This window comes from Tardiphaga sp. OK246, assembly GCF_900188215.1.
GTDB lineage: Bacteria > Pseudomonadota > Alphaproteobacteria > Rhizobiales > Xanthobacteraceae > Tardiphaga > Tardiphaga robiniae.
The window spans coordinates 1,017,039-1,073,683 of the sequence record NZ_FZOX01000002.1; the positions used below are offsets into that span (position 1 = coordinate 1,017,039).

56 protein-coding genes (2 of these 56 cut by a window edge) are annotated in these 56,645 nt (G+C 62.3%); 21 read left to right on the forward strand and 35 right to left on the reverse strand.

Annotated features, from left to right (window positions below):
• Nucleotides 1-135, reverse strand: the start of a protein-coding gene (locus CHC01_RS12200; protein ID WP_244558314.1) for a hypothetical protein. 1,146 nt of this gene lie to the left of the window's left edge; only the first 135 of its 1,281 coding nucleotides appear in the window; its start codon is at nt 133-135; the stop codon falls past the left edge of the window.
• A 215-nt stretch (nt 136-350) separates the two neighbouring features.
• Here CHC01_RS12200 and CHC01_RS12205 point away from each other — a divergent pair, with 215 nt between their 5' ends.
• Nucleotides 351-1,031 carry a hypothetical protein gene (locus tag CHC01_RS12205; RefSeq protein ID WP_089264505.1) on the forward strand — a complete coding sequence of 227 codons (681 nt, stop codon included), beginning with the start codon at nt 351-353 and terminating at the stop codon, nt 1,029-1,031.
• 76 nt (nt 1,032-1,107) lie between these two features.
• On the opposite strand, the gene CHC01_RS12210 is transcribed toward CHC01_RS12205, so the two are convergent.
• Together CHC01_RS12210 and eno are read right to left on the reverse strand one after the other, a co-directional pair.
• A complete protein-coding gene (locus CHC01_RS12210) occupies nt 1,108-3,129 on the reverse strand; it encodes a glycoside hydrolase family 113 (RefSeq protein WP_089264506.1) in 2,022 nt (673 codons plus the stop codon).
• A gap of 210 nt (nt 3,130-3,339) precedes the next feature.
• The gene (gene eno / locus CHC01_RS12215; protein WP_089264507.1) at nt 3,340-4,623 is read right to left on the reverse strand and encodes a phosphopyruvate hydratase; all 1,284 of its coding nucleotides are present in this window, start codon (nt 4,621-4,623) and stop codon (nt 3,340-3,342) included.
• Nucleotides 4,624-4,751: 128 nt separating this feature from the next.
• Here eno and queF point away from each other — a divergent pair, with 128 nt between their 5' ends.
• Nucleotides 4,752-5,231 (forward strand): preQ(1) synthase, encoded by a 480-nt coding sequence (gene queF, locus CHC01_RS12220; protein WP_089264508.1) that lies wholly within the window; start codon nt 4,752-4,754, stop codon nt 5,229-5,231.
• On the opposite strand, the gene CHC01_RS12225 is transcribed toward queF, so the two are convergent.
• From CHC01_RS12225 to CHC01_RS12235, 3 genes are all read right to left on the reverse strand, one after another.
• Nucleotides 5,228-6,403, reverse strand: a complete 1,176-nt coding sequence (locus CHC01_RS12225; RefSeq protein ID WP_089264509.1) for an MFS transporter — start codon at nt 6,401-6,403, stop codon at nt 5,228-5,230. The two genes, queF and CHC01_RS12225, sit on opposite strands and share 4 nt — an antisense overlap.
• A gap of 37 nt (nt 6,404-6,440) precedes the next feature.
• On the reverse strand, nt 6,441-7,298 hold the full coding sequence (gene kdsA / locus CHC01_RS12230; protein WP_089264510.1) for a 3-deoxy-8-phosphooctulonate synthase: 858 nt from the start codon (nt 7,296-7,298) through the stop codon (nt 6,441-6,443).
• Between the two features lie 167 nt (nt 7,299-7,465).
• Nucleotides 7,466-7,792 (reverse strand): NIPSNAP family protein, encoded by a 327-nt coding sequence (locus CHC01_RS12235; protein ID WP_089264511.1) that lies wholly within the window; start codon nt 7,790-7,792, stop codon nt 7,466-7,468.
• Nucleotides 7,793-7,923: 131 nt separating this feature from the next.
• Here CHC01_RS12235 and CHC01_RS12240 point away from each other — a divergent pair, with 131 nt between their 5' ends.
• Together CHC01_RS12240 and CHC01_RS12245 are read left to right on the forward strand one after the other, a co-directional pair.
• Nucleotides 7,924-8,238 carry a PAAR domain-containing protein gene (locus CHC01_RS12240; RefSeq protein WP_089264512.1) on the forward strand — a complete coding sequence of 105 codons (315 nt, stop codon included), beginning with the start codon at nt 7,924-7,926 and terminating at the stop codon, nt 8,236-8,238.
• Nucleotides 8,239-8,250: 12 nt separating this feature from the next.
• Nucleotides 8,251-10,953, forward strand: coding sequence for a CHAT domain-containing protein (locus CHC01_RS12245; protein WP_089264513.1), 2,703 nt, complete (start codon nt 8,251-8,253; stop codon nt 10,951-10,953).
• A gap of 57 nt (nt 10,954-11,010) precedes the next feature.
• Here the strand turns inward: CHC01_RS12245 and CHC01_RS12250 are convergent, their stop codons facing one another.
• From CHC01_RS12250 to CHC01_RS12275, 6 genes are all read right to left on the reverse strand, one after another.
• A complete protein-coding gene (locus tag CHC01_RS12250; RefSeq protein ID WP_089264514.1) occupies nt 11,011-12,057 on the reverse strand; it encodes a histone deacetylase family protein in 1,047 nt (348 codons plus the stop codon).
• A 221-nt stretch (nt 12,058-12,278) separates the two neighbouring features.
• Nucleotides 12,279-13,910 carry a CTP synthase gene (gene pyrG, locus CHC01_RS12255; RefSeq protein ID WP_068730833.1) on the reverse strand — a complete coding sequence of 544 codons (1,632 nt, stop codon included), beginning with the start codon at nt 13,908-13,910 and terminating at the stop codon, nt 12,279-12,281.
• Between the two features lie 166 nt (nt 13,911-14,076).
• A complete protein-coding gene (gene secG / locus CHC01_RS12260) occupies nt 14,077-14,457 on the reverse strand; it encodes a preprotein translocase subunit SecG (RefSeq protein WP_089264515.1) in 381 nt (126 codons plus the stop codon).
• Nucleotides 14,458-14,608: 151 nt separating this feature from the next.
• Entirely contained in the window at nt 14,609-15,382 is a 774-nt protein-coding gene (gene tpiA / locus CHC01_RS12265) for a triose-phosphate isomerase (RefSeq protein ID WP_089264516.1), read from the reverse strand.
• A 57-nt stretch (nt 15,383-15,439) separates the two neighbouring features.
• Entirely contained in the window at nt 15,440-16,027 is a 588-nt protein-coding gene (locus CHC01_RS12270) for a general stress protein (RefSeq protein ID WP_089264517.1), read from the reverse strand.
• A gap of 16 nt (nt 16,028-16,043) precedes the next feature.
• The gene (locus tag CHC01_RS12275) at nt 16,044-16,373 is read right to left on the reverse strand and encodes a hypothetical protein (RefSeq protein ID WP_089264518.1); all 330 of its coding nucleotides are present in this window, start codon (nt 16,371-16,373) and stop codon (nt 16,044-16,046) included.
• Between the two features lie 232 nt (nt 16,374-16,605).
• Here CHC01_RS12275 and CHC01_RS12280 point away from each other — a divergent pair, with 232 nt between their 5' ends.
• The 4 genes from CHC01_RS12280 to moaC all read left to right on the forward strand — a co-directional run bounded on the left by CHC01_RS12280 (nt 16,606) and on the right by moaC (nt 20,995).
• The gene (locus tag CHC01_RS12280) at nt 16,606-18,519 is read left to right on the forward strand and encodes a peptidylprolyl isomerase (RefSeq protein ID WP_089264519.1); all 1,914 of its coding nucleotides are present in this window, start codon (nt 16,606-16,608) and stop codon (nt 18,517-18,519) included.
• A gap of 118 nt (nt 18,520-18,637) precedes the next feature.
• Complete coding sequence (gene trpD / locus CHC01_RS12285) at nt 18,638-19,657, forward strand: anthranilate phosphoribosyltransferase (protein ID WP_089264520.1); 1,020 nt, start codon at nt 18,638-18,640, stop codon at nt 19,655-19,657.
• 7 nt (nt 19,658-19,664) lie between these two features.
• Nucleotides 19,665-20,471, forward strand: coding sequence for an indole-3-glycerol phosphate synthase TrpC (gene trpC, locus CHC01_RS12290; RefSeq protein ID WP_089264521.1), 807 nt, complete (start codon nt 19,665-19,667; stop codon nt 20,469-20,471).
• A 2-nt stretch (nt 20,472-20,473) separates the two neighbouring features.
• Nucleotides 20,474-20,995, forward strand: coding sequence for a cyclic pyranopterin monophosphate synthase MoaC (moaC, locus tag CHC01_RS12295; protein WP_089264522.1), 522 nt, complete (start codon nt 20,474-20,476; stop codon nt 20,993-20,995).
• Nucleotides 20,996-21,016: 21 nt separating this feature from the next.
• On the opposite strand, the gene CHC01_RS33040 is transcribed toward moaC, so the two are convergent.
• Nucleotides 21,017-21,475: a hypothetical protein gene (locus tag CHC01_RS33040; RefSeq protein WP_244558344.1), complete on the reverse strand. Its 459-nt coding sequence runs from the start codon at nt 21,473-21,475 to the stop codon at nt 21,017-21,019.
• Between the two features lie 174 nt (nt 21,476-21,649).
• Here CHC01_RS33040 and CHC01_RS32530 point away from each other — a divergent pair, with 174 nt between their 5' ends.
• Nucleotides 21,650-21,802 (forward strand): hypothetical protein, encoded by a 153-nt coding sequence (locus CHC01_RS32530; protein WP_176454567.1) that lies wholly within the window; start codon nt 21,650-21,652, stop codon nt 21,800-21,802.
• 200 nt (nt 21,803-22,002) lie between these two features.
• Here CHC01_RS32530 and CHC01_RS32535 read toward each other — a convergent pair whose 3' ends face one another.
• The 4 genes from CHC01_RS32535 to CHC01_RS12320 all read right to left on the reverse strand — a co-directional run bounded on the left by CHC01_RS32535 (nt 22,003) and on the right by CHC01_RS12320 (nt 25,125).
• Nucleotides 22,003-22,179: a hypothetical protein gene (locus tag CHC01_RS32535; protein ID WP_176454568.1), complete on the reverse strand. Its 177-nt coding sequence runs from the start codon at nt 22,177-22,179 to the stop codon at nt 22,003-22,005.
• Nucleotides 22,180-22,363: 184 nt separating this feature from the next.
• Nucleotides 22,364-23,578 carry an ABC transporter substrate-binding protein gene (locus tag CHC01_RS12310; RefSeq protein ID WP_089264524.1) on the reverse strand — a complete coding sequence of 405 codons (1,215 nt, stop codon included), beginning with the start codon at nt 23,576-23,578 and terminating at the stop codon, nt 22,364-22,366.
• A gap of 67 nt (nt 23,579-23,645) precedes the next feature.
• Complete coding sequence (locus tag CHC01_RS12315; RefSeq protein WP_089264525.1) at nt 23,646-23,969, reverse strand: 2Fe-2S iron-sulfur cluster-binding protein; 324 nt, start codon at nt 23,967-23,969, stop codon at nt 23,646-23,648.
• Between the two features lie 7 nt (nt 23,970-23,976).
• Nucleotides 23,977-25,125, reverse strand: coding sequence for a cytochrome P450 (locus tag CHC01_RS12320; protein ID WP_244558341.1), 1,149 nt, complete (start codon nt 25,123-25,125; stop codon nt 23,977-23,979).
• 227 nt (nt 25,126-25,352) lie between these two features.
• Here CHC01_RS12320 and CHC01_RS12325 point away from each other — a divergent pair, with 227 nt between their 5' ends.
• Together CHC01_RS12325 and CHC01_RS12330 are read left to right on the forward strand one after the other, a co-directional pair.
• Entirely contained in the window at nt 25,353-25,901 is a 549-nt protein-coding gene (locus CHC01_RS12325; protein ID WP_089264527.1) for a MarR family winged helix-turn-helix transcriptional regulator, read from the forward strand.
• A gap of 244 nt (nt 25,902-26,145) precedes the next feature.
• The gene (locus tag CHC01_RS12330) at nt 26,146-26,772 is read left to right on the forward strand and encodes an HAD-IA family hydrolase (protein ID WP_089264528.1); all 627 of its coding nucleotides are present in this window, start codon (nt 26,146-26,148) and stop codon (nt 26,770-26,772) included.
• Here CHC01_RS12330 and CHC01_RS12335 read toward each other — a convergent pair.
• From CHC01_RS12335 to CHC01_RS12345, 3 genes are all read right to left on the reverse strand, one after another.
• Nucleotides 26,769-27,494 (reverse strand): CbtA family protein, encoded by a 726-nt coding sequence (locus CHC01_RS12335; RefSeq protein WP_089264529.1) that lies wholly within the window; start codon nt 27,492-27,494, stop codon nt 26,769-26,771. The two genes, CHC01_RS12330 and CHC01_RS12335, sit on opposite strands and share 4 nt — an antisense overlap.
• A 3-nt stretch (nt 27,495-27,497) precedes the next feature.
• Nucleotides 27,498-27,680 (reverse strand): CbtB domain-containing protein, encoded by a 183-nt coding sequence (locus tag CHC01_RS12340; protein ID WP_089264725.1) that lies wholly within the window; start codon nt 27,678-27,680, stop codon nt 27,498-27,500.
• Nucleotides 27,681-27,743: 63 nt separating this feature from the next.
• Nucleotides 27,744-28,028, reverse strand: coding sequence for a hypothetical protein (locus CHC01_RS12345; RefSeq protein ID WP_089264530.1), 285 nt, complete (start codon nt 28,026-28,028; stop codon nt 27,744-27,746).
• 108 nt (nt 28,029-28,136) lie between these two features.
• On the opposite strand from CHC01_RS12345, the gene CHC01_RS12350 reads away from it, so the two are divergent.
• From CHC01_RS12350 to lexA, 4 genes are all read left to right on the forward strand, one after another.
• Nucleotides 28,137-29,345, forward strand: coding sequence for a molybdopterin molybdotransferase MoeA (locus CHC01_RS12350; protein WP_089264531.1), 1,209 nt, complete (start codon nt 28,137-28,139; stop codon nt 29,343-29,345).
• 158 nt (nt 29,346-29,503) lie between these two features.
• Nucleotides 29,504-31,861 (forward strand): Orn/Lys/Arg family decarboxylase, encoded by a 2,358-nt coding sequence (locus CHC01_RS12355; RefSeq protein WP_089264532.1) that lies wholly within the window; start codon nt 29,504-29,506, stop codon nt 31,859-31,861.
• 21 nt (nt 31,862-31,882) lie between these two features.
• Entirely contained in the window at nt 31,883-32,452 is a 570-nt protein-coding gene (locus tag CHC01_RS12360) for a GNAT family N-acetyltransferase (RefSeq protein WP_283805451.1), read from the forward strand.
• 301 nt (nt 32,453-32,753) lie between these two features.
• The gene (gene lexA, locus CHC01_RS12365) at nt 32,754-33,476 is read left to right on the forward strand and encodes a transcriptional repressor LexA (protein ID WP_068730850.1); all 723 of its coding nucleotides are present in this window, start codon (nt 32,754-32,756) and stop codon (nt 33,474-33,476) included.
• Nucleotides 33,477-33,494: 18 nt separating this feature from the next.
• On the opposite strand, the gene CHC01_RS12370 is transcribed toward lexA, so the two are convergent.
• Nucleotides 33,495-35,774: a ComEC/Rec2 family competence protein gene (locus tag CHC01_RS12370; RefSeq protein WP_089264534.1), complete on the reverse strand. Its 2,280-nt coding sequence runs from the start codon at nt 35,772-35,774 to the stop codon at nt 33,495-33,497.
• A 102-nt stretch (nt 35,775-35,876) separates the two neighbouring features.
• Complete coding sequence (locus tag CHC01_RS12375) at nt 35,877-37,547, reverse strand: glutamine--tRNA ligase/YqeY domain fusion protein (protein WP_089264535.1); 1,671 nt, start codon at nt 37,545-37,547, stop codon at nt 35,877-35,879.
• Nucleotides 37,548-37,746: 199 nt separating this feature from the next.
• On the opposite strand from CHC01_RS12375, the gene gltX reads away from it, so the two are divergent.
• Together gltX and gltA are read left to right on the forward strand one after the other, a co-directional pair.
• Complete coding sequence (gene gltX / locus CHC01_RS12380; RefSeq protein ID WP_089264536.1) at nt 37,747-39,171, forward strand: glutamate--tRNA ligase; 1,425 nt, start codon at nt 37,747-37,749, stop codon at nt 39,169-39,171.
• 154 nt (nt 39,172-39,325) lie between these two features.
• Nucleotides 39,326-40,630 carry a citrate synthase gene (gltA, locus tag CHC01_RS12385; protein ID WP_089264726.1) on the forward strand — a complete coding sequence of 435 codons (1,305 nt, stop codon included), beginning with the start codon at nt 39,326-39,328 and terminating at the stop codon, nt 40,628-40,630.
• An 89-nt stretch (nt 40,631-40,719) separates the two neighbouring features.
• Here gltA and lpxB read toward each other — a convergent pair whose 3' ends face one another.
• From lpxB to lpxA, 3 genes are read right to left on the reverse strand one after another with little or no spacing between them, the layout of a single operon-like run.
• Nucleotides 40,720-41,874: a lipid-A-disaccharide synthase gene (lpxB, locus tag CHC01_RS12390; RefSeq protein ID WP_089264537.1), complete on the reverse strand. Its 1,155-nt coding sequence runs from the start codon at nt 41,872-41,874 to the stop codon at nt 40,720-40,722.
• Nucleotides 41,871-42,752 (reverse strand): LpxI family protein, encoded by an 882-nt coding sequence (locus tag CHC01_RS12395; protein WP_089264538.1) that lies wholly within the window; start codon nt 42,750-42,752, stop codon nt 41,871-41,873. The genes lpxB and CHC01_RS12395 overlap by 4 nt, the downstream gene beginning before the upstream one ends.
• A gap of 23 nt (nt 42,753-42,775) precedes the next feature.
• Nucleotides 42,776-43,579: an acyl-ACP--UDP-N-acetylglucosamine O-acyltransferase gene (gene lpxA, locus CHC01_RS12400; RefSeq protein WP_089264539.1), complete on the reverse strand. Its 804-nt coding sequence runs from the start codon at nt 43,577-43,579 to the stop codon at nt 42,776-42,778.
• A 156-nt stretch (nt 43,580-43,735) separates the two neighbouring features.
• Between lpxA and CHC01_RS33045 the strand changes: the two genes are divergently transcribed.
• The 4 genes from CHC01_RS33045 (at nt 43,736) to CHC01_RS12420 (ending at nt 45,972) form a co-directional block, all read left to right on the forward strand.
• Nucleotides 43,736-43,981: a response regulator transcription factor gene (locus CHC01_RS33045; RefSeq protein ID WP_089264540.1), complete on the forward strand. Its 246-nt coding sequence runs from the start codon at nt 43,736-43,738 to the stop codon at nt 43,979-43,981.
• Entirely contained in the window at nt 43,978-44,220 is a 243-nt protein-coding gene (locus CHC01_RS33050; protein WP_244558315.1) for a response regulator transcription factor, read from the forward strand. Before CHC01_RS33045 ends, CHC01_RS33050 begins: the two co-directional genes overlap by 4 nt.
• A 119-nt stretch (nt 44,221-44,339) precedes the next feature.
• Nucleotides 44,340-44,993, forward strand: coding sequence for a RhiA family protein (locus CHC01_RS12415; RefSeq protein WP_089264541.1), 654 nt, complete (start codon nt 44,340-44,342; stop codon nt 44,991-44,993).
• 154 nt (nt 44,994-45,147) lie between these two features.
• Nucleotides 45,148-45,972, forward strand: coding sequence for a hypothetical protein (locus CHC01_RS12420; protein WP_089264542.1), 825 nt, complete (start codon nt 45,148-45,150; stop codon nt 45,970-45,972).
• A gap of 129 nt (nt 45,973-46,101) precedes the next feature.
• On the opposite strand, the gene fabZ is transcribed toward CHC01_RS12420, so the two are convergent.
• The 10 genes from fabZ to tsf all read right to left on the reverse strand — a co-directional run.
• Complete coding sequence (fabZ, locus tag CHC01_RS12425) at nt 46,102-46,581, reverse strand: 3-hydroxyacyl-ACP dehydratase FabZ (RefSeq protein WP_068730861.1); 480 nt, start codon at nt 46,579-46,581, stop codon at nt 46,102-46,104.
• Nucleotides 46,578-47,663 (reverse strand): UDP-3-O-(3-hydroxymyristoyl)glucosamine N-acyltransferase, encoded by a 1,086-nt coding sequence (gene lpxD, locus CHC01_RS12430; protein WP_089264543.1) that lies wholly within the window; start codon nt 47,661-47,663, stop codon nt 46,578-46,580. The genes fabZ and lpxD overlap by 4 nt, the downstream gene beginning before the upstream one ends.
• Before the next feature lie 32 nt (nt 47,664-47,695).
• Nucleotides 47,696-50,230, reverse strand: a complete 2,535-nt coding sequence (gene bamA, locus CHC01_RS12435) for an outer membrane protein assembly factor BamA (protein ID WP_089264544.1) — start codon at nt 50,228-50,230, stop codon at nt 47,696-47,698.
• 173 nt (nt 50,231-50,403) lie between these two features.
• On the reverse strand, nt 50,404-51,555 hold the full coding sequence (gene rseP, locus CHC01_RS12440) for an RIP metalloprotease RseP (protein WP_089264545.1): 1,152 nt from the start codon (nt 51,553-51,555) through the stop codon (nt 50,404-50,406).
• 43 nt (nt 51,556-51,598) lie between these two features.
• Nucleotides 51,599-52,822, reverse strand: coding sequence for a 1-deoxy-D-xylulose-5-phosphate reductoisomerase (gene dxr / locus CHC01_RS12445; RefSeq protein WP_089264728.1), 1,224 nt, complete (start codon nt 52,820-52,822; stop codon nt 51,599-51,601).
• A gap of 4 nt (nt 52,823-52,826) precedes the next feature.
• Nucleotides 52,827-53,537, reverse strand: a complete 711-nt coding sequence (locus CHC01_RS12450) for a phosphatidate cytidylyltransferase (protein WP_244558342.1) — start codon at nt 53,535-53,537, stop codon at nt 52,827-52,829.
• 5 nt (nt 53,538-53,542) lie between these two features.
• Nucleotides 53,543-54,298, reverse strand: coding sequence for an isoprenyl transferase (locus CHC01_RS12455; protein ID WP_068730865.1), 756 nt, complete (start codon nt 54,296-54,298; stop codon nt 53,543-53,545).
• 90 nt (nt 54,299-54,388) lie between these two features.
• Complete coding sequence (frr, locus tag CHC01_RS12460; RefSeq protein ID WP_374725665.1) at nt 54,389-54,946, reverse strand: ribosome recycling factor; 558 nt, start codon at nt 54,944-54,946, stop codon at nt 54,389-54,391.
• 70 nt (nt 54,947-55,016) lie between these two features.
• Nucleotides 55,017-55,733 (reverse strand): UMP kinase, encoded by a 717-nt coding sequence (gene pyrH, locus CHC01_RS12465; protein ID WP_089264546.1) that lies wholly within the window; start codon nt 55,731-55,733, stop codon nt 55,017-55,019.
• Between the two features lie 67 nt (nt 55,734-55,800).
• Nucleotides 55,801-56,645: the 3' portion of a translation elongation factor Ts gene (tsf, locus tag CHC01_RS12470; protein ID WP_089264547.1), read on the reverse strand. It continues 79 nt past the right edge of the window; 845 of the gene's 924 nt are visible here — the last part of the coding sequence; its start codon lies beyond the right edge, outside the window; it ends in the stop codon at nt 55,801-55,803.

The window sequence follows — 56,645 nt, forward strand, 5'->3', positions numbered from 1 at the left end:
CGTCTTCTCGAAACTCGACAGCGAACGGCGGAACCGCTCGAGCTGCGTGTCCGGCAGAATCGGGTCGTAGCCGCCAATGTGAAAGACATGTCGCCGCGCGATCATCGTCCGTTCGCTCCCGAGTGCATCACGCACCGTTCTGATCCGGTGCATAGCAAATTCGCCTGCGCCGACAAACCTCCCCATGCCCAAAACGGAAGCGTCCGGCAGGATTTTGTCGCCCTCAGGTCACACAGCCGCTCTTTCGCAACCCCCTTCATCACAATTCCGGGAATCGAGGCAGGACTGTGATTGACGGCAGGGTCTTATGTCTGAACATGTCGCGGGTTTTTTCGAAGAAAGAAAGCACTATGTCGATTGCTCTCAAGGGCTTCAAACGGCCGTCGTGGACCTCTCCAGCGGCCGTTTTGCTGATTCTGTCGTCGCTCTTTGTGGCCTCACTCGCGAGTTCCGGGGATGCCGATGCGGCGCCCGGCCGTCGCCCCGGCCATGTCTATCTCTATCGTGGCCTCATGAACGTGTTCTCGCTCGGCATGGATCAGATCGCCTACAAGCTCGAAGCCGCCGGCGTCGCCTCCTCGGTCAGCAATCACACGCTGTGGAGCGGCCAGGCAGACGACATGATCGCCCGGTACAAGGCCGGTAACCGCGAACCGATCATCCTGATGGGCCACTCGGCCGGTGCCGACGTGACCATCTCGATTGCCCGCAAGCTCGCACAGTACAACATCCCGGTGGCGCTGATCGTGAACTTCGATCCGGTGGCGCCCGATGCCGTCCCCAACAATGTGAAGCAGATCGTGAACTATTACGTACCCGCCGGCTGGGGGCGCGCGGTGTCTGCGGATCCCCGCTTCAAGGGCAAGCTTGCCAACGTCAACGAGAACGCCACCACCAACCACTTCTCGATCGACAAGGACGACAGCCTGCAGCGTCAGGCCATTGCCCGTGTCATGGCCGTGACCGGCGGCGGTATTCGCCGCAAGCCGGCGGCGCCGAAGCCTGCACAGGTCTCGGCTGCTCCGCAATAATACGCAGCCAATATCGAAACGCATTCAGCCGAGGTGATTGTCACCTCGGCTGAATTGTTTTGGCCATCCGAAATCCTCAGACGATCAGCACGTCATGATGCGATGGAGGCGTCGCCGGCACGAGCGCGGCATCATGAGCGCCGAGCGCGTCGTCCAGCGCCGGCGCGGCCACGACGGGATGGCTGGACGCCGTCAGGACCTGAGCAAGAGCGACTTCCGCAGCGCCCTCCCCCTGCGCACTATTCTGCACCTCCATGTGGGCGGACGTCGTGTGGCCGGACGTCAGACTGAAAGCAAAGTTCTCGCTGCCAGTGCTGCTTGCAAATGCTTGGCCGAGCGTATCGACGGCAATACTGGCATTTGCGAATTTCAGAAATTCCGTATTGGTGAGATAGTCAGTGCCGTCGCGGCCAGCGACGCTGTCAGTGACGATCGTCTGAACGCCACTGCGGCTGATGCTGTAGTCGGCCACATTGCCGGAGAATACCGCGGTGTCGGTGCCGTTGCCGCCATTGATGATGTCGTTGCCGATCCCGCCAGCAATGTAGTCATCGCCGTCACCGCCGCGGACGACATCGTTGTCGCTTGAGGCACCGAAGAACCAGTCCTGATGCTTGGTCGTGTCGAATTGGATGCTGCGGACATAGAGATCGAACGAGCCGGGTGAACTGGCATTGGTGCCGTCGGCCGGCACCAGATCGACGCCATTGATGGCAATGTCCTTGAAATGCAGCGCGCGCCCGGGCTCGGAATTCGCAAGGTTGATCGCGACACTGGAGATGCTGGCGGGATTGTCGAAAGTGACCGTGTAGGTCTGGTAGCCCGACGGATCGCTCGCGGGCGTGAATTCAAGCACGCCCGAAACCGGCTGGCCATTGACCAGAACCTGCGCCTGCGCGCCGATTCCGTTCACGACGGAGCCATAACCCGTCAGCGTGATGGTGGTCGTGGCGAGCTTGCCCGCGACGCTTGGACCGGCGACAATCGTATCGTTCCCGGCACCGCCATAGATCTCGTCATGACCGAGCCCGCCGAAGATAACGTCGTTCCCGCCTCCGAGATCGATCGTGTCGCCGATCGACGAGCCCGTGACGGTGATGCCCGGCGTTGGTCCTGTCCCATGGAAATACTGCGCCACCACATCCTGCGCCGGCTTGTCCATGACCGAATAGCCGGTCTCGGAATAGAAGTTGTTGAGGTCCCACTGCCAGAACTCGGCGCCTTTCAGCCAGCTGCCGCCATGCGCGCTCCAGACTTGAAAGAAGGCATTATAGGCATCGGCCTGTTCGGCGAGATCCGCAGGCGCCTTGGATGATCCACCGCCCGGATTGATAGCCGTACCGTCGATGCTGCGATAACCGACCTCGGTCATCAGCACCGGCTTGCCGTAATCCATCGACAGCGAATGAAAGAAATCGACGGGCGACTGATAGCCGAAGGCCTTGGCGTAATACGGATTGTACGGCACCTCGTTCCACGCGTGCACGAGATCGTCCACCGTCGGCGTCGTGCTAGCCGTCAAGGGTGGATAGGCGTTGATGCCGATCGTATCGACCTGGTCCCAGAAGCTGACCTTGGATGCTTCGTCGGTTGCCGCCGCGTAAGTGACTTCGCCATGATAGACGCCGCGCACAGCGTCGATGATATCGACCCAGTAGTTGCGATAGGCGTCGCCCGACAGGCTGCTCATCTCGTTGCCTATGGCGAAACTGGCGACATCACCCTGCTCCGCAATTTCAGCCAGGTGAACGATCTCGGCCTTGTAGGACGCGAAGAAGGCATCGACGTCCGACGGCGCCAGACTGTGCGAGATCGTGCCGTCTAGACCTGTAATGCCCGGCTTGAAGACAACATCCAGCCCGGCGGCATGGGCCTTCTGAAAGCCAGCCAGCAGGCTCGCATCGCTTTCGGTCTTGTCCGGCACGGCGAGCACGTCATTGCCCGTACGGCTGTCGGTCCATATCCGCGTCGTCAGCGCGATCGAATTCGATCCCAGAGACGCCATGGCTTGAAACGCCTGATCGGCCGACGCACTGGAGAACTGTCCATTCCACTCGGACAGTGCACCGAAACCTTGGACCTTAAAGATGTTGGGCATTCGCGCTCTCCATCGGCATTGCCTGGAGAAGGCTGAACCCACAACGTGATACCTTCGCGACCGCAATGGGGTATCATGGTGACGTCTACAAATTGAACCACGTTGTCACCTTGCGCGGTCAGGGTCATTCAATGAAAAACGCCGCCCGCTATTTCAGCGAACGGCGTTGATCGCGTAGTTTCTTGCTCGGCCGAAGGCCGCGCTTGCGCTTTACGCGAGAGCTTTCAGTGCGGCCTTGCCGGCATATTTCGCCTGGGTGCCGAGCTGCTGCTCGATGCGCAGCAACTGATTGTACTTGGCGGTACGATCGGCGCGTGCCAGCGAGCCGGTCTTGATCTGTCCGCAATTGGTGGCCACGGCGAGATCGGCAATCGTGGAATCTTCAGTCTCACCCGAACGGTGCGACATGACCGCGGTATAGCCAGCCTTGTAGGCCATCTCGACGGCGCTCAGCGTTTCGGTCAGCGAGCCGATCTGGTTGACCTTGATCAGGATCGAATTGGCGCGGCCATTCTTGATGCCGTCGGCAAGACGCGTGACATTGGTGACGAACAGATCATCGCCGACCAGCTGGCACTTCGAACCGATCAGGTCGGTGAGCTGCTTCCAGCCGTCCATATCGTCTTCCGACATGCCGTCCTCGATGGAGACGATCGGGTAATTGGCGACGAGCTGGGCGAGATACTTGGCCTGCTCGGAGATGTTGCGGGTCTTGTTCTCGCCGCCATAGACGTAAGCGCCGTCCTTGAAGAATTCGGTGGCGGCGCAATCCATCGCCAGCATCACGTCCTTGCCGGCGCTGTAGCCAGCCTTGGTGATGGCGGCCATCACAAAGTCCAGCGCCGCTTCGGCCGAACCGATATTGGGTGCGAAACCGCCTTCGTCGCCCACATTGGTATTGTGGCCGGCCTTCTTCAGCTCGCCCTTCAGCGTGTGGAAGATCTCGGCGCCGCAGCGCAGGCCTTCGGCGAAGGTCGACGCGCCGACCGGCATGATCATGAATTCCTGGAAGTCGATCGGATTGTCGGCATGCATGCCGCCATTGATGATGTTCATCATCGGCACCGGCAGCGTGCGGGCCGAGGTCCCGCCGACATAGCGATACAGCGGCATATCGAAGGATTCCGCAGCCGCTTTGGCGGCGGCCAGCGAGACGCCGAGGATCGCATTGGCGCCGAGGCGCGACTTGTTCGGGGTGCCGTCGAGCTCGATCATGATCTCGTCGAGCTGGACCTGGTTCTCCACGTCCATGCCGCCGATGGCGTCGAAGATCTCGCCATTGATGGCATCGACCGCCTTCTGCACGCCCTTGCCGAGATAGCGGGACTTGTCGCCGTCGCGCAACTCGACCGCCTCATGGGCGCCGGTGGAGGCACCCGACGGAACCGCGGCGCGGCCCATCGACCCGTCTTCGAGGACGACGTCGACTTCAACCGTGGGATTGCCGCGGCTATCGAGAATTTCGCGGCCGATGATGTCGACGATGGCGGTCATGAATGCCCTCTTTGTGCTGGGGGTGGGTCGTTGGCGCCGCTTCTACAGCAAGCCTCCCGGCGGGAAAACCCCGCCTGACGTGACGACTGGCCCGGGATTGGCTATGAACCGCCATAACGGAGATATTTATGTCAAAAACACCCCGCAAATCCCCGAAATTGCCAGATGACCTGCAGCTCGGCCGCGCTGTGGAATGGCCGACCTCCCCCGAACAGGCCAAGCTCGACCGTGTACCGAACCCGCAGAAGGACACCAATTACGTGGTGCGCTTCACGGCGCCGGAATTCACCTCGCTGTGCCCGATCACCGGCCAGCCGGATTTCGCCCATCTGATGATCGACTATGTACCCGGCCAGTGGCTGGTCGAGTCGAAGTCGCTCAAGCTCTACCTCGCCTCGTTCCGCAATCACGGCGCCTTCCATGAGGATTGCACCGTCGAGATCGGCAAGCGCGTTGCCTCCGCCATCAAGCCGAAATGGCTGCGTATCGGCGGCTACTGGTATCCGCGCGGCGGCATCCCCATCGACGTGTTCTGGCAGACCGGAACGCTGCCCAAGGGCGTCTGGGTCCCCGAGCAAGGCGTCGCGCCGTATCGCGGGCGGGGTTAGGCCTTCGCGTCTGTGGGCTTCATCGGTTTCAGCAGCTTCGCGGCGGCGAAGCCAAGCGCAAAGACGATGGCGGCTGACAGCAGCAGCGTCGGCATCTTGCCGGCGTGCGCCAGACCGAAGCCATAAGCGATCGGGCCGACCGACTGGCCCATGAAGAAGCAGAAGGCGTGCAGCGACATGGCGCTGGCGCGGGCTTCCTGTGACAGCTCGGTGGAGAATATCTGCAGCGAGCCGTGCAGCATGTAGAAGCCCCAGCCCATCAGCAGCAGGCTCAGTGCCTGGATCTGCCAGTTCGGGCTGAAGGCGGTGGCGGCGAGCTGGATCGCGATCACGATGCCGCCATAGATCATCATGCCGTTGATGCCGAGCCTCGCCAGCATGCGCGACACGGTCGCTGTGTAGAACAGACCGCCGACGGCAAAGCAGGCGATCACGAGGCCCGCGATGGAAAGGCTGGTGACGCCGCGATCGAACAGGAATGACGAGATATAGGGAAACAGGCCGAGGATACAGCAGCCCTCGACGAACACGGCACTGTAGACGATCAGCGTGTTCGGGTTGCGGAAGATCACCTTGTAGCCTTGAGCAAGCTTGCCGAAGTCGGCCTTCACGGTCGGCTTGATGATCGCGGCGCCCTTGAAGCCATACGCCACCGCGACCGATGCGACGATCGCGAGGCCGCCGAGGATGACCAGCACCCCGCGCCAGCCGAAGAAGTCGCCGATCACGCCGGATGCCGTCGAACCCAGCAGATTGCCGGTCATGGCGCCGGCCATCACACGGCTCAGCGCCACCTGACGCAGCTTCGGCCCGACCAGATCGCTGGTCAGGCTGAGGGTCACCGGAAACACCCCGCCTGCCCCGATGCCAGCCAGAACGCGTGTCGCCAGCAGTAGCGGATAGGAGGTGGTGATCGCGCCGAGAATATTGGCGATGCCGAGCAGCACCAGACAGACGATCATCAGTCGAGGCTTACCGAACAGGTCGGCGGCAGCACCGAGCGCCGGCTGCACGATGGCGAAGGTGAAGGCCAGTGCGGATGCCAGACCGGCGGCAATTGCCACCGTGATGGACAAATCGTCGGCGACATGCGGCAGCACCGGATCCAGCGCGCGCATCGACAACGCGGCGGCAAAGGATGCCAATGCGATGATATTGAGGACCGGAGGCATCAGCGCGCCACCAGCGCCGCGGCAGAGGGCTGCATGATCAAGCCTTGGCCGCCGTCTCTTTGGCCAGCGCGTCGAACGCCATCAGGTTCTTCACCAGCGCCTCGAAATCGCGGAGCGGCACCATGTTCGGCCCATCGGACGGCGCATTATCCGGATCGGGATGGGTCTCGATAAAGACACCGGCGACACCGACGGCCACCGCTGCGCGGGCCAGTACCGGCACGAATTCGCGTTCGCCACCCGAGGACGTCCCCTTGCCGCCCGGCTGCTGCACCGAATGGGTGGCGTCGAAGATCACCGGTGCGCCGGTGGTGCGCGCCAGGATCGGCAGCGCCCGCATGTCGGAGACCAGTGTGTTGTAGCCGAAGGACGCACCGCGCTCAGTGACCAGCACCTTGTCATTGCCCGACGATGTCAGCTTGCTGACGACATTGGCCATGTCCCAGGGCGCCAGGAACTGGCCCTTCTTCACATTGACGACCTTGCCGGTCGCGGCCGCGGCCAGGAGCAGATCGGTCTGCCGGCACAGGAAGGCCGGGATCTGCAGCACGTCCACCGCCTCGGCGGCACGCGCGCATTGATCGTTCTCGTGCACGTCGGTCAGTACCGGCAGGCCGAGCGTCTCGCGGATCTCGGCAAAGATCGGCAGAGCATCATCGAGGCCGATGCCGCGCGCGGCAGAGGCGCTAGTCCGATTGGCCTTGTCGAACGAGGTCTTGAAGACCAGACCGATCTTGAGCCGGGTCGCGATCTCCTTCAGCGCATGGGCCACTTCGAGCGCATGAGCCCGGCTTTCGAGCTGGCATGGCCCGGCGATCACCGAGATCGGCAGAGCATTGCCAAAGCGGACGGTGCCGAGGGCGACGATGGGCGCGGCTGTGGAGGATGCGGTCAAAATGGTCTCCTTATTATTCCGGCGACCATGACCGCAGGACCGGGCGGGATGCAAGCCGGATCAGGCCCATCCCGCCGGTCGGAATATCAGGGTTGCGGCGGGAGCCGCCTCCAAACTGACTAGGGCGGCCTCCGCACCGGGCGGACCGGCCTGCCCCGGGACCAGGCTTACTTCAGCGCCGAGAAGGCCGTCGGCGCCAGCAGCTGGCTGACGATATTGCCGACGATCTGGCCGTCCTCTTCGGACTTGGCGCGCGCGGACATCCATTCCGGGTCGGACATGAAAGCAGTCCAGACTTTCTCGCGCTCTGCGAGAGATTCCCATTTGAGAATGTAAGTGAGTTCCTGATTGGATTCGCCGATCACCGTGGTGAAGAAACCGGACTGCCGGATGCCGTGCTTCTCCCAGAGCTTCAATGTGACAGATTCAAATCGCTTGATCAGCGCCGGCAAACGTCCCGGCAAACAGCGATAGACGCGTAATTCATAGATCATCGGCTTTGGTTCCTTCCCTTTTTGTCAGCCTTGAAAGACTCTAACGCATGGCTTGGTGCGGCATCGTCCCTTGCCTGCGTACCGTCAGGCTTACATCATGGCGCCTGTGACGCAACCGACTTGGATCGACGATGCAAAAGCCCCTTTTGTCGCTACTCGCCCTGATGACACTGACTGTGTCTGCCGCCGCTCAACAGCCCGGCAAGATCACGTCGGGCGCCACCGGCGTGATGGTCGATGGCAAGCCGGCGGCGCGCGTCGGTGACACCACGACCGATGGCAAGATCATCGAAGGCGCGAAAGGCGTCTACATCAATGGCAAGCCTGCAGCCGTCGTCGGCGGGAGCACCGAATGTGGCGGCAAGACAATCTCCGGCAGCACTGGCGTGTTCATTAACGGCAAGCCGATGGCCCGAGCCGGCGACAGCACGTCGGGCTGCAAGTAGGACTTGCCGGAGATGTCTTTGTCATCCCGGGCGCAATGGGCAGCCGGCGTTGCCGGCCGGCTGGCCATCGCTATCGCCGGTGGCCTCATCGTGCTGCCAGTCCTCACCCCTGTCGCCGAAGCGCAAAACAGCCGCGCACCCGGCGAGCGTGAACTCACGGCAAAGATCCAGGATGCGTTCAACGCGCTGCGCACAGGCAACGACGGCAGCGGCCGCGACCGGCTGAAAAATGCGCTCCGCGAGGTCACGCAGAGCAACTATCACAGCCTCACAATCACGGCCTATCTCAATGCCGCCAGTTCGTTCGAGCGGCGGCGCGACAACGCGACCGCGTCGGAGCTTTTTGCCGAAGCGGCCAAGACCCGCGCCGCACGCGACGGCGGCCGCGATGCGGTTACATTCTGGTTCGAATACGCGCGCTTCCTCGAACGCAGCAATCAATATGATCTCGGCATTCCCGTGGCGACCGAAGCTCGCAAGCGTATGCGCGCGGAATACGGCCCGAACTCAGCGCAGGACATTGCCGGCAGCGACATCCTCGCGACGCTACTGACCAATAATGGCGCGGTCGCATCCGGCCTCAACCTGTCCGAAGAGACTTACCTCAATGCGCGAAAGGCACTCGGCGACCGCGAGCCGCTGACCTGGCGCACTGAGAATAATCATGCCGAAGCGCTGCGCATGGTCGGACATCCCGACGTCGCCGCGGGGATCGACGAACCACTGCTGCGCAAGCGCATCGCGCATTACGGCTATGGCAGCATTCAGGCGCTGGTGAGCGCCAGCAATCTCGCGCTCAACCATCTGGCCATGGGCAACGAAGCCGAAACGCTCCGCGCGCTCGACTTGCAAAAGCGCTGCGCGACCGAACTCGCCGATCCCCGCTCCGAACATGTCCAGCAGGCCAATGTCTGGATCGCCTATACAAAAGCCTATTTCCATCCCGACCAGCAGATGAGCCGCCCTGATCTGGAAGCCATGGCCAAGGTCAAGGACTGGAACGACGCACCGGATCTCCTGCGCATCAAGGCGGCACAACTCGCTGCCGATCAGTATGAGACACGTGGCGAGACCGACCACGCGCTGGCGCTGCGGATCGACGCCTATCACCGTTCGCAGACGACCATTGCGCGTCAGCATCCGATCACGTTCGATGCCTTGCTCGGTGTCGCGATGACTCGAATGAAGCGCGGCGACAAGGACACGCTGGCGACCTTCAAGGATGTCGAGCAGCAGGCGTTCCGCTGGATGCTGCGCGAGGTCGGCACCGCCGGTAACCGCTACGTCGCCGAGACCATGCGCAAGCTGGCCGATGATATCCTGTATGAGTTCGGTCGCTACGCGCTGGTCGAACCAGCCGCGGCCATCGCCTATGCCGACGCGGTGTCGCGCTGGAAGACAATGGAAGATGGCGAACGCACCATGCTGCGCCTGACGGCCGACCGGCTGCCTGACGACGCCACCAAGGCACTGGCACAGACCGTGCTGCGACTGTCTGGCCAGCAGCAGGAATTGCTGTCGTCGGGCAAGATCGATGACGACGCACGCGACGTACTCAGGCAGTTGCAGGACGCGCGGCAGGCGCTTGCGGCAAAGATGGGTGGCAAGGCGCCAACCGATCTCAAGCTCCCATCCATCGAGGAAAGGCTCGAACGATCAGACGCGCTGGTCGACTTCTTCGTCAGCGGTCGCCGCAACCGCGTTAATCCGATCGCGCCAAAACCGGAGATGCGGCTGCAGGCCGTGATCCGCCGCCACGACACCGCGCCAGCACTGTTCGATCTCGGCCCGCTCGATAGCTTCCTCGCAGTCGATGCGACGTCGCCGGATCATGCAAAGCTCTTCCGTCGCCTCCATGACACGCTGCTCGGACCGCTGAAGCCGCAGCTCGCCGACGTGAGACGACTGTTTCTTGTCCCCGATGCCGAACTCTACAGCCTGCCCTTCGCGATGCTGCAGGATGCCGGCGGCCGCTATCTCGACGAGATTTACGACACCCGGATCATGACGCGCGCCGACGCGCTGTTCTTTGCGAACAACGACAACAGGCTTGCATCGGGCGACAAGGCGCTGTTGGTCGGCGGGCTCGACTATGCCGGCGCCGCCAATGAGCTACCCTCGACGAAGACCGAAGTTGATACGGTCAGCGCCGATCTGAAGAAGCGCAACCTTGTCGTTACCATCCTCTCGGGCAGCGACAGCGGGGAAGCGACGATCCGCGCCGACGCCGAAGGCGCGTCCCTGATCCATCTCGCCACCCACGGCTTCTACAAGACCGCCTCCAACCGCACCGACGCGCTCTGGCGCAGCGGCCTCGTTGCCTCGCGCCCCAATCTCAGCCGCCCGCCGCAGCGCGACGACAATGACGGCGTACTTTATGCGCACGAGCTGATGAACTGGGATTTGTCGTCGGCCAACCTTGTCGTGCTGTCCGCCTGCCAAACCGCGCTCGGCGATCCCAGCCGGATTGGCAGCGTGCGCGGCTTGCCCACCGCCCTTGCCATCGCCGGCGCCCGGCGTTCGCTGCTGACATTGTGGGAGGTCGCAGACGAAGGCACCGCCAACTTCATGGCGCGGTTCTATCAGGTGCTGGCCGACGAGAAACTCGATTACGCCAGCGCCCTCCGGAAGGTCCGCATCGAAGCGATCCAGGGCAAGATCACGGCCGCTAAAGACCCGTCGGTCTGGGCGGCGTTTGTATTTTTCGAGAGCTGAAACCTGTGGCTGAGCGGTAGGGTGAAGCGTAATCCGCTCTACGCGATCCCATCCGAATTACGCTTGCCTGAAGCCAGTCAGGAAGGAATCGAGGCAATCCTGGATCGCATCGATGCCGTATCCGCCCTCCTGAACGATGAGCGTCGGCAGACCCAGCGATTGCATCTTGGTGCCGACGCTCCCGAAGTCCTTTGCGTCAAGCTTCAGGATGCCGATCGGATCATCGCGATGGGCATCAAAGCCGAGCGCCACGACAAGAGCATCGGCGCCAAATGCGCGAACGCGTTCGATCGCGTTGTCGAGGGCTGCATTCATCTCAGCGCCACCGGCACCGGGCGGTAAGGGTAGATTGAGATCGAAGCCCTCGCCGGCACCATGGCCGGTCTCGCTTGCATAGCCCGTATAGAACGGCACGAAATTCGTGGGGTCGCCGTGGATCGAGATCGTCAGCACATCTGGACGATTATAGAAAATCTGCTGCGTGCCATCGCCGTGATGAACATCGACATCGATGATCGCCACCTTTCCAAAGCGACCGCGCAATCGCTGCGCGGCAATCGCGCTGTTATTCAGGTAGCAGAATCCTGTGCCGCGATCGGCGCGCGCGTGATGGCCCGACGGCCGGCACAGCGCATAGGCAGCGCGGTCCCCGCCGACGATAGCGTCTGCGCCAGTGACCGCTGTTTCCGACGAGCGCAGGATGGAACGCCAGCTATCGGGGCCCATCGGCACCGACAGATCGCCGAGATACCAGCCCACCTGAGCGATAAATCCGGTTGCCGGGCAATCCCGCCGTGCAGCCTCTTCCGGGCGTCCGCTCCAATACGGGAAATATTGCGGCCACACTTCCGGTCCGTGGTCAGGCAGTTGCGCCCAATTATCCCACGCGGTTTCCAAGAAGCGTACGTAAGCCGGCGTATGCACCGTCAGCGCGGGCGCAGTGCCGTACTCCGCCGGCTTTTCAGGCGTGATCTCGTGCCGCGCCAAAGCGCCGATCAGTCGTTCGGTGCGAACCGGCGAATCCTTGATGGGCACGAAGCGGCCGTAACGCATGAATTGCTGCGGCGAATGAATTGCCTGATCCGGGTGATAGAAAGCGCGCATGGATCATCCCTTTGTCCGTTCGGCCGGTCAGAAGACCGACGCCTCAGGATCATTCGCATGATTGGTTTCTGCCGATCAATCGGCAGTCTGCGCAGCCCTTATGAGCGCAGCGACATGGGCAACTCGGTCGTAGGGCGGATTGATGAAGCATGATCCGCCATCCTTCCGTCCCACACACGCCGACGGCGGATTACAGCTTCGCCAAATCCGCTCCTCCAGTCTCACACCAGCCGGCTCTGCGCCGCCGCGGCCTTGATAAACGACGCAAACAGCGGATGCGGCTCGAACGGGCGCGATTTCAGCTCGGGATGATACTGCACACCGATGAACCACGGATGGTTCTCGTATTCGACGATTTCGGGCAGCACGCCATCCGGCGACAGGCCGGAGAACTTCAACCCATGCTTTTCAAGACGGTCTTTATAGGCCGTGTTGACCTCGTAGCGATGGCGATGGCGCTCGGAGATTTCGGTGGCGCCGCCATAGACGTCCGAGACCTTGCTGCCCTTGGTCAGCGTCGCCGGATAGGCGCCGAGTCGCATGGTGCCACCGAGATCGCCGGCATTGTGGCGCTTCTCGAGTTCGTTGCCGCGCAGCCATTCGGTCATCAGGCCGACGACCGGCTCCTTGGTCTCGCCGAACTCCGTGGAGTTGGCGTCCTTGATGCCGCCGAGGTTTCGCGCGGCTTCGATGACCGCCATTTGCATGCCGAAGCAAATTCCGAAGTAAGGCACGTTACGCTCGCGCGCGAACTGCGCCGCGCGGATCTTGCCTTCGGCGCCGCGCTGGCCGAAGCCGCCCGGGACGAGGATGCCGTTGACGTGTTCGAGGAACGGCGCCGGATCTTCGTTCTCGAAGACTTCGCTTTCGATCCAGTCGAGATTGACCTTCACCTTGTTGGCGATGCCGCCATGGGACAGCGCTTCGGTCAGCGACTTATAGGCGTCCTTCATGCCGGTATATTTGCCGACAATCGCGATGGTCACCGCGCCTTCCGGATGGCGGATACGCTCGTTGATGGTGTTCCAGGTCTTCAGCTCGGGCAGCGCCTTCGGCGTCATGCCGAATGCGGCCAGGACTTCGTCGTCGAGCCCGGCGACGTGATAGGCCTCGGGCACCGCATAGATATTGTCGACGTCGCGCGCCTCGATCACGGCGCTTTCGCGGACGTTACAGAACAGGCCAAGCTTGCGGCGCTCTTCCTTGGGAATGTCGCGGTCGCAGCGGCACAGCAGGATGTCGGGCTGGATACCGATCGAGCGCAGCTCCTTGACGGAATGCTGGGTCGGCTTGGTCTTCAACTCGCCGGCGCTCGGGATGTAAGGGAGCAACGTCAGATGCACGAACACGGTGTCGCCGCGCGGCAGGTCATTGCGCAACTGGCGGATAGCTTCGAAGAACGGCAGGCCTTCGATGTCGCCGACGGTGCCGCCGATTTCGACCAGCACGAAGTCGTAGCCGTCATTGTCCGACAGAACGAAGTCCTTGATGGCGTTGGTGACGTGCGGGATCACCTGGATAGTGGCGCCGAGATAATCGCCGCGACGTTCCTTGGTGAGGATGTCCTGATAGATTCGTCCGGTGGTGATGTTGTCCTGCTTGGTGGCAGGCCGTCCGGTGAAACGCTCATAATGGCCGAGATCGAGATCGGTCTCGGCACCGTCATCGGTCACGAACACTTCGCCGTGCTGATACGGCGACATCGTTCCGGGATCGAGATTGAGATAGGGGTCGAGCTTGCGAAGCCGGACCTTGTAGCCACGCGCCTGCAACAGCGCGCCTAACGCCGCTGAAGCCAGACCTTTACCGAGCGAGGAAACCACGCCGCCGGTGATGAAAATGTACCGCGCCATGGGACTTAACCTTTAAGGCTCCGAAACCGATTCGCCAAAACGAATCGCAGCCGTCAGCCGAGAATCGGTGAGGCTGTGGGTGACTTGAAAAACGAAATGATTGCAGCCCCTTGATGGGATCTGCTGATGCAGGACGGTAGTCCCCGTCCTGCATGGCGCCTCTGCTTTATTGCGAGCGTGGCGGTGCCGGGGCTGCAGGAGCCTGCTGTTCGTCGGATTTCTTCAGCGTATCCAGCAGGCCGCCCGAGGTTGGCGGAGCCAGCGGCGAGCCCGGCTGCGACACCGGCGCGGTTGAGCCCGGCAGGATCGAAGTCGGCTTGCGCTCATAGGTCGCGAGCCACGACAGGAACAGGCTGGTCAGGAAGAAGCCCACCGCAAGAACGCCGGTGGTGCGTGTCAGAAGGTTCGCCGTGCCGCGGCTGGACATGAAGCCGCCGCCTCCACCGCCGCCAACGCCCAGGCCGCCGCCTTCGGATTTCTGCAGCAGCACCGTCCCGATCAGAGCCGCGACGATCATGAGGTGGATAACGATAATGACGCTTTGCATCGTGTCCTTCCATCGCAAGCACGCAGCGCCGATCGCCGGCTGCAGTCATGGCTTGCGGGGTTTGAATCCAGCGGTGTCTACACGATCGACCGGGGGATTGTCACCCCCGCGCCGACCGGTCTGGACCGCAAATTCCAGCACTCCGTGGGAGTTAGGGACAGCCCGCCGCGATCGCAAGGAAATCGGCCGCCTTCAGGCTGGCGCCGCCCACCAGCGCACCGTTCACATGAGGAACCGCCATCAACTCCCTGGCGTTGGATGGCTTGACCGAACCGCCATAGAGGATGCGGATCGAGGCCCCCTCACTCTTAAAGCGCTCAATCAAACGATCCCGGATAAACTCATGAACTTGCTCGACATCTTGGACTGTCGGCGTCAATCCTGTGCCGATCGCCCAGACCGGTTCATAGGCCACGATCAGGTTGCCCGAGGTGGCATCATCCGGCAGCGAGCCTTTCAGCTGGGTGCCGCAGACGTCGAGGGTCTTGCCGGCATCACGTTCGGCCTGGGTCTCGCCGATACAGACGATCGCCGTGAGCCCGGCGCGCCAGACGGCCAGTGCCTTTTCACGAACCACGGCATCGGTCTCGCCGTGATCGGCGCGGCGCTCGGAATGTCCAACGATAACAGCGGTCGCGCCGGCATCAGCCAACATTTCGGGCGCAATATCGCCGGTATGCGCTCCTGAGACGTTCTTGTGACAATCCTGCGCCCCGACTGAGACGACATGGCTACCTTCCTGACCGAAGCTCGCTGCCTTCGACGCGAAACTCGTCAGCAGCGTGACCGGCGGACAGACCAGCAGGTCAGCCTTGTCCAGCACATCCGGCGCGCCGCGCAGCATCGCCTCGAACTCGGTCATCGACGCCTTGAGGCCGTTCATTTTCCAGTTGCCGGCGATCAGCGGCCGAACGGCATCAGTCATGAGGATATCCTGTCATTTGAAAGAGGTTATCTGAGCTAACAGAGGCGATCCGTCAGCTCAAGCTGGCTTGGCGCCACGCTGGCTCCGCTCCCGTTTGATCTCATCGGCGGTGAGGTCAGGGGCCGAGGGATCGAACTTGCTCCAGCCCGTTGCGGCCAGGTCGCTGCGGCGCTGGGCGATATCGACCGATGATGGATGCAGCAACGCCTCAAGCCGGTCCTTGTCGGCTACCTCGACCTTGGCGCTGACGAGGCTACCGCCGCGGCGGATACTCTCGGCATAGACCTCGGCATCATTCACGGCGACGCCGGCTTCGGCCAGCATCCCGATCACGCCACCAGCTGCGCCCGCGGCCACGGCGCCGGCTGCGGCCGCTGCCAGCCATCCGGCAGCCACGACCGGCCCGAGCCCGGGAATCGCCAGCAGGCCGAGGCCTGCCAATAGCCCGCCGACCCCGCCAAAACCGGCACCGATCGCAGCACCCTTGCCGGCGCCCGCGGCATAGTCGGGCGCGTACCATTTGTCGGCATTGTTGGCGATAATGCTGACGTCGTCCTCGGCCACGCCGGCATCACGAAGGTTGATGACGGCCTTCTGCGCGTCGGCGTAGTCGTCGAACAGCCGGGAGATCGTCACCTTGCTCATCGCGCTATCCCCACGGTCATTCCGGATTCGCCGAGACGTTGCCCTTGTAGTCGACGCTGACATCGACCTTCTTGGATCCGCTCATCGCAGTGCCGCGCCAGATCCCCTGGCTGTCGTTCACCAGCGGCGACACGTCGACATAGCCTTGTGACTCCAACGACTTGCGAGCCTGACCTTCGGTGAAACTATTGGCGCCGGGAAGTGGCGGCGTTTCTGTTTTCGGCTGCGAATTCGTCGACTTCGTCACCGTGGGATTCTGCATCGCCGGATTTGGCTGCGCGCCTGCCGGCGTCAGCGCCATCCAGATACCGCAGGCGGCAACTCCCGATCGCCAACCGATGCGCATGATCTCTCCCGGCAGGCCTGAACGCCCGCTCAACAAAGCGGCAGCGGGCGGAAAGTTCCATAGGCCGCTAATGCCTCGCGGTAGCGCCGGAAACCGCTTCAATCCGCCCCGCCCCAGCCGGTTGCGACCCGGCTTTTGCCACTTTATGATGCGCCTCCTATTTGGCGACGCCCTCCGGCCCCATGGGCTGCTGGTGCGAGCCGATTCCCCTCCTGACAGATAAGAAGACCCTATGCTTCGAGGAATGCGCAAAGCCTCATCCAACTGGATTGGCAAGACGATTATGGCCGTCGTGATGGGCGTGCTGATTGTCAGCTTCGGCATCTGGGGCATCGCCGACGCGTTCAAGGGCTATGGGCAATCCAAGCTCGCCACCATCGGCTCAACCGAGATCACGACCGAGCAGTTCCGCCAGCTCTATAACGACAAGCTGCAGCAGATCGGCCGCCAGTTCGGCCGCCCGCTGACCTCGGATCAGGCCCGTGCTTTCGGCCTCGACCGCCAGGTCCTGCAGCAGGTCGTCGCCGAAGCGGCCCTGGATGAAGACGCGCGTCGCAAGGGTCTCGGTGTCGGCGACGCCGAGGTGATGCGGCAGATCATTGCGGACCCGAACTTCCAGAGCCCGACCGGCGGCTTCGATGCGCCGCGCTTCCAGCAGCTGATCCGCTCGCTGGGCTTCACCGAACAGCGCTACATCGCCGAACAGCGCAAGGTGTCGCTGCGCCGCCAGATCGCCGGCACGGTCACGTCAGGCGTCGAACCGCCGAAGACGATGATCGAGGCGCTGAGCCGCTATCAGAACGAGACCCGCACCATCGACTACGTGAAGCTCGATGCTGCGCAGGCCGGGACCATTGAGGCGCCCTCGCCCGAAGCCCTCGCCGCCTATTTCGACGAGCGCAAGACCCAGTTCCGCGCCCCCGAATATCGCAAGATCGCCTTCCTCGCTTTGACGCCTGATGAGATGGCGAAGTGGTCGACGGTGTCGGACGACGACGCCAGGAAAGTGTTCGAGGAGCGCAAGGACAAGCTCTCCACGCCGGAACAGCGCCAGATCTCGCAGATCGTCTTCCCGAATGCAGCGGACGCTGAAGCCGGCCGCGCCAAGCTGAACGATACGTTCAAGTTCGAGGACCTCGCCAAGGAACGCGGCCTGTCCGCCTCCGACATCGATCTCGGCATGGTTGCCAAAGCGGGCATCATCGATCCCTCCGTCGCCAATGCCGCCTTCTCGCTGGCACCCGACGGTATCAGCCAGCCGATCACCGGACGGTTCGGCGTGACGCTGGTCAAGGTCGGCAAAGTTCAGGCCGGCACGACGCCGAGCTATGACAGCGTTGCCGCCAACCTGAAGCGCGATATCGCCATCGAGCGCGCCCGCGCCGTCGTGTCCGACATGCACAACAAGATCGAAGACGAACGCGGTGGCGGAGCCAATGTCGTCGATACCGCCAAGAAGCTCGGCCTCACCGCCGTCACCATCGAGGCCGTCGATCGCTCCGGCCGTACGCCGGACGGCCAGCCCGTTGCCGGCCTGCCCACGGGTGTGGACGTCGTGACCCAGGCCTTCAACAGCGATGTCGGCGTCGACAACGACGCATTACAGGCCGGCGGCGGTTACATCTGGTACGACGTGCTCGGCGTCACCCCGGCGCGCGACCGTACGCTCGACGAAGTGAAGCCGCAGGTCGAGGCACGTTGGCGCGAAGAGCAGATCACCACGCGTCTGCGCGACAAGGCTGTCGACATGGCGAAGAAGCTCGAAAGCGGTGCCAAGCTCGCCGACGAAGCCGCGGCAGCCGGACTCAAGGTCGTGACCTCCGCGCCATTCAAGCGCGACGCGAGCGATCCGGCTCTCTCGGCCGGCGTCATCCAGTCCGTGTTCCGCGGCGTCAAGGATTCGGCCGGACAGGCGCAGGGCGCGACGCCGTCGGAATGGATCGTCTACCGGATCACCGACGTCACCGCGCCTGCGGTTGATATGGCCTCCGAAGACGCCAAGAAGCTGAAGGAGACATTGCAGCGCGGGCTGACCGATGAGCAGGTCGCGCAATATGTCACCAGGCTCGAGACGCAGATCGGCACCAAGATCAACGCGGAAGCCGTTGCGATCGCCACTGGTGCCGCGAACAGCAACACCAATTAGGAAACCCACGTCGTCATTGCGGGCGCAGCGAAGCCATCCAGAAGCAACAAGCAAAGGCTGGATGGCTTCGTCGCAGATGTCGCCTGCAATGAGATGTGCATCACTCTGAAAGCATCCGATGGACAATCTCAGGGCAATCATTGCCAAGGTCGCGACCGGCGCCTCCCTCTCGCGTGAGGAAGCCTCGGCGGCCTTCGACAGCATGATGTCGGGCGAAGCCACGCCTTCGCAAATGGGCGGCCTGCTGATGGCGCTGCGCGTGCGCGGCGAGACCGTGGACGAGATCACCGGCGCGGTTGAGGTGATGCGCGCCAAGATGCTACGGGTCGACGCACCGGCTGGCGCTGTCGATGTGGTCGGTACCGGCGGCGACGGCTCCGGTTCCGTGAACGTCTCGACCTGTGCGTCGTTTATCGTCGCCGGCTGTGGCGTACCGGTTGCCAAGCACGGCAATCGTGCGCTGTCGTCACGCTCTGGCGCGGCAGACGTGCTGGCGGCCCTCGGCGTCAAGATCGACCTCACGCCCGACGATGTCAGCCGCTGCCTGAAGGAGACCGGCATCGGCTTCATGTTCGCGCCCGCGCATCATCCGGCCATGAAGAATGTCGGCCCGACCCGCGTCGAGCTCGCCACCCGCACCATCTTCAACCTACTTGGGCCACTGTCCAATCCCGCCGGCGTCACCCGGCAGATGGTCGGCGTTTTCTCGCGGCAATGGGTGCTTCCGCTGGCACAGGTGCTGAAGAATCTCGGCTCCGAATCCGCCTGGGTCGTGCACGGCTCCGATGGCCTCGATGAGATCACCCTCACCGGCCCGACCTTCGTGGCAGCGCTGGAAAACGGCAATATCCGCAGCTTCGAGATTTCACCCGAGGATGCGGGCCTGCCGCGCACCGGTCCGGATTCCCTGAAGGGCGGCGACGCCCAGGAGAACGCCGCCTCACTGCAGGCCGTGCTCGATGGCAAGCCGAGTGCCTTCCGTGACGTCGCGCTGCTCAATGCTGCCGCGGCGCTGATCGTGGCCGGCAAGGTCAAGGACGTGAAGGAAGGCGTGGCACTCGGTCAGAAGTCGCTCGACAGCGGCGCAGCGCTGGAGAAGCTGAAGCGACTGGTCGCCGTCTCCAACGCAAACCTGTGAGACGACGATGTCCGACATCCTGACCAAGATCGAAGCTTACAAGCGCGAAGAAATCGCGGCGGCGAAACGCGCCCATCCCATCGCTTCCATCGAAGCGCTGGCCAAGGCTGCGCCGGCGCCGCGCGGCTTCATGACCGCGATCCACAAAAAGCTCGACAAGAACGAGTTCGCGCTGATCGCCGAAATCAAGAAGGCCTCGCCGTCCAAAGGGCTCATTCGCGAGGACTTCGATCCGCCGACGCTGGCCAAGGCCTATGAAGCCGGCGGCGCCGCATGCCTCTCGGTTCTGACCGATACGCCGTCATTCCAGGGCCATCTCGACTTCATGGTCGCGGCGCGCGCCGCGACCAAACTGCCGGTGCTGCGCAAGGACTTCATGTTCGACACCTATCAGGTGGTCGAGGCCCGCGCCCATGGCGCCGATTGCATCCTGATCATCATGGCTGCACTCGACGATGCGCAGGCGCGTGACATCGAAGACGCCGCCATCGACCAGGGCATGGATGTGCTGATCGAAATCCACGACCAGCCGGAGCTGGAACGCGCGCTGAACCTGCGCTCGCCGATGATCGGCATCAACAACCGCAATCTGCGCACCTTCGAGACCACGCTGACCGCCAGCGAGACGCTGGCGCCGATGATCCCCCGGGATCGTCTGAAGGTCGGCGAAAGCGGCATCTTCACGCCGGACGACCTCGCACGCCTTGAGCGTGTCGGCATCTCCACCTTCCTGGTCGGGGAAAGCCTGATGCGGCAGGCGGACGTGACGGCCGCGACGCAAACGCTGCTCAAGCGCGCGAACGGAACGCATTGATCATGGCCGGCAAGACGAAAAAATCGAAGCAGGCCCCGGCCCTCACCCACATCGATTCCTCGGGCGAGGCCCGCATGGTCGATGTGTCGGAGAAACCGGCGACCGAACGCATCGCGGTGGCCGAAGGTCTGGTGATCATGAGCAAGGCGACGCTCGAGATGATCGTCTCCGGCAATGCCAAGAAGGGCGATGTGCTCGGCACGGCGCGTATCGCCGCCATCATGGCGGCAAAGCGCACATCGGATCTGATCCCGCTGTGCCATCCGCTGGCTCTATCCAAAGTCACGCTGGACATCACGCCCGACAAGAAACTGCCGGGCTGCCGCGTACGTGCATCAGTCAAGGTTACGGGCCCCACGGGCGTCGAGATGGAAGCGCTGACGGCCGTCTCCGTCGCATGCCTGACAATCTACGACATGATCAAGGCCGTCGAGCGCGGTGTCCGCATCGAGGGTATCCACCTCGTCGAGAAAAAGGGCGGCAAGTCCGGGCACTATCTGGTCACGGACAACGCCGCGAATTGAATACTCCGCGGTCGCCCGGCGTCAGCCGCAGACATACACGCGCCGCCATCGCCAACCGTGATAAGTCCGCACCCGTATAACGTCATAGCAGTTGTCGTAATACGGATAGCCCGCATAGGCGTAGGACGAACCGAATCCGATCACAAACGGGGCGAAATTCCGGAAGTGGCGGTTATGGTGGCCGAAGTGATGGAAGCCTCGATTGGACATTCCGGCGAAGCGTGCTCCACCGGACATGGCGGCGAAACGAGTTGCACCGAACCCGCCGCCGCGCAGGCCGCCCATGGCCATACCGCCGCCGCGGAAGCCACCTCCGTGGAAGCCACCTCCGTGAAAACCACCACCACCGTGGAAACCACCACCGTGCCCACCACCACCGCCGTGGCCGCCCCCGCCGCCGCGCGCGGAAGCATCCATCGGCACGGACGTCATGCCGATGGCCGCAATTGTGGCAAGTCCGATCAACATTTTCCTGAGCATGGCACACTCCTGTCGCAGGTGTGGGCCCCCATCCTCAGAACACCGGTTGCCGCAAATAATTCCCGATGATCGCCAGCGACATCGAACAAGTGGCCGTCACTTGATCATCGGACAACCGCCCTCGGCCATCGACCGCAATACTGCGACAGCACGCTTCGACGAAATCGCGAACTGTTGGACATCGCGCAGGCGCTCATCGAGCTGCTGTCGCCGCGCAACCATCTTTGCGGCGAGCACGACGCGCAATTTCTCATGAAGGTCCCAGAGCGCGTCATCACTGCGAAATCGCGATCCTGCGCCGTCATCGATCTTGTTTACGAACAATAACCGGGACCGCGCGCGACATGGGGGGTGTTTGGCGGCGGTCCCGGGCCAGATCAAGCGACCAACCGGACGGATGAGACATCCAGGCTGGTGCTCGTGGCGGGATCAGCACTACCAAGCAGGACAAGGCCAAGTGTGAATGCGCACTACTTAGTTACGCGCGCGCGTTGTAAGTTTTGCGGTAACCTGAATAGGGGCGGATTTCAGCGATCGCTGTCATCACGGTGCTCGCGCACGAGACGCTGCCGGCTGCGCTGCGGCTTCATCTCACTGACGATCCACGGCCCGATCTGCGCATCGAGATGACGCTCATATCGTTTGACAAGCAACCACGCAGCAGGCGGCAGCAGCAAGACCATCAATCCAACCACAATCGACATTCCAAATCCTTTAAATCAAAGGGTTTCGATGTCATTAGGTACGTGGAATAGCCTTTTAGGTTTGAAATAGCCCGCATGTATTTTCTGCGGAGCAGCGAGTTACCTACCGATCCGCCAGTTCCCGCAACCGGCCCCACATCGATACCGGCAACGACTGATGTTGCCGGTATCGATGCGCGACAGGCTACTTGATCATCGGACAACCACCCTCGGCCATCGGCCGGAACGCCTTTTCGGCAGGGATGGTCGAGAGCAGCTTGTAATAGTCATACGGCCCCTTCGACTCTGCCGGCTTCTTGATCTCGAACAGATAGATCGGGTGAATGACACGGCCATCGGCGCGGATTGTGACCTCACCGAACAGCTTGTCCTTGCCCTTGAAGGTCTTCATCTGCGGTACGACGGCACTGGCATCGTCGCTGCCCTTGGCGGCCACGGCATTGAGATAGGCCAGCGTGGAGGCATAGACACCCGCCTGATTGGCGCTCGGCATCTTGCCGTTCATGCCCGGCCGCGCCGCAAAGCGTTTGCCAAAGGCGCGGGTGTCGTCATCCATGTCCCAGTAGAAGGATTCCGTCAGCAACAGGCCCTGCGCGGTCTTCAGGCCCATGCCGTGAACGTCATTGATGAAGATCAGGAATGCGACCAGCTTCTGCGGGCCATCCTGCATGCCGAACTCACCAGCTTGCTTGACCGCATTGATGGCATCCGCGCCGGCATTGGCAAGACCGATCACCTTGGCCTTGGAGCTCTGCGCCTGCAGCAATAGCGAGGCGAAATCGGAGGTGCCGAGCGGGTGCTTCGATGACCCCAGCACCTTGCCGCCGTTCTTCGTGATGTAATTGGTGGCTTCGGCCTCGATGCCCTGCCCCAGCGCGTAATTCACCGTGAGAAAGTACCAGTCGTCACCGCCCCGCTGCATCATCGCTGCCGCGGTGGTGTTGCCGGTGGCCCATGCGTCGTTGACCCACTGGATCGTGTTCGGCGAACAGTCCTTACCCGTGAGGTCCGACGTCGCGGTGGATGAGGCCAGGAACGTCATTCTGGTGTTGCGGGCGATATTGTTGATGGCGAGACCGACCGACGAATTCGGTACGTCGACGATGGCATCGACCTTTTCGACATCGAGCCATTTGCGCGCGATGGCGGAGCCGACATCCGCCTTGTTCTGATGGTCGGCATAGACGATCTCGACCTTGATATTCTTGCCGCCGCCGTTGAAATCCTCAGCGGCCATCCGCGCGGCTTCCACCGAGCCCATGCCGTTGGTGTCCTGGAACACGCCGGAAATGTCGTTGAGCACACCGACCCGCACCACATCGTCGGACACCTGCGCCTGGACTGCCGTCGCCATCACGCAGGATGCCGCAGCAGCCAAAACTGTCTTGAAGCCCTTCATTGTCGTCTTCCCCTCTGACCTTGATTACGCGGGTCCGGACGTTGCCGGTCGCGGTCTTGCTTGCGAATTACACCTGTCGCTCCGGCAGCCGGAGCACGAGGCCATCGAGCGCCTCGGTGATCTTGATCTGGCACGACAGCCGGCTGTTCGGCAGCCGCTCGCTGGCGACACCCTCCAGCAACTCATCCTCGTCGGCACCGACTGTGCCAACTTTGCCTAGCCAGTTGTCGTCGACATAGACGTGGCAGGTGGCGCAAACCGCGCCTCCGCCGCATTCGCCCGTAATGCCGTCGATGCCATGCAGCAGCGCCGTATACATGGCGCTATCGCCGTCATTGGCGCTGACTGTCTCGGCACGAGTGTCGTGATGAATGAACGTAATGCTCGGCATGGAATCCTCAGGCAGGCGTGAAGGTGACCGGCAGGCTTTCGAGCCCGCGCAGCGTGTTGTTGTAACGGCGCTTGACCTCGCCATTGATCTCTATGGATGCGACCTTGCGCGCCAGTGCGGAGAGCATGACCTCACCTTCAAGCCGCGCCACGAGCTGCCCGACGCACATGTGGACGCCGGAGCCGAATCCGACATGGCCGGACGTCTTGCGGGTGATGTCGTAGCGTTCGGGATCGGCCCACCGGCGCGGATCGCGGTTGGCGGCGGCCAGGAACATCAGCACCTTCTCGCCCTCACCGACACGACAACCGCTGATCTCGACGTCGCGCGTCGTGGTGCGGAAGAAGGTCTGCACCGGGCTTTCGTAACGCACGGCCTCCTCGAAAGCATTGCGCGCCAGCGACAGGTCGCTGCGCAGCCGCGCGAATTCTTGCGGGTAGCGCGCCAGGCAATAAACGGCAGCGCCGATACCGTTCACCGTCGTGTCCAGCCCTGCCGACAGCAATGAGCGCACCAGCAGCGGCGCCTCGTCGGCGGTGATGTCGCCGGTGTCGACCCGCGCATGGATGCAGGCGCCGAAACCGCCGGGCGCGAGATTGTCGCGCTGGCATTGCGCGGCGACATAGGCCTGATGCGGCGCAGAGCGTTCGATGGCGTCCTGGCGCAGCTGGTTCGGCGGGCCGAAGGCGTTGAAGACAAGACCGGCATAAGGCAGCAGGTTTTCGCGGCCCTCCTTCTGCAGTCCCATCGCATCGGGGAATACCGATAGTGGATAGGCTTCGGCAAGATCCGCGACCGCGTCGAAACTGCGCCGCTCCAGCAGTTCGTCGACCTTGGCATCGGCCGCCGCGGCAAAGCCATCACGCAGCTGCTTCATCACCGCGGGCGACAGGACCTTGTTGAGTACCGCGCGCGTGCGCGTATGTGCCGGCGGGTCGGCTTCGAGAATGAGGCTCGGCGGGCGCCACGGTTTCTCCCTGGCAAAGTCGCTGAGACCCACGCCGCGGCTCGAGCAGAACGTCGCGGGATCGTTCAGGACCGCATGAACTTCAGCATAGCGCGCGACCGCGTAGACGTTCCATTTGTCGAGATACACCAACGGTCCCGCCTCACGCAGCACCTCGTGGGTGGGATGCGGATCGGCGAAGAAATCCATGGCGAAGGGATCGACGTCGAGGTGGACGACGGGCTGAGACGATGCGTCGTTCGGCAGGGCTCCGCCGAAGGACAGCACCGGCGGGGTGTGGGCCGTCGTGACCGTGGCAACCATGTGAATCTCCCATATTTTCTTGTTGGCAATTGCGGCTGCGTGTCTCTATTCCTCAGGACCACGTGATCTCGCCGATTTCGACGACGTCATGCTGGCAGGCAGGATCGTGGTGCATGAGCAAGAATGGATCGGGAAAAACGGTTCGAAAGCCCGCCAAGGCGAAAGTGACAAAGGTCAATGTCAGGACTGTTGCCGCGAGAGCGCCCGCGTCCAAAGGCGGGCAGTTGCTCGATCTTGAGCGCTATGTGCCGGCCTTCATCACCTTCATTGCGAACAAGCTCTCGCGCAACGCGACCGCGCTCTATCAGAAGCGCTTTGGCGTGAATGTCACCGAGTGGCGCATCATGTCGCTGCTGGCGATCGAGCCCGGCATTCCCGCCTCGCGCATCTGCCACGTCATCGGCTTCGACAAGGGACCGGTCAGCCGCACGCTTGCCATGCTGGAAGAGCGCGGGCTGGTCGCCATCAATGCCGACCCGGACGACGCGCGCACCCATTCGATTACGCTGACCACGAAGGGTCGCACGACCCATGACGCAGTCATCGTGACCGCACTGGAACGCGAGCGAAAGCTGCTGTCCTGCCTGGATGAAAGCGAACGCGAAGTGCTGATCGACTTGCTGCGACGCATTCACGGCAATCTCGGCGCGGTAACCGGCTAGGCCATCACGCGTTACTCGCGCGTCATCAATCGCTGTCCCGCACAAGCGGTCCACCATCGTTTCTCTCCCTGCAGGGCCCGGCAGTTGACTGCTCTAGGTAGCGCCCTCTTTGGAAAGGCTCTCACGAATTAGTTGCCTAGGCAACAGAAATATCGGGACGGTTTGTCACGCGGAGGCAAGGATTTTCTGCCATCATCCGCTAACCTGCGCCGCACATGTTCAATCGTTGAGCCAAAAGATACAGATGACGATGTCGCTTACGCCAAATTCCGCAGACGCCCTGCTGTTTGATCTTGGCCGCGTCGTGCTGGATATCGATTTCACGCGCGTGCTGAAGGTCTGGTCGGACTACGCGCAGTGTACACCGGACGACATCGTGAGCCGGTTTGCGCGCGGCGACGTCTATATGCGACACGAGCGCGGCGAGATTTCCGACGACGCATTCTTTGCGCATCTGCACGACACGCTCGGTATCGATCTGACGCCGGCACAATTTCTCGAAGGCTGGAATGCGATCTTCGTCGGGGAGATGCCGGGCATCGCCGAACTCCTCGCGCATGCCTCGAAGCGCTGGCCGCTCTACGCGTTCTCAAACACCAATGTCGCGCATGTCACGCATTTCTCGGAACACCATGCCGATCTGCTCAGTCACTTCCGCAGGGTGTTTCTGTCGTCCTCGATCGGGCTTCGCAAGCCCGATGCAAAATCCTATGAGCACGTCATCACGGAAATCGGCATCCCCGCCGACCGCATCGTGTTCTTCGACGATCTTGCCGACAATATCGAGGCCGCCCGTGCTTGCGGGTTGCAGGCCGTCCACGTCACCTCGCCGACATCGGTCGCCGAGGCGCTCAAGGCACTCGGGCTTTAGGTCCGCGAGATGCGCTGGAAGGCGATGCTGGTGAGGACGCCGAGCAGTGCCCAGAACAGCAGGCTGGTCAGGACCGCTGCAACGACGAAACTGTGCGACAGCGCTTCGGGGACATCCGTATGACCAGCGGGCGCCTGTGGAGCGCCGATCAGATGCGGCAGGATGATCAGGCCGAGGCCTAAAATGGCAGCCCATGACGCCTTGCGGAAGACCAGCAGGCCGAGCCCCGCCGCGGTGGCGCAGGCGGTGCCGATCCACCAGGTCTGGCGCAGTGTGAGGTCGGCGACAGGCATTCCAGGCAGCTCCGGCGGCAGGCCGAGGCCGGGCGCCGCCGTGAAGACGACGAAACCGCCGAGACCCCAGAACAGCCCTTCCCGCCAGCTCACGGCCCGGCCACGCAGCGCGAAGATGCCGGCCAGTAGCAACGCGAAGCCGATGGCCGTCAGGATATTGGCGCCGGTGGTGAAGGCATTGCGTTGCAAGCCCTCGGTGGGCTCCCATTCGGCCTCATGGCTATGGGCGGCGGCGCCATGGTCGTGCGTATGGGCGGGCTGCGCGGCAGCCGTCGGCGCAACAGCAGCCGGAGCTTCCGCCTTGCGCTCATAAACTTCGCTTTTCTGGATCAGGGGAATGGTCCCGACCATCTGGGCGCCGGTGATGGCAGCGCCAGTGATCACGCCAGCCAGCGCTGCCGAGAAGACGATCGACCTGAAGACGGACATGTCTCAGTGGCAGGGGAATGCGTTGGCGTGGCGCGTGTCATGGGCCGCATTGTGGACGGCGCTGATATGCGAGAAGCCGACCACGCCGACGATGAACAGACCGAGCGCCATGGCCAGAACGGCCTGCACGACGACATTGACGTCAGTGGTGACGGCGGAGATCTGGGCGGTCTGGGTCTGTTGCATCGGAATCCTCGCGAAATAGACGGCCAATTTAGCCGAGTTGCACCGGCGGCGCGACCGTTAATTTTACATCGCGCGGGCGAGATCGCGGCTGGTCAGATGAAAATTCGCATCTGCCGCCACCGGCGCACGCACCAGCTTGGCGCCGGCCGCCGCCTGGAACACGTCTCTGTGGTCGCGGAAATAGGCTGCGCAGTCCTCCGGCGACGGGCAGCGCCGGAGCAGCGTCCGGAACGCGTGACGGTGCACCATGCACAGCCCGCGATGGCCGGACGGCCGGAATGCCAGCGCATCGACATCCGCCCGCCAGACAGGCGCTTCATCGTCGGTTGCGGCGTGGTTGTCGGTCATGATCGCCGATGTCTACCGTGTTTGCCTGCCCTGCCAAAGCGCCGCTGGTTTTGCGTCCGCTCCCGCTCTCCGCTATGACGGGCGCCCACACTGCCGGAGATCCCCGCGATGGCCCTGATGCCGGTTACCGATGCCATGGCCGCGATTCTCGCGGGCGCCGATGCGCTGCCTGAGGAGATGGTGCCGCTGGAAGACGCTTTCCACCGCGTGCTCGCCCGCGACATCGCTTCGCTGCGCACCCAGCCACCGGAGCCCATGTCAGCGATGGACGGCTATGCTGTGCGCGCCGCCGATGCGACACTGGGCGCCAAGCTCCGCGTCATCGGCGAGATCGCCGCAGGCAAGCCGTTCGACCGCCCGCTGCAGACCGGTGAAGCCCTGCGAATTTTCACCGGCGGCGTGCTGCCCGCCGGCGCCGACGCCGTCGTGATCCAGGAAGATACTACGCGCGATAGCGATATCGTCGGGATCAACGAAGCTGCAATTTCCGGCAAGCATATCCGCCCGGCCGGCGTCGATTTCAACGAAGGCGATGTGCTGCTGCGCGCCGGCACCCGCCTTACAGATCGCGACCTGGCGCTTGCTGCCGGGATGAACCATCCGTCACTGCCCGTGCGGCGACGGCCGGTCGTTGCCGTGCTCGCCACCGGCGACGAACTGGTAATGCCCGGTGCGGTCCCCGGCCCCGGCCAGATCGTGCTCTCCAATGGCTTCGCGCTACGTGCACTGGCCCGTGCCGAAGGCGCCGAGGTGATCGATCTCGGTATCGCTGTCGACACGCTGGAGGCGACCACATCGGCCATTCAGCGCGCGATCGATCTGAAGGCGGACGTGCTGATCACCACCGGCGGCGCGTCGGTCGGCGACCACGACCTCGTGCAGCAATCCCTGATCAATGCCGGCGTCGAGATGGCGTTCTGGCGCATCGCGATGCGGCCCGGCAAGCCGATGATGCACGGACGCCGCCAGAGCATGCGGGTCATCGGCCTGCCCGGCAATCCCGTCTCGTCCTATGTCTGCGGCTTCCTGTTCATGGTGCCGCTGCTGCGCGCGCTGTCCGGCCGAAACGAGGTCGCTCACGCGCTCGAACCCGCGGTGCTCGGCCGCGACCTCGCCGCCAACGACCAGCGCGAGGACTATCTGCGCACGCGCCTGGAAACCCGCGCCGACGGCACCGTGGTGGCGACGCCGGTCATCAAGCAGGACTCGTCGCTGCTAGGAAATCTGGCTGTTGCCGAAGGACTTCTGATCCGCACGCCATTCGCTCCCGCCGCCGCCGCTGGCGATTCCTGCGCGATCATGCGACTGCCTGTTTAAAGGCCGAGATGCGCGATGGGATGCCGGGCCACCGGAACTTCCGCCGCGCGGCATGTTCTCTGAGCTTTTTTCTGACTGAGATACCTTAACGCGGCTTCAGTCACTGAATTGTCACGTAACGCAGCGAGACATCGCTGCGAAACAAGATCGGTGCACAAATGGACTATTTCAAACGCTTCAATTTCCTGTTTGCGATGCCAACATTCGACGCCGACGATCTCGAGGGCATTCGGCTCAATCAGATCGTCGATGAGATCGAGCGTTCCGGCTTCGAAGTCGTCAAGGCACGCAAGCTCGAAGACGCCACGATCGCAGTCCAGACCGACGCGGCCATCGGCTGCATGGTGGTCGACTGGGGCAAGAAGGGCCTCGAAGGCAAGACCGCGGCGCTGATCAACCTGATGCGCAAACGGGGCCTCGACTTCCCCATCATCCTGCTGATCCGTCGCAAGCGGTTTGAAGACGTCCCGGTCGAAGTGCTCGATTTCATCGACGGCTATGTCTTCCTGTCCGAGGAAACCCCACCCTTCATCGCCAAGAATCTCATCAGCCGGTTGAAGCAATATGCCGAGACGCTGAAGACGCCGTTCTTCGGCGCTTTGGTCGACTATGCCGAGGAAGGCAACCAGCTCTGGACCTGCCCGGGCCACAATGGCGGCGTGTTCTACAGCCGCAGCCCGATCGGGCGGGTGTTCATGGAACATCTCGGCGAAGCCGTGTTTCGCGACGACCTCGACAATTCGGTGCTCGATCTCGGCGACCTGCTAACTCATGAGGGCCCTGCTTTGCAGGCGCAGAAGGAAGCCGCGCAGATTTTTGGCGCGGAGAAGACCTACTTCGTGCTCAACGGCACCTCGACCTCCAACAAGGTCGCGCTATCGGCTCTGGTTACCGATGGCGACCTCGTGCTGTTCGATCGCAACAACCACAAGGCGGCTTTGCACGGCGCATTGATGATTTCAGGCGGTGTGCCGATCTATGTGCCAACGACGCGCAATCCCTGGGGCCTGATCGGCCCGATGAACTGGGACGCGCTCGACGAGGACGCGCTGCGCGAGCGCATCCGTATCAATCCGCTCGTCACGGATCCCGAGGCCTGGAAACGTCCGCGCCCGTTCCGCGTCGCCGTGGTCGAACAGTGCACCTATGACGGCACCATCTACAGCGCCGAGATGATCATCGCGCGCATCGGCCATCTCTGCGATTACATCCTGTTCGACGAAGCCTGGGCGGGTTTCATGAAATTCCACCCGCTCTATGCCGGTCGCTTCGCCATGGGGCTCAAAGAGCTCGGCCCGGATTCGCCGGGCATCATCGCGACGCAGTCGACCCACAAGCAGCTCGCGAGCTTCTCGCAGGCGTCGCAGATCCACATGAAGGATCGTCATATCCGCGGCCAGAAACGCCGCGTCGAGCATCGGCGCTTCAACGAAAGCTTCATGCAGCACGCCTCGACCTCGCCGTTCTATCCGCTGTTCGCATCATTGGATGTCGGCGCGCAGATGATGAAGGGCCGCTCCGGCGAAGTGTTGTGGGACGATACGATCCGCCTCGGCATCGAACTGCGCAAGAAGATGCGCGCCGTCCGCCGCGAATTCGAGGAGAAGGAAACCCGCACTGAGCGCCGCTGGTTCTTCGAACCCTTCGTGCCCGAGCGCGTCGCGATTCCCGACGCAGCCAGCGAAGGCGCTGTTCACAATGTGCCTTGGGAAAGCATCGGCACTGACCAGCTGGCCACCAATCCGGCTTATTGGCAGCTCGCGCCTGACGCCGCTTGGCATGGCTTCCCCGGCATGGAAGCCGGTTTCACCATGACCGATCCCAACAAGCTGACGGTACTGACACCCGGCTTCGACCGCACCACCGGCGGCTATGCGGAACACGGCATCCCCGCGCCCGTGGTCGCGCAGTTCCTGCGCGAAAATCGCATCGTGCCGGAGAAGAACGATCTCAACTCGCTGCTCTTCCTGCTGACGCCCGGCGTGGAAGCCAGCAAGGCCGGCACGCTGATATCGGGCCTTGTCGCCTTCAAGAAGTTTCATGACGACAACGCGCTGCTGGAAGACGTTATCCCGGAATTCTCCAGGCGCAGGCCGGCGCGTTATGCGGGCATACGCCTGCGGGATCTGTGCGGCGACATGCACCGGTTCTTCCGCGAGGCCAATGTGAGCGAACTTCAGACCAGGCAATTCTCCGCCGACCATCTGCCGGAGATTGCCATGTCACCCCATGATGCCGCGCGCTGTCTGGTGCGCAACGACGTCGATTACCTCCCGATCGATGAGATATTCGGGCGCGTCGCGACGACGCCGTTCGTGGTCTACCCGCCCGGCATCGCCACGATCGTTCCCGGAGAACGGCTCACCGAACGGTCAAAGCCGATGATCGACTATCTCCGGATGTTCGAGACCTGCTTCAACACGTTCCCGGGCTTCGACGTCGAAATCCAGGGCATCTACCGCAAGGTCGACGCCAATGGCCGGATCCGACTTTACACTTACGTGGTCTCCGAATAGGGAGCACGTAAGGAGCCTGATTTGCCAACGGAACTCGAACAGCCGGTCGTCATCCGACCATCACGCGACACCGACGTCGATGCCATGCTGGCGATCTATCGCCGGCACATCCGGCAAGGCGTCGAGGAAGGCGTCAGCGACGCCGACACGCCGCAGCCCGACGATCTCAGAGACCGGCGCAAGAACCTGCGCAGCAAACGGTTCCCGCACCTCGTCGCCACGCAAGGCGGCGAGGTCGTCGGCTACGCCTATGTGGTGCTGTTCCGCAAGCGACCGGCCTATCGCTACACGGTCAAGCATTCGATCTATATCCACCACGGGCATGTCGGCCGAGGCATCGGCCGGCTGTTGATGCGCGAGTTGATCGATGTCTGCGCGGCGGCCGGCTTTCGGCAGATCATCGGCTATATCGATGCCGACAACACGGCCTCGCTCGGCTTGCATGAGAGCTTTGGCTTTGCGCGCGTCGGCTTGCTGCCCGGCGTCGCTTATCGCTCCGGCCGCTGGGCCGACACGATCATGGTTCAGCGCTCGCTGGCCACCGGCTCCACGACTCCCCCGCCGCCCGTTGGGCGCATGACGTCCGCGTAGCCCAAGCGACCGCGGAAGCATTTTCCATGTCCCTCGAGGGTCGACGACTGGTAGGAACAGCCTCCTCAAACCTCCCTCAACGCGCATTCTGTTGACGGCAAATTAAGCATTGCAGAACACATATGGAACATATAGTGTTCGTTCATGATTTGTTTCGAGATTCTGTGGCTTTGAGTAGTTTGAGAGTGCCCGAACTCGCGCAACCGATCTTCGAACGATCGTCTCAGGATTGAGGCTCACCGTTCGAAGGCCCTTTGAAACGCACGCGGCGGCCGACACCGTCAACTGAGGATGGCTTCAGATGCTCACGCGCAAACAATACGAACTCCTGCGATTCATCGATCAACGGCTGAAGGAAGCCGGCGTCCCGCCCTCCTTCGACGAGATGAAGGATGCGCTCGACCTGCGCTCGAAGTCCGGCATCCATCGTCTGATCACGGCGCTGGAAGAACGCGGCTTCATACGCCGTCTGCCCAACCGCGCCCGTGCCATCGAAGTCATCAAGCTGCCAGAGCTCGGCGCGCCGGTCACCGGCGGCACCGGGCGCCGCGGCTTCACGCCCAGCGTCATCGAAGGCACGCTTGGCAAGGTGCGTTCGGCCGCCAGCATCGCCAGCAACAGCGGCGATGATGACAATGGCCGCACGGTTGCTATCCCGGTCATGGGCCGGATCGCGGCAGGTACGCCGATCGAGGCGCTGCAGACCCGCAGCCACACCATCAGCATGCCCGCCGACATGCTCGGCTCCGGCGAACATTACGCGCTCGAAGTGCGCGGCGATTCCATGCAGGACGCCGGCATTCTCGATGGCGACACGGTGCTGATCCAGCGCAACGAAAGCGCCGACACCGGCGACATCGTGGTGGCCCTGATTGACGACGAGGAAGCCACGTTGAAGCGCTTCCGCCGCCGCGGCGCGTCGATCGCGCTAGAGCCAGCGAACGACGCTTACGAAGTTCGCATCCTGCCGCCTAACCGGGTGCGCATTCAGGGCAAGCTGATTGGTCTGTATCGGCGTTACTGAGGCTATCGCCTCGGCGGACTACTGATCTTCGGGTTGAAGATCGGTTTCCGCCGGCGTCGCATCCACCGGCCGATTTTGTGGCGTACGACTGTTCGGGATCAGATCGTGCTGGGGCTCATCAGGAATGGCGCGCGACCACGGACGGTCCAGACCCCGCGGTCGCACGGCATCGATGGTAAAGCCGTTCGCGGTTCGCTGCAGGCTCACCGCACCATTTCGTTGCAAGCGATCTTGATCGATCACCAGCGCCCTGCAATCCCTCGGCGGTTGTTTCGTCGTGACGATGAGCGCCGCTTTCTCGCAATCATCTGTGAAGGCATCCGGCTGTAAAACCAGCGCCACCAAAGCGCCATCGGCCAGCGCCGTGATGCACCCGTCGCGGTCGCAGGACACGCCGTGGCCGACTGAGGCATCGGTCGGCAGGCGTGCATCGGCATCGCCGGCAAGCCACTCTTTCAGCAAAAATGTATCCTTGGCGCTGCGCATCACGTGGAGATGCCCATCCCTGCCCCGTACCGCGACGCTGCGACCATCACCCGAGATCAGCACATCCGGCTGCTTCACCAGCAATGCCCATACAATCGAGAGCACCAGCACGCCAGCCCCCGCGAAGCGCAACGGCGTGCGCAGCAATCCGAGCACGATGATGCCGATACTGGCTGATATCAGCGGTCCGGTGCCGAAGGCCGGCATCCGGCCGATGGCGCCGGGCAAGGCCGCCACCCATTGCGTGACCACGATCATCCACTGGATGCCGACATCCATCAGCCGCCAGAACACACCGTCAAAGCCGAACGGCATGGCCACCAAACCAAGAATACCCGCCGGCATCACCAGCGCTGAGACCACTGGCATCGCCAGGAGATTGGCGACGACGCCATAAGGCGTGACGCGATGGAAATGAAATGCGGCATAGGGCGTGGTGGCAAGGCCCGCGACCAGCGAGGCCAGCACGAGCATCGCGATCTCGCGTCCGCCCCATAGCGCCACGCGCGCTGTCGCGGAATGATCGGGCGAGGCAAACAGCGCGGGCATGCCGATCTGCACCAATGCAACGAGCCCCAGCGTCGCGGCGAAAGACATCTGGAAACTCGGGTGAACCAGCGCATCGGGCGCGACGATCAGCACGACCATCGCCGCCACCGCCAGCGTGCGGAACGTCACCGCCCGGCGATCGACCATGACTGCAATCAGCACGACGGCCGTCATGAAAAACGATCTCTGCGTCGCGACTTCAGCACCTGACAACAGCAGATAGAACAGTGCTGCGAATAACGCCGCAGCCGCTGCGACTTTCCTGATCGGGAACGTCACTGTCAGGACAGGGATCAGTGCCAGCAGTGCGCGTATCGCAAAGAACACCACGCCGGCGACCACGGCCATGTGATAGCCAGAAATCGACAACACATGACCGAGGCCGGAGATGAACATCGCATCATTGACGTCAGCCGAAATCGCATCGCGGCGGCCCGTGAGCAGCGCCGTGGCAATGGCGCGGCTATCGCCCGAGAGCACGGTGCGGATCCGCGCGTCGATGGCGTCGCGTAGCCCCTGCATGGTCGCCGAATAGCGTAGTGCCACACTCGGCTGTATCGGCGGATCGACTGCCTTGATGCCGCCCATCACGAAGCCAGATGCGCCGATCCCTTGAAAATACAGATCGCGGCCGAAGTCGTAGCTGCCCGGCCGGAGCGGCGACAGCGGCGGCTGCAGCCTTGCCTTCAATTCGACGAAGCTGCCGACGGCAGGTGCCGTGCCCTTCTTCACCGACAGCCGCACACGAGTGAGCTTCGGTGCGGCGCGCGGGCTGTCCATCGTGGCAACGCGCAGCACGAAGCGATCCGTGCGCTCCCGTTCCTCATGCGTTTCGACGAAGCCGGTCAGCGCGACGGAATAGAGCGGCTTCGCCAGAACCTCATGAGCCACACGCGCGGTTTTCAAGGCAGCCATCGCAAAGCCGGCCGCGATGGCCGCAATAAGCAAGATCAAGGAAAACCATCGTTGTCGCCGCAGCAAAAACGCAGCCATGCAAAGAAGGCCAGCCGTCGCAGCGGCAACCCAGGCCACCGGCTCATGCTCAGCGGCAAAATACAGCGCGATGCCGGTGCCGAAAGCGATCGGCACCCAGGGCAGCAAGCGACCGGGACCAGCTTCGGCCCGCACCCACGTCCAGAGCGTCCCGAAGCCCGACGTCGACGACGTCGCTGACGGGGCAGCGACGCCTGCCGTGGCCGGCGGCCATGTGGTCGCCGTGCCGGATCGGCCCCGCCGCTGTTGCTGATCCCCGCCCTGCGCCATCGAACGCCCGCACGCCACGCTTGTCCTTCCGAATGCTATCGGAAGGGCAAGCGGCGACTAGCGGAACGGATGCAGAATACGAAAATTAATCCCTGGGGTTGCTCAGGCGAGCTTGGCGTAGCTATCGCGCAGACCGACGGTACGGTTGAAGACCAGCTTGCCCGGCGCTGAATCCTTGTCGCGACAGAAATAACCCTGGCGCTCGAACTGCACGACATCGCTTGTGTTGTCGCTCGCCAGCGCCGGCTCAAGCATGGCGCCGGTCAGCTTCTCCAGCGAGTCCGGATTGAGCTGCGATGCGAACTCGGTCGCATTGGGCTGCGGATCGGCGAACAGCTGATTGTAGACGCGCACTTCCGCCTGCACGGCATCTGCAGCGCTCACCCAATGGATCGTCGCCTTGACCTTGCGGCCGTCCGGCGCATTGCCGCCCCGGGTTTCCGGATCATAGGTGCAGCGCAGTTCGACCACCTCGCCAGCGGCATTCTTGATGACGTCCTTGCAGGTGATGAAGTAGCCATAACGCAAGCGGACCTCGCGGCCTGGCGCCATGCGGAAGAACTTCTTCGGCGGCTCTTCCATGAAGTCGTCATGCTCGATGTAAAGCTCGCGGCCGAATGAAATCTGCCGGTTGCCGAGCGACGCATCATCGGGATGGTTGATGGCTTCGAGCTGCTCGGTCTGTCCTTCCGGGTAGTTCTCGATCACCACCTTCAGCGGCTTCAGCACCGCCATGCGGCGCTGCGCCGTGCGATTCAGTGTCTCGCGCACGGCGAAATCGAACATCGAGATATCGACGGTCGAGTTGGCCTTGGCGACGCCGATGCGCTTGACGAATTCGCGCAGTGCTTCGGCAGGAATGCCGCGGCGCTGCAGGCCGGCCAGCGTCGGCATCCGTGGATCGTCCCAGCCCGTGACATGGCCACCGCGGACAAGTTCGGTCAGCACGCGCTTCGACAGCAGCGTGTAGGTCATGTTGAGGCGCGCGAATTCATACTGATGCGGCCGCGATGGCACCGGCAGGTTTTCCAGGCACCAGTCGTAAAGCGGCCGGTGATCCTCGAATTCGAGCGTACAGATCGAATGCGTTACGTGTTCGATGGCATCCGACTGGCCGTGCGCGAAGTCGTAGCTCGGATAGATGCTCCAAGCGGTGCCCGTGCGCGGATGATGCGCATGCAGGATGCGATAGATCACGGGATCGCGCAGGTTGATGTTGCCCGACGACATGTCGATCTTGGCGCGCAGCACGCGGGCGCCGTTCGGGAATTCGCCGGCGCGCATCCGCGCGAACAGATCCAGGTTCTCATCAACCGAACGGTCGCGGAACGGGCTGTTCTGGCCAGGCTCCGTCAGGGTGCCACGCTTAAAGCGGATTTCTTCCTGCGACTGGTCATCGACATAGGCCTTGCCGGCGCGGATCAGGTGTACCGCCCAGTCATAGAGCTGCTCGAAATAGTCCGAGGCGTAGTGCAGGTTGCCCTCGCCCCAGTCGAAGCCGAGCCAGCGGACGTCGCGCTGGATGGCGTCGATATATTCCTGCTCTTCCTTGGTCGGATTGGTGTCGTCGAAACGCAGGTTGCAGTGGCCGCCGAATTCCTCGGCAACGCCGAAATTCAGGCAGATAGACTTGGCATGACCGAGATGCAGGTAGCCGTTGGGCTCCGGCGGAAAGCGCGTCACCACGCTCTTATGCTTACCGGATTGCAGGTCCGCCGCAACGATGTCGCGGATGAAGTCACGGCCTGCGTCGGATACCGATTCGTCTGTCATTTTCTGCCTTTCAAGCTGTGCCCTATGTGCCAAATCCGGAAGGCCGCGCCAAGGCCGGATCAGGGGCCGGGTCCCGCGAAAGGGCCTTTTCCGATGCGGTTCCGGCCCCAAATCCGCGTTTATTCGCCGTGAGACAGCGCCCTGTCGTTGTGATAAACGCCCGCCAACACTCACACCGAACTCGATCGAACCCGCTGATATGACCACTCCCGTCGTTACCCGTTTCGCCCCCTCGCCGACCGGCTTCCTCCATATCGGCGGTGGACGCACCGCGCTGTTCAACTGGCTCTATGCCAAGAAGACCGGCGGCAAGATGCTGCTGCGGATCGAGGATACGGATCGCGAGCGTTCAACGGATGCCGCGATCGACGCCATTATCGACGGGTTGAAGTGGCTGGGCATCGAATGGGATGGCGACACCGTCTTCCAGTTTGCCCGTGCCGGCCGGCACCGCGAAGTCGCCGAACAGCTGCTGGCCGAGGGCAAGGCGTATTACTGCTATGCCTCGGCCGAGGAGCTGCGGCAGATGCGCGAGACCGCCCGCGCCGAGGGCAAGTCCAAGCTCTATAACGGGCTCTGGCGCGATCGCGATCCATCCGAGCCCCACCCCGACGTCAAACCGACGATCCGCCTAAAGGCGCCGCTCACCGGTGAGACCGTGATCGAGGATCAGGTACAGGGCCGCGTGGTCTGGCAGAACGAGAATCTCGACGACCTCGTGCTGCTGCGTGGCGACGGCAATCCGACCTACATGCTGGCCGTGGTGGTGGACGACCATGACATGGGCGTGACCCATGTCATTCGCGGTGACGACCATCTGATCAACGCCGCGCGCCAGAAGCAGATCTACGACGCGCTCGGCTGGACCGTCCCCAGCATGTCGCATATTCCGCTGATCCACGGGCCCGATGGCTCGAAACTCTCAAAGCGCCACGGTGCGCTCGGCGTCGAAGCCTATCGCGCGCTGGGCTATGTACCGGCCGCTCTACGGAATTACCTGGTGCGACTCGGCTGGAGCCATGGCGATCAGGAAATCTTCTCGACCCAGGAGATGATCGACGCCTTCGACCTGTCGGGGATCGGCCGTTCCGCCGCGCGCTTCGATTTCGCCAAGCTCGAAAATCTCAACGGTCACTACATCCGTCACACCGACGATCAATCCCTCGTGACCATGTTCGAGGACGTGCTGAATTACGTGCCCGGCGGCCCCGAACTGAAGGCGAAGCTCAACGACGCCACGCGCGCCCAGCTGTTGCGCGCCATGCCCGGCCTGAAGGAACGCGCCAAGACGCTGATCGAACTGATCGACGGCGCCAATTTCATCTTTGCCGATCGCCCACTGGCGATGGAGCCGAAGGCGCAGGCCGCGCTGACGCCGGAAACCCGTGTGCTGATCGGCAAGTTGCGCACAGCACTGGAAGCCGTCACCGACTGGACCGCAGCAAATGCCGAAGCCGCTACCCGCGCCTTTGCCGAGGAAGCTGGCATCAAGCTTGGCGGGGTTGCGCAACCGCTTCGCGTGGCGCTGACCGGCAAGACCACATCGCCCGGCATTTTCGATGTTCTGGCGGTATTGGGACGGCAGGAATGCCTGGACCGGCTCGCCGATCAGGCATCTATTTAGCATAGCTGTAGGCTGCTTTTGCCCGCCTTGCAGCGCACACAGCAATACGCTACGCATTCTGGCGAATGCTCTGGAATTCCCGGCTAGCCTCCCCATTTCTCCTGAAATGTCGGTGGCTTGCCGGCCCCTCAACGATCTCATCGGGGACCACGCGATGGACGCAAAAACCAATACCAAATCCGCAACGCTGACAGTCGACGGCAAGAGCTTCGAACTGCCGATCCACAGCGGGACCGTCGGCCCTGATGTCATCGACATCGGCAAGCTCTACGCCCAGTCCGGGATGTTCACCTACGATCCCGGCTTCACCTCGACGGGCAGCTGCCAGTCCAAGATCACCTATATCGATGGCGATGCCGGTATCCTCGAGTACCGCGGCTACCCCATCGAGCAGCTCGCCGAGAAGGGCGACTTTCTCGAGACCTGCTACCTGCTGCTGTACGGGGAACTCCCGACCAAGGCGCAGAAGGCAAAGTTCGACGCATTGGTCACGAACCACACCATGGTTCACGACCAGATGAGCCGCTTTTTCCAGGGCTTCCGCCGCGACGCACATCCGATGGCCGTGATGGTCGCGTCGGTTGGCGCCCTCGCCGCTTTCTACCACGACTCAACTGATATCAACGATCCGAAGCAGCGCGACATCGCGTCGATCCGCATGATCGCCAAGATCCCGACGCTCGCGGCGATGGCTTACAAGTACACGATCGGTCAGCCCTTCGTGTATCCGACCAATTCGCTCGATTTCGCGGCGAACTTCATGAAGATGTGCTTCGCCGTGCCGTGCGAGGAGTACAAGGTCAATCCGGTGCTCGCCAAAGCGCTGGACAAAATCTTTACGCTGCACGCTGACCATGAGCAGAACGCATCGACCTCGACGGTCCGCATCGCCGGCTCATCCGGCGCCAATCCGTTCGCCTGCATCGCCGCCGGCATCGCCTGCCTGTGGGGACCGGCGCATGGTGGTGCCAACGAAGCCGCGCTGCAGATGCTCGCCGAAATCGGCACCGTCGACAAGATTCCGGAATTCATCGCCAAGGTGAAGGACAAGAATTCCAGCGTCCGCCTGATGGGCTTCGGTCATCGCGTCTACAAGAACTACGATCCGCGTGCCAAGCTGATGCAGCAGGCCTGCCACGAAGTTCTCAAGGAAACCGGTCACGGTGGCGACGAGATGCTCGCCGTTGCGATGGAGCTCGAGAAGATCGCGCTGTCGGACCAGTACTTCATCGACCGCAAGCTGTACCCGAACGTCGATTTCTATTCGGGCATCACGCTGAAGGCGATGGGCTTCCCGACCTCGATGTTCACCGTGCTGTTCGCGGTTGCCCGCACCGTCGGCTGGATCAGCCAGTGGAGCGAGATGATCGGCGATCCGCAGCAGAAGATCGGCCGTCCGCGCCAGCTCTATACGGGTGCTGCCCGTCGCGACTACGTGGATATCGCCAAGCGCGCCTAAGATATCGTTTCGCTGAGTGCGGAAATCAAAACGGCGGATCGCGAGATCCGCCGTTTTTTGTTACGCTGCAATCTCCTGAACTGATGCCTTCAACTCTTCCGCATGGTGGCCAGCACGACATTGGCCGCACCGACGCTCGGCGACGCTGCGCCCGTCGCCATGATCCCGTCGAGCCGCGCCAGGGCTTCGATCTGACGATGCCGCATCGGTGTGTCTGCCAGCACCTCTTGCAACGACGCCGCGAGCTTCTCCGGCGTGCAGTCTTCCTGGATGAACTCCGGAATGACGTTCTCGCCGATCACCAGATTGGCGAGGATCACCGACGACGAGGTGATGCGGCGGCGGATGATCCAGGCCTCGACGCTGCCGGCCTTGTAGGCGGTGACCATCGGCACGCCCGACAATGCAAGCTCCAGTGTCACCGTCCCCGACTTGGCGAAGGCCGCATGCGCGATGCGGAACGCCGCGCGCTTCTCTGTTTCGCCCACAACGATCCGCGGCTGCACCGGCCACGCCTTGAGCGCTTCGGCGATGACCTCGACGAGATGCGGCATGGTCGGCAGGATCAGTTCGAATTGCGTGCCCCGCTTTTGCAGCAGCTCGAGCGTCGCGCCGAACGTTGCCATGTGATGACGGATCTCGCTGCGACGGCTACCCGGCAGCACCAGCAGCACCGGCGGCTTCGTTTCGCGACGCGCCTGCTCTTCCGCATTGGGACGCAGCGCATCGATCTGCTCGATCAGGGGATGACCGACATAGGTGCATGGCGGTCCGCCGAGCCGCCGATGCGCCTCCGGCTCGAACGGCAGCAGCGCCAGCACATGGTCGACATAAGCGCGCATCGCCTTCGCGCGCCCCGGCCGCCACGCCCACACCGTTGGCGACACATAGTTGACGACGGGAATGGAGGGATCGCGCTGGCGCACACGCTTGGCGACGCGATGGGTGAAGTCCGGGCTGTCGATGATGACCAGCACGTCGGGTCTGGCCCGCAAGACGTCCTCGGTCGCGCGCGTGATGAGCTTCAGGATCGACGGCAACTTCCGTAGGACGGCGGCAAGGCCGATGATGGAAAGCTCTTCGATGGGAAACAGCGACTGCAGCCCTTCGCGTGCCATCGACGAACCACCAACGCCTTCGAAGCGCACATCGTCGCCGAACCGCTGGCGCAGCACCTTCATCAGCGCTGAGCCGAGACGGTCGCCGGATTCTTCGGTGGCGATGAGATAGATCGTCTTTGTCACGTCGGAAGTCCCGTCACGAAAAGACCTGCGGCATCGGCGGCGACAATCATCTGCTGCGGTTCGGCGACGATCGTATTGCCTGCAACGATGGCGATGCCGGCGAGCTTCGCGGCCGCAGCGCGCTCGATGGTCCGCGGTCCCAATGTCGGCAGATCGAAACGCAGATCCTGACCGCTCTTCGGCGCCTTCACCAGTACACCCCGCCCTGCCTTGGCGCGAATACGTCCCTGCTCACGCAAGAGCGCCACGCGGGCCAGCAATCCATCGGTGCCTTCGATATCCTCGATCCCCACCACATGGCCGTCGATCACCACGGTCGCCTGGCCGATATCGAACGGGCTCAAGGCGCGCAGGACGTCGCGCCCACGCGCGATATCGGCTTCAGCATCCTGATCCGGTACGGCACGCGTCACGCTGCCTTCCGGCATCAGCACATCGGACGCGACGTCCTTGATCCCCAGCAGACGAAAACCTTCATGCTCGAACAGGCGGCTGATACTCGTCAGCAAGTGATCGTCACCACCGCGAAACGCGCGAAACACTTTCGGCATTACGCGAAGCGTTGCCCAGTCCAGCCTGATCTCGGAGATTGCCGGCCGCACAAGCGTGCCGATGAAGGTGAGATCCCGGCAATTTTCGCTGCGCATCAGCTTCAGCAAGCGACCGAACTGACCGATGGGAATCCAGTGGTGCTGAAATCGCGCCACCAGCGCCGGATCGCAGAACCCCTTCAGCGCGAACACGACAGGCTTGATGCCACGCGCCTGCAGCGAGTCCGCGACAGCGAAGGGCAGCGAGCCGCCGCCGGCGATGATGCCGAACGGCGAGCCTATCGGCGGATGCGATTGCGGGTGCTGTATTTGAGCCTGGTCAGTCATGCTTCGCCCCGCGATACCCGAATTCAAGAACTGCTCTTGCTATCCTCGGGCAAGCACAGCGCGCGATGTTTGGCGCCGGCGATGAATGTCAGGATTTCTGCAATCGCCGGATCGTCATTCGCCAAGGGCTGCACGCGCTCGAGCCGCTCGGCAAAGACGCCGGGGCCATGGAACAGCTTTTGATAGAACGAGCGCACGGCGGCGACGCGCTCCTTGGTGAACTTGCGGCGCTTCATGCCGATAATGTTGAGGCCTTCCAGCGCTGCATATTGACCATTCACGAGCCCGAACGGGATGATGTCGCCGCGCACGCCGCAGATGCCGCCGACCATGACCTGCGAGCCAATGCGGGTGAACTGGTGCACGGCCGACAGCCCGCCCATGAAAACGAAATCGCCGATCTCGCAATGGCCGCCAAGCGTCGCCGAAGTCGCGAAGATCACGTCGTTGCCGACATGGCAGTCATGGCCGACATGGGCGCAATTCATGAAGTAGCCGCGATCGCCCACTGACGTGATGCCACCGCCGGCGACAGTACCGGCATTCATGGTCACGGACTCGCGGATGGTACAGCCATTGCCGATGGTCAGCCGGGTCAGTTCGCCTTTGTAGCTGAGCGACTGCGGAGGCGTGCCTAATGAGGCGAACGGATAGATCGTGCAATTCTCGCCGATGGTCGTCTGCGCCGTCACGTTGATATGCGACAGCAGCTTCGTGCCTGCACCGATCGTGACATGCGGTCCGATGATGCAGAAGGGTCCGATTTCGGCGCCCTCGCCAATGACAGCACCGTCGGCGACGCGGGCGGTTGGATCGATCTTGCTCATCGAGAAGTCCAGTTCCTGCAGATTTCTAGGATTTTCCGCTGCGTAACCCGCGTCACGTGGACTGTCCAGTACCGTGCCGACAAGCACCACTGGAACCTTGCTGAACTCGAGATGTTCATGATACGTTCTTTATAAGCCAGTACGGAATGACCTTTTATGGCGCGTCTGACCAATCGCGAGGAGGAAGTATTGTCGCTGGTTGGCCAGTCGATGAGCTGCAAACAGATCGCGCGCGCCCTTGCCATTTCCGAGTTCACCGTCCGCAAACATCGCGCGAGCATCCTGCACAAGATGCGGCTGGGAACGACGGTGCAACTCACCGCCTTCGCCAAAACGTCTTCGGCCCATGGCGATACATCGCAACACGCCGATCGGCGGGAAAGACACGACCGGTCTTTTTGATCGGCAGCCCACCCGTCCTGCGACCGCGCGAAATCGACGTCGCGCGGCTCATTACTGTTGGCCTCACCAGTAAGCAGATTGCCCGCAAGCTCGGGATCAGCCCCCTCACCGTCCGCAAGCATCGCGAGAATGCGATGCGTAGCCTGAACGTCCACAGTCTTGCCGAGCTGATCGATGCGACGAGACGGCTCGGTTTCGTCAATACGCCATCGGAGCCATATCGCACAACCAATGGTTGATACACGCTATGGTTGTTATCCACGACATCGTCACGACATCACGCAAGCCGTAATGCTTCCTCGCTTCGCAAGGCCGCTTGTTGTCGCCGACCAGTCACCATTCAGCCAGGAGCAGCAACATGGCCAAGTACACGATCAAGGTTCTGAACAACTCTGGATTCGCGAAGAATTATGTTCTCTTCATGCAACCACCCGCCGTGACATCGACGGGCGGACAGCCGGTCGTTTACAGTAACGCGTGGGTGACGTTCAACGGCATCCTCCCGGGTGGAACGGATACGGTTGAGTACACCGACGAGACTTTCGCCTACTGGGCGACTGCAACCATGCCCATCGCTCCAGGGACAACCATGGGCCAGAGCGGCGCTGCTGCGGTCGACGTTACTCTGCAGGACAGCGTCACCTTCGCCGGAACGACGCCCATCGGGTTCGGCACCGTTACACCGGGCGGCGCGATGACCGGCTCTTACAGGATTATCGCCAACAACGATTTCACGGCATCCAACGGATACTTGTTCGGTCTGGCGCGTCCAGGCAACGTTCCAAGCATCCCGTCGCCGGTTGCCACTTTCATCGCAGAGCCGAACGACACGTTCAACGTGACACCTGTGATCAACTTCTATGTCGCCGATGGCGCATACACGCCCGGTCAGATCATCGACTACACCGCAGCCTCGACCAAAGCCGGCAACGTCAACTTCACGGGTCGCGCGCAAACCAGCGCTGTGGTCACGCAGAACCCCGACGGCTCCTTCTCGCCTCAGTACTACTGATCGATCGGCTTCGGCGAAGGTCTGCGTCCTGGCACGCACCAAATCCTGATCCGGATCTGCACCATGTGCGCCGAGATCGGTGCCGCCGCCCGCGGGCGGCGGCACCGCATAACCATTCGCTCCAATTCACATGCTGACATCACAAGAGGTCCACATGGCTGTAGCCTATTCATCTTTTGTCACACCGGCCGGGAATCTCGCACCGGCGATTCACGGCGCCAATTTCGACGCTCCGTTCAACTGTTCCGCCACATTCACCGGCACCTGCTCGGCTGGTGAATATCGCCAATATGTCATGGGCCAGAACACGGCCAATGGCAGCGTGGTCGCCCTCGTGTTGTGCGGAGCTGTGGTGCTGCTACCAGCGGCATATCAGGAAGATGGCTGCCCCTCCGGCAGCTGTACGGCGTACGGACATCGAACCTGTCCACAGCACCCGTATGATCGTTATGACCCTGCACGCGCGGACGGATGCCAGTTCTCGATGTATGATGCGCCCGGGTTCAAGAACGTGGTGCGAGGGACCAAATACGTCGTCTATTTTTCATTCCAGGGAAAACTGATCGACACGTCAGCCGGCGGCGCCGTCCTTGCAACAAAAGGATGGACGGTAGAAGGGACTACGACCGTGGCAGAGACTCCTCCAACACCGGCCTTGGTTGGCTTGTCGGCGACTGAGAAACTCATTGGTGCGCATACCGCGCTCAATCTCGAAACCGGCGCGCTTGAATTGCACATCGTGATCACGCGCCCCGCAGGCTTACCGGGCCTCGATGGCTCGTCGATGAGCCTATCTCTCCTCGATCCGACGGGTAAAAGATCGCATCCGTCTGACGCACCAGCGGTGCACGAGATCGGGACTCAGAGCCAATCGACGGTGAGTATCGTCTATACGCTCCGCCAGGGCACCACCCCGCCGAGCTCGATAGAACTGGCTGTACATGGCGGCGTCGTCACGATGCGTGTTCGGCAGCGCTAGCGCGTTTCCGAGCGAAGTGGGTACCGGTTCGCATCAAGAAAACGCGCCTAAACAAAAAGCTAGAGCCTCGGTTCTGATTCTATCAGAACCGAGGCTCTAGACGAATGACGCGGACTGAGCGGTGTAGCCTCAGTCTGTCAGCATTGCACCGACATCGGCCTCGGCGACGACCTTGCCATTTACCTTGGCGTCGCCATGGAACCACCACATCGCCTTTTTCCGGCCGATCAGGTGCAGATGATATTCGATCGTATCGCCAGGCATCACCGGCTTACGAAACTTGCACTTGTCGATGGTGAGGAAATACACCGCACGCGGCTTCTCGGTGCCTTCGACGGACGAGATGCCGATCACGCCCGCTGTCTGAGCCATGCCTTCGATCATCAACACGCCGGGATAGACCGGGCGATCAGGGAAATGCCCGAGGAATGCCGGCTCGTTGATCGTGACGTTCTTGATACCAATGCCGCTGAAGTCCTTGCGGATGTTGACGACACGATCGATCAGAAGAAACGGATAGCGATGCGGAAGGGTCTTGAGGATGGTGTTGATGTCGACCGTCTCGATGATGATCGGCGATGCGCCATCGCTTGGTAAATCCTGGCTCATTCCCGCCCCTCGTCTTTCGTATCCTGCGTCGTCGCATCCGTTCCCGGCATGCTCTCGCGGGCGAGTTTCTCAACCGCGAGGATCTCGCGGAACCATTGCTTGGTCGGCCGGGCAAAGATGCCACCCCACCGCGCGCGCGGCGGAATGCTGTCTTTCACTCCGGCCATTGCGGCGACCTGCGCGCCATCGCCAATCGTAATGTGATTATTGAGGCCCACCATGGCGCCCAGCGCGACGTTGTCGCCGATGGTCAGGCTGCCCGCAAGGCCACATTTCGCAGCGATCACACAGTGCCGTCCAATTGTCACATTGTGGCCGATCTGGACCTGATTGTCGATTTTGGTCCCCTCGCCAATCACGGTATCGCGCAGGCTGCCGCGGTCGATGGTGGTGCCGGCGCCGATCTCGACGTCGTTCTGGATCAGGACACGGCCGGTCTGCGGCACCTTGATGTGCTTGTCCCGGCCGAACACGAAGCCGAAGCCGTCCTGGCCGAACTTGCAGCCGGGATGAACGAGTACGTTGTTGCCGATCAGTGTGAACTGCAGCGTGCTGCCAGCGCCGATATTGCAGTCGCGGCCGATCTTGACTCCGGCGGCGATCACCGCGCCAGAGCCGATGATGGTGCCGGAACCGATCTCCACATCCGGGCCGATCACGGCCAGCGGATCCACCGTAACATCATCCTCGAGCTGAGCAGAGGGATGGATGACGGCGGATGCGGCGATGCCAGTAATGTCAAAGCCGGAGACCGGACGCAGCGTGTCCGCGTGCAGTTCGCGCGCCAATTCCACGAAGGCCGCAAATGGCCGCTTGGCGCGCAGCACCGTTACGTGAGCCGGAATATCGCCCTTGAAGCTCTCGCTCACCAGGCAGGCACCGGCCTTGGTGTGGGTGAGCTGGTCGATGTAGCGAAGATTTTCGAAGAAGGTCAGGTGATGGGGGCCGGCCTCATCAAGCGAGGCTACGCCAGTCACGACCTGGTCGGCCCGCGTCGGGTCGACCAGTCGTGCCTTCGTTGACGCTGCTATTTCAGCCAGCGTCAACGACGGCGATTGCTTGAAGAACGTCGGCAGAACCATTCCACCCGTCGCGGTCCGGCCGGAGATCAAACTCAGAACGAAGTTCCGCCGCCGAACTTGAACTGCTGCACGCGATCGTAGGCGCCCTTGGTGATCGGCACTGCGTAGTCGAAGCGCAGCGGACCAAACGGCGACTGCCAGATCAGGCCCACACCGACCGACGACCGAACAACATTGCCGTCGTCATAGGTCATGCCCGCGCAGTTACCGACCGAAGTCCGGCTCGCAGGCACACAGCCGGCGGCATTGATTTCGCCAGTCTGAGCCCAGCTGGTCGGTCCCTTATAATCCCAGAGACCGCCGGCATCGGCATAAACCGCGCCCTTGATGCCAACTTCCTTCGGCAGGAACCAGAATGGCATCTGCAATTCGGCCGAAGCGCCCCAATACTTGGTGCCGCCGAGCGCGTCACCGTAGGATCCCAGCGCAACGTAGCTGATGTCACGCGGACCGATGCCGTTCTGCGCGAAACCACGCACCAGGTTCGGACCCATCTGGAAGTGATCCAGCATGCGGATGTCTTCGCCGACCTTGTTCAGCATACCACCCTGGACACGCAGCAAACCAACGATGTCGGCCACCAGCGGGGTGTAGTACTTCGCATCGATCGTGGTCTTGAGGTAGGTCACGTCGCCGCCGACGCCGGCGTAGTCCTGCTTGAACTCCAGGAACAGACCATCGGTCGGGTTCTTGTTATTGTCGAGCGTGTTGTAGTTCAGCGTGTAGCCGAGCGCCGAGGTCAGCGTCTTGCCGCTGGCCAGTTCGCGGCGAACTGGCAGAGACGACTCGCCATCGGCGTAACAGCCCCATGTGTTGGCGTCGGCGGGATTAACCGAGCCGGGGAACAGCGAATTCAAATAACCGGGAGTGTTGGTCGCAGTTGGGCTACCTGGCAGGTTGTTACAGTTGCTCAACGTCGCCGGGAGCGAAATCTGCTGCTGATAGACGGAATAGCGCAGCTGCAGCGCGAGATCTTCACGCAGCTGGAAACCGAGGCGCGGGCTGAAGCCGAGCGTCTTGGTGTTGTACGAGATGTAGCTGTTGGACAGCTGCTCGCGCTGATAGAAATCGAGGCCGAGCGCCACGCGGTAGTCGAGCAGGTAAGGCTCAACGAAGGACAGCGAGTAGCCACGGGCATACTGGCCGTACTGAACCGACGCCTTCGCAAACAGACCGCGACCGAGGAAGTTACGTTCCGAGACGCTGACTTCGCCGAGCGCACCGTCGGTGGTCGAGTAGCCGCCCGAGACCGAGAAGTCACCGGTGGATTTTTCTTCCAGATCGACCACCAGGATCACGCGATCGCTAGACGAGCCGGGCTCGGTCGTCACCTTCACGCTCTTGAAGAAGTCGAGGTTCTTCAGGCGGCGTTCGGCACGATCAACCAGCGCGCGGTTGTAAGCGTCGCCTTCTGCCAGATCGAATTCGCGGCGAATGACATAGTCACGGGTACGCGTGTTGCCGCGCACATTGATACGCTCGATATAGACGCGCGGGCCCTCTTCCACCGTGAAACCGATGGTGACGGTGTGAGATTCGAAATTGCGATCGCCACGCGGACGCACGACGGCGAAGGCGTAGCCGCGGCGGGACATTTCGATCTGCATTTCCTCGACCGACTTCTCCAGCGCTTCCGCGTTGTAGAGCGAGCCGACGCCAACGCGCGAGAAGCTGCGCAGCGAATTCGGATCGAACTGCGGAATGGTGGACGAGAAGTCGACCGACGACACGCGGTACTGCTGGCCTTCTTCGATCTTGAAGGTGACCAGGAAGCCCTTCTGGTTCGGATCGTATTCGGTGAGCGCGGCGACGACCTGAACGTCGGCGAAGCCGTTCTTCAGGTAATAGCGGCGGATCAGGTCGCGATCAGCCTCGATGCGGTCCGGATCATAGATATCGCCCGAAGCCAGGAAGCTCAGGAGATTCGATTCACGGGTCTTGATGACGTCCTTGAGGCGGTAGGACGAGTAATAGTTGTTGCCGATGAACTGGATCGACTTCACGCCGGTCTTCGCGCCTTCGTTGATCGTGAAGATCAGGTCGACGCGGTTGTTCGGCTGCTCGATGAATTCCGGAACGACGCTGACGTCATAACGGCCAGAGCGACGATAGATTTCGGAGATGCGCTGCGCGTCTGCCTGCACCATCGGGCGCGACAGCGTCCCGCGCGGCTTCGACTGCACTTCGGCGTTCAGCTGGTCGTCCTTGACCTTCTTGTTACCTTCGAAGGCGATACGGCCAATGACCGGGTTTTCGACGACGCTGACGACCAGACGGCCACCGGCCTGATTGATCTTCACGTCCTGGAACAGGCCGGTCTCGATGAGCGACTTGAGGCCGTCATCAATGGTGCCCTGATCCAGCCGGCCGCTCGGGCCGGGACGGAAATAGGAGCGGATGGTCTCCACATCCACGCGACGATTGCCTTCAACAACAATCGAAGCGGCGGTCTGAGCCACGGCAGTCGAAGAAACGAGCGCAGCAGTCGCTGTAACGGCGACCGGCATGGCGACCAAGATCGAAGCAGCAAGAAGGCCGCCCCGGAAACCCCGCAAACCAAAAATCATGCGCAAAGCGCCCTTATCATTCCATCGCCAGCCCGCACCCCTACGGTCTGACAGAATCCCTTTAGTGGCCCAGCTTGTAGCCAATTTTACCTGACTGGCAAACGACCTTTCGCGCTGCAATTCTAATTTCATTCCAAGACGTTGCCCATCGGCCACGTTACCCCCAGCCTCGATCATGACGAAGCCAGGTGAAGAATGTCGTTATAGGTCGCAAATACCATCAACATCAGCACTAAACCGAGGCCAATGCGGAAGCCCATCTCCTGCGCGCGCTCCGACAGCGGACGCCCACGAACGGCTTCGACGGCATAGAACAAAAGATGACCGCCATCGAGAAGTGGCACCGGAAACAGGTTGAGAAGGCCGATCGAGATCGACAGAACCGCCGCCAGGTGAATCAGGGCGGTCAGGCCGATTGTCGCCACCTGCCCCGAGATCTGGGCGATTCGCATCGGACCACCGATTTGGTCGGCCGCCTCGCGTCCGGTGAATACACCGCCGATATAGGCGATGGTGCGGTCCACGACGAACCAGGTTTCCTTGACGCCCAGCACGAAAGCGGTCGCCGGATTGACCCGCTCGGTGGTCGCTTCGCCAACCGCTGTCGCGCGGGTAATGCCGAGGACGCCGAGACGATGGACGTTACCGAAGCTGTCTTTGACTTCGCGAAGTTCTGGCGTGCCCTTCAGCTCGACCGTGGCTTCGCCGCGCTTGACGCTGAAGGCCAGCTGCTCGCCGGCCTTGGTGCCGACGATGCGCTGCATGTCGGAGAAACTGCCAATGACCTTACCGTCGATGGCCTTGATGATGTCGCCCGACTGGAACCCGGCCTTCTCGGCCGCGCTGCCAGCCTGAATGCTGTCGACTTTGGCGGTCGTGCTCGGCTTGCCAAAGAACGTGAACAGGCAGGTGAAAATGACGATCGCGAGGATGAAATTGGCGATCGGACCAGCAGCCACGATGGCCGCACGCTGGCCAACCCGCTTGTGATGGAAGCTGCCCTTGCGCTCATCCGCCGTCATGCCTTCCAGCGCGGCGCTTGAGGGGGTCGAGGCTTCGCTCTCGTCACCGAAGAACTTCACGTAGCCGCCAAGCGGAATCGCGGAAATCTTCCAGCGCGTGCCATGGCGATCGTTGAAGCCGGCGAGTTCAGGACCGAAGCCGAGCGAGAACGTCAGGACCTTAACGCCGTTCCAGCGGGCGACCAGGAAGTGGCCGAGTTCGTGGAAGAACACCACGATCGTCAGGACAAACAGAAAGGGGATGATATAGCCGATAAAGCCGTGGCTTAACGTATTGAAACTATGTTGGAAAAACTCAAGCATCCCGATCCCCTAACGCGAGGCCAAAGGCCCCGTCCCCAATGCTCTAGGATGCCTTTGCGGCAATTTGAGGCAAGAGGGTGGCAGCCATTTTTCTCGCTTTATGGTCAACAGCGATGGCGTCATCCGCCGATGACAACGGCGCCAAATTCCCTGCCCGCACCCATTCATTCATGGTGGCTTCGACCAGCCGTGCAATGGCGCCAAAGCGGATCTTCTGGGCGGTGAAGGCAGCCACGGCGATCTCGTTGGCCGCGTTGTAGACGGTGGTCGCGCCGCTGCCGGTGCGCAGCGCGTCATAGGCCAGCTTCAGGCCAGGAAACCGCGCGTAATCCGGTGCCTCGAAGGTCAGCGACCCGATCTTGGCAAGGTCGAGCGGCGCCGCCCGGCCCGGGATGCGGTCCGGCCAACCCAGGCAATGCGCGATCGGCGTGCGCATGTCGGGCGAACCGAGCTGCGCCATGACAGAATAATCGCGGAACTCGACCATGCCGTGGATGATCGACTGCGGATGCACCAATACGTCGATTTCGTCCGGCGCCAGCGCGAACAGATAGGACGCCTCGATCACTTCGAGACCCTTGTTCATCATCGATGCGGAATCGATGGTAATCTTCTGCCCCATCGACCAGTTCGGATGTTTCAGCGCCTGCGCCAGCGTTGCCTGCTCGATATCGGCGGCAGCCCAGGTACGGAACGGTCCGCCCGAGGCGGTGATGATGACGCGGGTCAGTTCCTCGCGGCTGCCGGAGGCCAGCGCCTGGAACAGAGCATTGTGCTCACTGTCCGCCGGCAGGATGCAGGCGCCCGCCTTGGCGGCGCGATCCATGAAGAAATCGCCGGCGCAAACGAGGCATTCCTTGTTGGCCAGTGCAACCGTTGCACCGCGGTCGACGGCGGCGAGCGCGGGCTTCAAGCCGGCGGCGCCTGACACGGCGGCCATCAGCCAGTCGGCCGGCCGCTCCGCAGCCTCGACGATGGCACTATCCCCTGCCCCGCTGGCGATGCCGGTGCCGGCCAGCGCCGATCGGAGTTCGTCCAGCTTGGATTCATCGGCGACGGCCACAAAGCGCGCGTTGAATTCCTTGGCCAGCTTGACCACGCCTTCGACGTTGCCGTTAGCCGTCAAAGCCTCCACCTGGTACCGCTCAGGCGACGCTCGCAGCAGATCCATGGTGCTATCGCCGATCGAACCGGTTGCACCGAGGACAGTGATGCTGCGCAGACTGGACGCGGCGGGCTTGTTATTTCGCAGGGGAACAGCACTCATCAAATCACCAAACCATAAGACCGCGGCCGACGCCATCTGCACCGCCGCGTAAAAGACCGATCACCGCGGCAGCCACCACCGCGAACACGTAGCCGTCGAGGCGATCCAGCAGACCGCCATGACCAGGAATGATCTGGCCGGAATCCTTGACGCCGAATTTGCGCTTCACTGCGGACTCGAAGAGATCACCAAGTTGCGACAGCACCGTCAGCACGGTTGCGATCATGAGCAGCGGCAGCAGGCTGCCCAAACCATTCATGGCAAAACCGGCAGCCACAGCGAGGCTGAGAACAAAGCCGCCGATGGCGCCGGCCCATGTCTTCTTCGGACTGACGCGCGGCCACAGTTTCGGGCCGCCGATGCCGCGCCCGGCGAAATAGCCGCCGATATCGGTCATCCAGACCACCAACAGAATGAACATCAGGGCCGAGAAGCCCCAGACGGGATCGAGGCGCACGACAATGGACGCCACAAACGCAGCCAAGGCATAGACGACGCCGAGCCCGATCCAGCCGATATGATTGCCGACAATGGCCCGCCATTCCAGGAAGAGACCAACCGACACCAGCGTCACGAGGCCGAACCACAGCCAGCCACCGGCATAAGCGGCGAAAATCGCAACGGGGATCAGCACCAGCGCGGCCAGGATGCGCATCAAGAGATTGCGCAGCCCCCGGTCATCCGCCTGCTTCGGCGTACTGTCGTCCTGGGTCACGCCGGTCACGAACCGGTTTTCGCGGCGAGACCGCCGAAGCGCCGCTCGCGGCGGGCATATTCGGCAATAGCGCTTTCCAGCGCGGCCTTGTCGAAATCTGGCCAATGGATCGGCACGAAGACGAACTCACTATACGCAGCCTGCCACATCAGGAAGTTCGACAGCCGCTGTTCACCCGACGTGCGGATGATCAGGTCCGGGTCCGGAATATCAGGCGCGTCGAGATACTGGCCGAGCGTATCGACATTGATGCTTTCGGGCGTCCGCTTGCCCTCGGCAACCTCGCGCGCAAGGCGCTGCGCTGCCGTGGCGATCTCGTGCCGCGAGCCGTAGTTGAAGGCGACCACGAGATTGAGCTGGGTGTTGCCCCGCGTCAGGTCCTCGGCCTCTTTCAGCAATGACGCGATATCGGAATCGAGGCCCTGGCGCTCTCCGATCACGCGTACGCGCACGCCGTCACGATGCAGCGTGGCAAGATCGTTGCGGATGAAGCGACGCAGTAGGCCAAATAGATCGCTGATCTCGGATGCGGGCCGCGACCAGTTCTCGGAGCTGAACGAGAAGATCGTCAAATATTGGATGCCGAGTTCGTTGGATGCCCGCACCACACGGCGAAGTGCCTCGACGCCGCGGCGATGGCCCTCGGCGCGCGGAAGCCCCCGCGCTGCAGCCCAGCGCCCATTGCCGTCCATGATGATCGCGACATGCAAAGGCGTGGATCGGTCCGATCCATCATTTGCGGGCGCGGCGGCATTCGACATCGATTAAAATCCCCAGCCCATGGTCCGGCACATATGTGACCAATTTGCGGACCATACGCTTTTCAACAGCTTAAAAACGGCTTCTGACGCTTAAACCGTCATGATTTCCTTTTCCTTAGCCGCCAGCAACTGATCGATTTCAGCGATTATGCTGTCCGTGACCTTCTGCACTTCGGTATCGTGGCGCTTCTGGTCGTCCTCGGAAATCTCGTGAGCCTTCTCGAGCTTCTTGATGATGTCGAGACCGTCGCGGCGGACGTGGCGCACGGCGACCTTGGCTGCCTCGGCATATTTATGCGCGACCTTCACGAGTTCCTTGCGGCGCTCGGTGTTCAATTCGGGAATGCGTAGCCGCAGAATCTGGCCTTCGGTTGCGGGGCTGAGGCCGAGATTGGAATCGACGATCGCCTTTTCCACCGCCTTGACCATCGACTTGTCCCAAACCTGCACCGACAGCAGGCGCGGCTCGGGAACGCTGACGGTCGCAACCTGGTTCAGCGGCATGTGGCTGCCGTAGGCTTCCACCTGGACCGGCTCCAGCATCGAGGCTGCCGCACGTCCGGTGCGCAAGCCGCCAAGCTCATGCTTCAGCGACTGGGTCGAGCCCTGCATACGGCGCTTGAGGTCGTTGATGTCGAATGGGGCCATGGTGGCCATGCAGCTCTCCCTTGTATCCTGCTGGTGCGAAGCGGGTATGGCGCTCCGAACCCGTCTAAAATCAGCCCGCGACGATGGTGCCGCGGCCAGTACCAGTCAAAATGGCGCCGATCGAACCCGGTTCGGCGATCGAGAACACGATGATAGGCAGCGAGGTCTCGCGGGCAAGCGCGAAAGCCGTCGCATCCATGACTTTGTAGTTCCCCTCCACGGCCTGCGAATGGCTGAGACGCTCGAAGCGCGTCGCGTTCGGATCCTTCTTTGGATCGGCGCTGTAGACGCCGTCCACATTGGTCGCCTTCAGCACGGCCGATGCGCCGATCTCGGCAGCGCGCAACACTGCTGTCGTGTCGGTGGTGAAGAACGGATTGCCGGTACCGCCGGCCAGCAGCACGATCCGGCCCTCGGACAGGTATTTGTGTGCAGCAGCACGTGTGAAGAGTTCGCAGACCTGCGGCATCACCATCGCCGACAGCGTGCGGGCCGGCACGGCGTGGCGCTCGATCGCAGCTTCCAGTGCCAGGCAGTTCATGACGGTAGCGAGCATGCCCATGCTATCGCCCGTCGGGCGCGACACACCACGCGAGGAGACTTCGACGCCGCGGAAAATATTGCCGCCACCGACGACGACCGCGACTTCGACACCAAGTTTCTGGGCTGCAATGAGATCGACGGCGATGCGGTCGATAGTCGGCTGATCGATACCGAATGACTGGCCTCCGGCGAAAGACTCACCCGAGACCTTGATCACGACGCGACGATAGAGCGGCTCACTCATGATGCGATCGCTTCCTTTCGAGGCGGCAGCTCCCGGCGTAGATCGCCGGGAGGTCTTCCAATTCGTCTTACTTCTGGCCGCTGGCGGCGGCAACTTCGGCAGCGAAGTCCGAAGTCTGCTTCTCGATGCCTTCGCCGAGCGCGTAGCGCACGAAGCCAGCGAGCTTGATCGGCGCGCCAACCTTGCCTTCGGCTTCCTTGACGGCCTGCGCCACCGACTTGCCGGTGTCGTGGATGAAAGCCTGATCCAGCAGGCAGACTTCCTTGTAATAGGTCTTCAGGCCGTTCTCGACGATCTTCTCAATCATCGCGTCCGGCTTGCCCTGCTGGCGATACTTGTCCGCCATCACTTCCTTCTCGCGAGCAACGACGGCCGGATCGAGGCCGGCGGAGTCCAGCGCCTGCGGATTGGCAGCAGCGACATGCATCGCGATCTGTTTGCCGAGGGTGGCGAGCTCGTCAGCCTTGCCGGTGGATTCCAGCGCGACGATGATGCCCATCTTGCCGAGACCTTCGATCACGGCGTTATGCACGTAGCTCGACACGACGCCGGCCGAGACTTCCAGCGTCGCGGCGCGGCGCAGGGTCATGTTTTCGCCGATGGTGGCGATGGCTTCGGTGATCGCGGTCTCGACGGTAGCTTCGCCAATCTTGTGAGCCTTGATGGCTTCGACGTCGGAGCCGACCTTGAGCGCCACCTGGGCGATCATCTTAACCAGACCCTGGAACTGATCGTTGCGCGCGACAAAGTCGGTCTCGGAATTGACTTCGACCACGACGCCCTTGTTGCCGGCGGTGAGAACGCCGATCAGGCCTTCGGCCGCAACGCGGTCAGCCTTCTTGGCGGCCTTGGACAGGCCCTTCGCGCGCAGCCAGTCGATTGACGCCTGCATGTCGCCGTCATTGGCAGCCA

Bases quoted from the DNA above. Each gene is read 5' to 3' on its own strand.
- lexA (WP_068730850.1), top strand. From the start codon at position 32,754: ATGCTCACGCGCAAACAATACGAACTCCTGCGATTCATCGATCAACGG.
- CHC01_RS12205 (WP_089264505.1), top strand. From the start codon at position 351: ATGTCGATTGCTCTCAAGGGCTTCAAACGGCCGTCGTGGACCTCTCCA.
- frr (WP_374725665.1), bottom strand. From the start codon at position 54,946: ATGGCCCCATTCGACATCAACGACCTCAAGCGCCGTATGCAGGGCTCG.
- pyrG (WP_068730833.1), bottom strand. From the start codon at position 13,910: ATGGCGCGGTACATTTTCATCACCGGCGGCGTGGTTTCCTCGCTCGGT.
- CHC01_RS12225 (WP_089264509.1), bottom strand. From the start codon at position 6,403: ATGCCTCCGGTCCTCAATATCATCGCATTGGCATCCTTTGCCGCCGCG.
- eno (WP_089264507.1), bottom strand. From the start codon at position 4,623: ATGACCGCCATCGTCGACATCATCGGCCGCGAAATTCTCGATAGCCGC.
- pyrH (WP_089264546.1), bottom strand. From the start codon at position 55,733: ATGAGTGAGCCGCTCTATCGTCGCGTCGTGATCAAGGTCTCGGGTGAG.
- CHC01_RS12335 (WP_089264529.1), bottom strand. From the start codon at position 27,494: ATGTCCGTCTTCAGGTCGATCGTCTTCTCGGCAGCGCTGGCTGGCGTG.
- CHC01_RS12210 (WP_089264506.1), bottom strand. From the start codon at position 3,129: ATGCCCAACATCTTTAAGGTCCAAGGTTTCGGTGCACTGTCCGAGTGG.
- CHC01_RS32535 (WP_176454568.1), bottom strand. From the start codon at position 22,179: ATGTCGATTGTGGTTGGATTGATGGTCTTGCTGCTGCCGCCTGCTGCG.
- queF (WP_089264508.1), top strand. From the start codon at position 4,752: ATGTCAAAAACACCCCGCAAATCCCCGAAATTGCCAGATGACCTGCAG.
- CHC01_RS12375 (WP_089264535.1), bottom strand. From the start codon at position 37,547: ATGACAGACGAATCGGTATCCGACGCAGGCCGTGACTTCATCCGCGAC.
- CHC01_RS12325 (WP_089264527.1), top strand. From the start codon at position 25,353: ATGAGCAAGAATGGATCGGGAAAAACGGTTCGAAAGCCCGCCAAGGCG.
- gltX (WP_089264536.1), top strand. From the start codon at position 37,747: ATGACCACTCCCGTCGTTACCCGTTTCGCCCCCTCGCCGACCGGCTTC.
- CHC01_RS12355 (WP_089264532.1), top strand. From the start codon at position 29,504: ATGGACTATTTCAAACGCTTCAATTTCCTGTTTGCGATGCCAACATTC.
- CHC01_RS12370 (WP_089264534.1), bottom strand. From the start codon at position 35,774: ATGGCGCAGGGCGGGGATCAGCAACAGCGGCGGGGCCGATCCGGCACG.
- fabZ (WP_068730861.1), bottom strand. From the start codon at position 46,581: ATGAGCCAGGATTTACCAAGCGATGGCGCATCGCCGATCATCATCGAG.
- CHC01_RS12345 (WP_089264530.1), bottom strand. From the start codon at position 28,028: ATGACCGACAACCACGCCGCAACCGACGATGAAGCGCCTGTCTGGCGG.
- gltA (WP_089264726.1), top strand. From the start codon at position 39,326: ATGGACGCAAAAACCAATACCAAATCCGCAACGCTGACAGTCGACGGC.
- CHC01_RS12245 (WP_089264513.1), top strand. From the start codon at position 8,251: ATGTCTTTGTCATCCCGGGCGCAATGGGCAGCCGGCGTTGCCGGCCGG.
- CHC01_RS12420 (WP_089264542.1), top strand. From the start codon at position 45,148: ATGGCTGTAGCCTATTCATCTTTTGTCACACCGGCCGGGAATCTCGCA.
- secG (WP_089264515.1), bottom strand. From the start codon at position 14,457: ATGCAAAGCGTCATTATCGTTATCCACCTCATGATCGTCGCGGCTCTG.
- trpD (WP_089264520.1), top strand. From the start codon at position 18,638: ATGGACAATCTCAGGGCAATCATTGCCAAGGTCGCGACCGGCGCCTCC.
- CHC01_RS33045 (WP_089264540.1), top strand. From the start codon at position 43,736: ATGGCGCGTCTGACCAATCGCGAGGAGGAAGTATTGTCGCTGGTTGGC.
- dxr (WP_089264728.1), bottom strand. From the start codon at position 52,822: ATGAGTGCTGTTCCCCTGCGAAATAACAAGCCCGCCGCGTCCAGTCTG.
- CHC01_RS12240 (WP_089264512.1), top strand. From the start codon at position 7,924: ATGCAAAAGCCCCTTTTGTCGCTACTCGCCCTGATGACACTGACTGTG.
- lpxA (WP_089264539.1), bottom strand. From the start codon at position 43,579: ATGAGCAAGATCGATCCAACCGCCCGCGTCGCCGACGGTGCTGTCATT.
- lpxD (WP_089264543.1), bottom strand. From the start codon at position 47,663: ATGGTTCTGCCGACGTTCTTCAAGCAATCGCCGTCGTTGACGCTGGCT.
- CHC01_RS12250 (WP_089264514.1), bottom strand. From the start codon at position 12,057: ATGCGCGCTTTCTATCACCCGGATCAGGCAATTCATTCGCCGCAGCAA.
- CHC01_RS12395 (WP_089264538.1), bottom strand. From the start codon at position 42,752: ATGACTGACCAGGCTCAAATACAGCACCCGCAATCGCATCCGCCGATA.
- trpC (WP_089264521.1), top strand. From the start codon at position 19,665: ATGTCCGACATCCTGACCAAGATCGAAGCTTACAAGCGCGAAGAAATC.
- bamA (WP_089264544.1), bottom strand. From the start codon at position 50,230: ATGATTTTTGGTTTGCGGGGTTTCCGGGGCGGCCTTCTTGCTGCTTCG.
- tpiA (WP_089264516.1), bottom strand. From the start codon at position 15,382: ATGACTGATGCCGTTCGGCCGCTGATCGCCGGCAACTGGAAAATGAAC.
- CHC01_RS12310 (WP_089264524.1), bottom strand. From the start codon at position 23,578: ATGAAGGGCTTCAAGACAGTTTTGGCTGCTGCGGCATCCTGCGTGATG.
- CHC01_RS12270 (WP_089264517.1), bottom strand. From the start codon at position 16,027: ATGAGCAAGGTGACGATCTCCCGGCTGTTCGACGACTACGCCGACGCG.
- CHC01_RS12330 (WP_089264528.1), top strand. From the start codon at position 26,146: ATGACGATGTCGCTTACGCCAAATTCCGCAGACGCCCTGCTGTTTGAT.
- CHC01_RS12315 (WP_089264525.1), bottom strand. From the start codon at position 23,969: ATGCCGAGCATTACGTTCATTCATCACGACACTCGTGCCGAGACAGTC.
- CHC01_RS12415 (WP_089264541.1), top strand. From the start codon at position 44,340: ATGGCCAAGTACACGATCAAGGTTCTGAACAACTCTGGATTCGCGAAG.
- CHC01_RS12275 (WP_089264518.1), bottom strand. From the start codon at position 16,373: ATGCGCATCGGTTGGCGATCGGGAGTTGCCGCCTGCGGTATCTGGATG.
- CHC01_RS33040 (WP_244558344.1), bottom strand. From the start codon at position 21,475: ATGCTCAGGAAAATGTTGATCGGACTTGCCACAATTGCGGCCATCGGC.
- CHC01_RS12235 (WP_089264511.1), bottom strand. From the start codon at position 7,792: ATGATCTATGAATTACGCGTCTATCGCTGTTTGCCGGGACGTTTGCCG.
- rseP (WP_089264545.1), bottom strand. From the start codon at position 51,555: ATGCTTGAGTTTTTCCAACATAGTTTCAATACGTTAAGCCACGGCTTT.
- CHC01_RS12455 (WP_068730865.1), bottom strand. From the start codon at position 54,298: ATGTCGAATGCCGCCGCGCCCGCAAATGATGGATCGGACCGATCCACG.
- CHC01_RS12280 (WP_089264519.1), top strand. From the start codon at position 16,606: ATGCTTCGAGGAATGCGCAAAGCCTCATCCAACTGGATTGGCAAGACG.
- CHC01_RS12340 (WP_089264725.1), bottom strand. From the start codon at position 27,680: ATGCAACAGACCCAGACCGCCCAGATCTCCGCCGTCACCACTGACGTC.
- moaC (WP_089264522.1), top strand. From the start codon at position 20,474: ATGGCCGGCAAGACGAAAAAATCGAAGCAGGCCCCGGCCCTCACCCAC.
- CHC01_RS12350 (WP_089264531.1), top strand. From the start codon at position 28,137: ATGGCCCTGATGCCGGTTACCGATGCCATGGCCGCGATTCTCGCGGGC.
- CHC01_RS12320 (WP_244558341.1), bottom strand. From the start codon at position 25,125: ATGGATTTCTTCGCCGATCCGCATCCCACCCACGAGGTGCTGCGTGAG.